This is a genomic window from Burkholderia sp. B21-005 (genome assembly GCF_020843965.1).
Taxonomy (GTDB): domain Bacteria; phylum Pseudomonadota; class Gammaproteobacteria; order Burkholderiales; family Burkholderiaceae; genus Burkholderia; species Burkholderia ambifaria.
In genome coordinates, this window is the sequence record NZ_CP086301.1 from 3,125,238 (window position 1) to 3,182,502 (window position 57,265).

At 62.0% G+C, this 57,265-nt stretch carries 50 protein-coding genes and 5 pseudogenes (1 of these 55 running past the window's edge); 17 read left to right on the top strand and 38 right to left on the bottom strand.

The genetic code is table 11. The features are described from left to right. Positions 1 to 19: 19 nt before the first annotated feature. From LMA02_RS14555 to LMA02_RS14580, 6 genes are all read right to left on the bottom strand, one after another. Positions 20 to 238, bottom strand: a complete 219-nt coding sequence (locus LMA02_RS14555; protein WP_105832679.1) for a tautomerase family protein — start codon at positions 236 to 238, stop codon at positions 20 to 22. Positions 239 to 296: 58 nt separating this feature from the next. Next, positions 297 to 1,808, bottom strand: a complete 1,512-nt coding sequence (locus LMA02_RS14560; protein ID WP_392840824.1) for a MalY/PatB family protein — start codon at positions 1,806 to 1,808, stop codon at positions 297 to 299. Positions 1,809 to 1,886: 78 nt separating this feature from the next. Then, on the bottom strand, positions 1,887 to 2,996 hold the full coding sequence (locus tag LMA02_RS14565) for an alkene reductase (protein WP_228905766.1): 1,110 nt from the start codon (positions 2,994 to 2,996) through the stop codon (positions 1,887 to 1,889). A gap of 154 nt (positions 2,997 to 3,150) precedes the next feature. Further along, positions 3,151 to 3,831 (bottom strand): DsbA family oxidoreductase, encoded by a 681-nt coding sequence (locus tag LMA02_RS14570; RefSeq protein ID WP_125380561.1) that lies wholly within the window; start codon positions 3,829 to 3,831, stop codon positions 3,151 to 3,153. A gap of 69 nt (positions 3,832 to 3,900) precedes the next feature. Further along, the gene (locus LMA02_RS14575) at positions 3,901 to 4,242 is read right to left on the bottom strand and encodes a carboxymuconolactone decarboxylase family protein (protein WP_125380560.1); all 342 of its coding nucleotides are present in this window, start codon (positions 4,240 to 4,242) and stop codon (positions 3,901 to 3,903) included. 126 nt (positions 4,243 to 4,368) lie between these two features. Next, complete coding sequence (locus LMA02_RS14580; protein ID WP_175673197.1) at positions 4,369 to 4,932, bottom strand: TetR/AcrR family transcriptional regulator; 564 nt, start codon at positions 4,930 to 4,932, stop codon at positions 4,369 to 4,371. A 244-nt stretch (positions 4,933 to 5,176) separates the two neighbouring features. On the opposite strand from LMA02_RS14580, the gene LMA02_RS14585 reads away from it, so the two are divergent. The 3 genes and pseudogenes from LMA02_RS14585 to LMA02_RS14595 all read left to right on the top strand — a co-directional run bounded on the left by LMA02_RS14585 (position 5,177) and on the right by LMA02_RS14595 (position 7,660). Beyond that, complete coding sequence (locus LMA02_RS14585) at positions 5,177 to 5,731, top strand: OsmC family protein (protein WP_012339017.1); 555 nt, start codon at positions 5,177 to 5,179, stop codon at positions 5,729 to 5,731. A 145-nt stretch (positions 5,732 to 5,876) separates the two neighbouring features. Continuing rightward, positions 5,877 to 6,647 (top strand): SDR family NAD(P)-dependent oxidoreductase, encoded by a 771-nt coding sequence (locus LMA02_RS14590; protein WP_012339016.1) that lies wholly within the window; start codon positions 5,877 to 5,879, stop codon positions 6,645 to 6,647. A 144-nt stretch (positions 6,648 to 6,791) separates the two neighbouring features. Then, positions 6,792 to 7,660 (top strand): annotated as a pseudogene (locus LMA02_RS14595) (fumarylacetoacetate hydrolase family protein). Positions 7,661 to 7,872: 212 nt separating this feature from the next. On the opposite strand, the gene LMA02_RS14600 reads toward LMA02_RS14595, so the two are convergent. Next, a complete protein-coding gene (locus tag LMA02_RS14600; RefSeq protein ID WP_175673196.1) occupies positions 7,873 to 9,696 on the bottom strand; it encodes an ATP-binding protein in 1,824 nt (607 codons plus the stop codon). Positions 9,697 to 10,177: 481 nt separating this feature from the next. On the opposite strand from LMA02_RS14600, the gene LMA02_RS14605 reads away from it, so the two are divergent. Next, positions 10,178 to 12,160, top strand: a complete 1,983-nt coding sequence (locus tag LMA02_RS14605) for a tetratricopeptide repeat protein (protein ID WP_175673195.1) — start codon at positions 10,178 to 10,180, stop codon at positions 12,158 to 12,160. Between the two features lie 529 nt (positions 12,161 to 12,689). Here the strand turns inward: LMA02_RS14605 and LMA02_RS35545 are convergent. Further along, positions 12,690 to 13,013 carry a transposase gene (locus LMA02_RS35545; RefSeq protein ID WP_392842763.1) on the bottom strand — a complete coding sequence of 108 codons (324 nt, stop codon included), beginning with the start codon at positions 13,011 to 13,013 and terminating at the stop codon, positions 12,690 to 12,692. Between the two features lie 281 nt (positions 13,014 to 13,294). Here LMA02_RS35545 and LMA02_RS14610 point away from each other — a divergent pair, with 281 nt between their 5' ends. The 6 genes from LMA02_RS14610 to LMA02_RS14635 all read left to right on the top strand — a co-directional run bounded on the left by LMA02_RS14610 (position 13,295) and on the right by LMA02_RS14635 (position 21,119). Further along, on the top strand, positions 13,295 to 13,540 hold the full coding sequence (locus LMA02_RS14610; protein ID WP_038778919.1) for a helix-turn-helix domain-containing protein: 246 nt from the start codon (positions 13,295 to 13,297) through the stop codon (positions 13,538 to 13,540). 140 nt (positions 13,541 to 13,680) lie between these two features. Continuing rightward, complete coding sequence (locus tag LMA02_RS14615; protein WP_175673193.1) at positions 13,681 to 15,165, top strand: tyrosine-type recombinase/integrase; 1,485 nt, start codon at positions 13,681 to 13,683, stop codon at positions 15,163 to 15,165. A gap of 15 nt (positions 15,166 to 15,180) precedes the next feature. Beyond that, positions 15,181 to 18,813, top strand: coding sequence for a VPA1269 family protein (locus LMA02_RS14620; RefSeq protein ID WP_228905768.1), 3,633 nt, complete (start codon positions 15,181 to 15,183; stop codon positions 18,811 to 18,813). Next, entirely contained in the window at positions 18,806 to 19,519 is a 714-nt protein-coding gene (locus LMA02_RS14625) for a hypothetical protein (protein WP_175673191.1), read from the top strand. Before LMA02_RS14620 ends, LMA02_RS14625 begins: the two co-directional genes overlap by 8 nt. A gap of 153 nt (positions 19,520 to 19,672) precedes the next feature. Beyond that, entirely contained in the window at positions 19,673 to 20,554 is an 882-nt protein-coding gene (locus tag LMA02_RS14630) for a nucleotidyltransferase (protein WP_175673190.1), read from the top strand. Further along, positions 20,532 to 21,119, top strand: a complete 588-nt coding sequence (locus LMA02_RS14635; RefSeq protein WP_175673189.1) for an SLATT domain-containing protein — start codon at positions 20,532 to 20,534, stop codon at positions 21,117 to 21,119. The genes LMA02_RS14630 and LMA02_RS14635 overlap by 23 nt, the downstream gene beginning before the upstream one ends. Before the next feature lie 106 nt (positions 21,120 to 21,225). Here the strand turns inward: LMA02_RS14635 and LMA02_RS14640 are convergent, their stop codons facing one another. From LMA02_RS14640 to LMA02_RS14690, 11 genes and pseudogenes are all read right to left on the bottom strand, one after another. Further along, positions 21,226 to 22,476: an HNH endonuclease gene (locus LMA02_RS14640; protein WP_228905769.1), complete on the bottom strand. Its 1,251-nt coding sequence runs from the start codon at positions 22,474 to 22,476 to the stop codon at positions 21,226 to 21,228. Between the two features lie 27 nt (positions 22,477 to 22,503). Continuing rightward, positions 22,504 to 25,653 carry an error-prone DNA polymerase gene (locus LMA02_RS14645; RefSeq protein ID WP_175672324.1) on the bottom strand — a complete coding sequence of 1,050 codons (3,150 nt, stop codon included), beginning with the start codon at positions 25,651 to 25,653 and terminating at the stop codon, positions 22,504 to 22,506. Between the two features lie 212 nt (positions 25,654 to 25,865). Continuing rightward, a pseudogene (locus tag LMA02_RS14650) lies at positions 25,866 to 27,077 on the bottom strand (PHP domain-containing protein); the annotation flags it as partial. 6 nt (positions 27,078 to 27,083) lie between these two features. Next, entirely contained in the window at positions 27,084 to 28,571 is a 1,488-nt protein-coding gene (locus tag LMA02_RS14655; RefSeq protein WP_228905770.1) for a Y-family DNA polymerase, read from the bottom strand. After that, the gene (imuA, locus tag LMA02_RS14660) at positions 28,504 to 29,211 is read right to left on the bottom strand and encodes a translesion DNA synthesis-associated protein ImuA (RefSeq protein WP_228905771.1); all 708 of its coding nucleotides are present in this window, start codon (positions 29,209 to 29,211) and stop codon (positions 28,504 to 28,506) included. The genes LMA02_RS14655 and imuA overlap by 68 nt, the downstream gene beginning before the upstream one ends. A 235-nt stretch (positions 29,212 to 29,446) precedes the next feature. Next, a pseudogene (locus LMA02_RS14665) lies at positions 29,447 to 30,127 on the bottom strand (ABC transporter ATP-binding protein); the annotation flags it as partial. Beyond that, positions 30,113 to 30,712 (bottom strand): annotated as a pseudogene (locus tag LMA02_RS14670) (ABC transporter permease); the annotation flags it as partial. The pseudogenes LMA02_RS14665 and LMA02_RS14670, both read right to left, overlap by 15 nt. 36 nt (positions 30,713 to 30,748) lie before the next feature. After that, positions 30,749 to 31,957 carry a fimbrial protein gene (locus LMA02_RS14675; RefSeq protein WP_228905772.1) on the bottom strand — a complete coding sequence of 403 codons (1,209 nt, stop codon included), beginning with the start codon at positions 31,955 to 31,957 and terminating at the stop codon, positions 30,749 to 30,751. 7 nt (positions 31,958 to 31,964) lie between these two features. Further along, complete coding sequence (locus tag LMA02_RS14680) at positions 31,965 to 34,535, bottom strand: fimbria/pilus outer membrane usher protein (RefSeq protein ID WP_416378669.1); 2,571 nt, start codon at positions 34,533 to 34,535, stop codon at positions 31,965 to 31,967. A 289-nt stretch (positions 34,536 to 34,824) separates the two neighbouring features. Then, positions 34,825 to 35,568: a molecular chaperone gene (locus LMA02_RS14685; protein ID WP_228905775.1), complete on the bottom strand. Its 744-nt coding sequence runs from the start codon at positions 35,566 to 35,568 to the stop codon at positions 34,825 to 34,827. 113 nt (positions 35,569 to 35,681) lie between these two features. Continuing rightward, positions 35,682 to 36,272 (bottom strand): fimbrial protein, encoded by a 591-nt coding sequence (locus tag LMA02_RS14690; RefSeq protein WP_228905783.1) that lies wholly within the window; start codon positions 36,270 to 36,272, stop codon positions 35,682 to 35,684. 609 nt (positions 36,273 to 36,881) lie between these two features. Between LMA02_RS14690 and LMA02_RS14695 the strand changes: the two are divergent. After that, positions 36,882 to 37,088, top strand: a pseudogene (locus LMA02_RS14695) (hypothetical protein); the annotation flags it as partial. 84 nt (positions 37,089 to 37,172) lie between these two features. On the opposite strand, the gene LMA02_RS14700 reads toward LMA02_RS14695, so the two are convergent. Continuing rightward, positions 37,173 to 37,988: a MetQ/NlpA family ABC transporter substrate-binding protein gene (locus tag LMA02_RS14700; protein WP_228905788.1), complete on the bottom strand. Its 816-nt coding sequence runs from the start codon at positions 37,986 to 37,988 to the stop codon at positions 37,173 to 37,175. A gap of 420 nt (positions 37,989 to 38,408) precedes the next feature. On the opposite strand from LMA02_RS14700, the gene LMA02_RS14705 reads away from it, so the two are divergent. Next, a complete protein-coding gene (locus LMA02_RS14705) occupies positions 38,409 to 38,699 on the top strand; it encodes a YciI family protein (RefSeq protein ID WP_228905790.1) in 291 nt (96 codons plus the stop codon). 138 nt (positions 38,700 to 38,837) lie between these two features. On the opposite strand, the gene LMA02_RS14710 is transcribed toward LMA02_RS14705, so the two are convergent. Genes LMA02_RS14710 through LMA02_RS14730 form a run of 5 tightly spaced genes read right to left on the bottom strand, consistent with a single transcriptional unit; the run spans position 38,838 to position 42,920 of the window. Continuing rightward, the gene (locus LMA02_RS14710) at positions 38,838 to 39,455 is read right to left on the bottom strand and encodes an SCO family protein (RefSeq protein ID WP_175696571.1); all 618 of its coding nucleotides are present in this window, start codon (positions 39,453 to 39,455) and stop codon (positions 38,838 to 38,840) included. 18 nt (positions 39,456 to 39,473) lie between these two features. Next, the gene (gene cyoE, locus LMA02_RS14715) at positions 39,474 to 40,376 is read right to left on the bottom strand and encodes a heme o synthase (RefSeq protein ID WP_006752051.1); all 903 of its coding nucleotides are present in this window, start codon (positions 40,374 to 40,376) and stop codon (positions 39,474 to 39,476) included. A gap of 8 nt (positions 40,377 to 40,384) precedes the next feature. Beyond that, entirely contained in the window at positions 40,385 to 41,497 is a 1,113-nt protein-coding gene (locus LMA02_RS14720) for a COX15/CtaA family protein (protein WP_228905792.1), read from the bottom strand. Positions 41,498 to 41,522: 25 nt separating this feature from the next. Then, a complete protein-coding gene (locus LMA02_RS14725; RefSeq protein ID WP_228905793.1) occupies positions 41,523 to 42,149 on the bottom strand; it encodes an SCO family protein in 627 nt (208 codons plus the stop codon). Positions 42,150 to 42,209: 60 nt separating this feature from the next. Continuing rightward, positions 42,210 to 42,920 carry an SURF1 family protein gene (locus LMA02_RS14730; RefSeq protein ID WP_228905795.1) on the bottom strand — a complete coding sequence of 237 codons (711 nt, stop codon included), beginning with the start codon at positions 42,918 to 42,920 and terminating at the stop codon, positions 42,210 to 42,212. 84 nt (positions 42,921 to 43,004) lie between these two features. On the opposite strand from LMA02_RS14730, the gene LMA02_RS14735 reads away from it, so the two are divergent. Further along, positions 43,005 to 43,214 carry a twin transmembrane helix small protein gene (locus tag LMA02_RS14735; RefSeq protein WP_006752055.1) on the top strand — a complete coding sequence of 70 codons (210 nt, stop codon included), beginning with the start codon at positions 43,005 to 43,007 and terminating at the stop codon, positions 43,212 to 43,214. A gap of 175 nt (positions 43,215 to 43,389) precedes the next feature. On the opposite strand, the gene LMA02_RS14740 is transcribed toward LMA02_RS14735, so the two are convergent. From LMA02_RS14740 to LMA02_RS14775, 8 genes are all read right to left on the bottom strand, one after another. Continuing rightward, the gene (locus LMA02_RS14740) at positions 43,390 to 44,247 is read right to left on the bottom strand and encodes a cytochrome c oxidase subunit 3 (protein ID WP_006752056.1); all 858 of its coding nucleotides are present in this window, start codon (positions 44,245 to 44,247) and stop codon (positions 43,390 to 43,392) included. Between the two features lie 138 nt (positions 44,248 to 44,385). Further along, complete coding sequence (locus LMA02_RS14745) at positions 44,386 to 44,586, bottom strand: DUF2970 domain-containing protein (protein WP_006760730.1); 201 nt, start codon at positions 44,584 to 44,586, stop codon at positions 44,386 to 44,388. A gap of 16 nt (positions 44,587 to 44,602) precedes the next feature. After that, a complete protein-coding gene (locus LMA02_RS14750; protein ID WP_006760729.1) occupies positions 44,603 to 45,211 on the bottom strand; it encodes a cytochrome c oxidase assembly protein in 609 nt (202 codons plus the stop codon). A gap of 35 nt (positions 45,212 to 45,246) precedes the next feature. After that, a complete protein-coding gene (locus LMA02_RS14755; RefSeq protein WP_006760728.1) occupies positions 45,247 to 45,387 on the bottom strand; it encodes a cytochrome oxidase small assembly protein in 141 nt (46 codons plus the stop codon). A gap of 79 nt (positions 45,388 to 45,466) precedes the next feature. Further along, positions 45,467 to 47,074, bottom strand: a complete 1,608-nt coding sequence (ctaD, locus tag LMA02_RS14760) for a cytochrome c oxidase subunit I (RefSeq protein WP_006752060.1) — start codon at positions 47,072 to 47,074, stop codon at positions 45,467 to 45,469. Positions 47,075 to 47,117: 43 nt separating this feature from the next. Continuing rightward, the gene (gene coxB, locus LMA02_RS14765) at positions 47,118 to 48,725 is read right to left on the bottom strand and encodes a cytochrome c oxidase subunit II (RefSeq protein ID WP_228905797.1); all 1,608 of its coding nucleotides are present in this window, start codon (positions 48,723 to 48,725) and stop codon (positions 47,118 to 47,120) included. A 57-nt stretch (positions 48,726 to 48,782) separates the two neighbouring features. Next, complete coding sequence (locus tag LMA02_RS14770) at positions 48,783 to 49,307, bottom strand: DUF2244 domain-containing protein (RefSeq protein WP_050805991.1); 525 nt, start codon at positions 49,305 to 49,307, stop codon at positions 48,783 to 48,785. A gap of 195 nt (positions 49,308 to 49,502) precedes the next feature. Next, positions 49,503 to 50,468 (bottom strand): methyltransferase domain-containing protein, encoded by a 966-nt coding sequence (locus LMA02_RS14775; protein ID WP_228905799.1) that lies wholly within the window; start codon positions 50,466 to 50,468, stop codon positions 49,503 to 49,505. Positions 50,469 to 50,551: 83 nt separating this feature from the next. Between LMA02_RS14775 and LMA02_RS14780 the strand changes: the two genes are divergently transcribed. Together LMA02_RS14780 and trmL are read left to right on the top strand one after the other, a co-directional pair. Then, positions 50,552 to 51,364, top strand: coding sequence for a ComF family protein (locus LMA02_RS14780; protein WP_228905804.1), 813 nt, complete (start codon positions 50,552 to 50,554; stop codon positions 51,362 to 51,364). A 107-nt stretch (positions 51,365 to 51,471) separates the two neighbouring features. Then, positions 51,472 to 51,942: a tRNA (uridine(34)/cytosine(34)/5-carboxymethylaminomethyluridine(34)-2'-O)-methyltransferase TrmL gene (gene trmL, locus LMA02_RS14785; protein ID WP_006752065.1), complete on the top strand. Its 471-nt coding sequence runs from the start codon at positions 51,472 to 51,474 to the stop codon at positions 51,940 to 51,942. Positions 51,943 to 51,964: 22 nt separating this feature from the next. Here trmL and LMA02_RS14790 read toward each other — a convergent pair whose 3' ends face one another. The 5 genes from LMA02_RS14790 to LMA02_RS14810 form a co-directional block, all read right to left on the bottom strand. Continuing rightward, positions 51,965 to 52,489, bottom strand: coding sequence for an O-acetyl-ADP-ribose deacetylase (locus tag LMA02_RS14790; RefSeq protein WP_228905806.1), 525 nt, complete (start codon positions 52,487 to 52,489; stop codon positions 51,965 to 51,967). Positions 52,490 to 52,595: 106 nt separating this feature from the next. Continuing rightward, entirely contained in the window at positions 52,596 to 53,594 is a 999-nt protein-coding gene (locus LMA02_RS14795; protein ID WP_228905807.1) for an NAD(P)H-dependent glycerol-3-phosphate dehydrogenase, read from the bottom strand. A gap of 26 nt (positions 53,595 to 53,620) precedes the next feature. Further along, positions 53,621 to 54,115: a protein-export chaperone SecB gene (gene secB, locus LMA02_RS14800; protein WP_175656244.1), complete on the bottom strand. Its 495-nt coding sequence runs from the start codon at positions 54,113 to 54,115 to the stop codon at positions 53,621 to 53,623. A gap of 107 nt (positions 54,116 to 54,222) precedes the next feature. After that, the gene (grxC, locus tag LMA02_RS14805; RefSeq protein ID WP_057926482.1) at positions 54,223 to 54,483 is read right to left on the bottom strand and encodes a glutaredoxin 3; all 261 of its coding nucleotides are present in this window, start codon (positions 54,481 to 54,483) and stop codon (positions 54,223 to 54,225) included. Further along, complete coding sequence (locus tag LMA02_RS14810; protein ID WP_012364774.1) at positions 54,480 to 54,902, bottom strand: rhodanese-like domain-containing protein; 423 nt, start codon at positions 54,900 to 54,902, stop codon at positions 54,480 to 54,482. The genes grxC and LMA02_RS14810 overlap by 4 nt, the downstream gene beginning before the upstream one ends. 137 nt (positions 54,903 to 55,039) lie before the next feature. On the opposite strand from LMA02_RS14810, the gene gpmA reads away from it, so the two are divergent. Both gpmA and LMA02_RS14820 read left to right on the top strand, forming a co-directional pair. Next, positions 55,040 to 55,786, top strand: coding sequence for a 2,3-diphosphoglycerate-dependent phosphoglycerate mutase (gene gpmA, locus LMA02_RS14815; RefSeq protein WP_166725796.1), 747 nt, complete (start codon positions 55,040 to 55,042; stop codon positions 55,784 to 55,786). Positions 55,787 to 56,059: 273 nt separating this feature from the next. Next, positions 56,060 to 57,265, top strand: partial view of a S41 family peptidase gene (locus LMA02_RS14820; RefSeq protein WP_228905809.1) — the 5' portion only. Its footprint extends 336 nt past the window's final position; only the first 1,206 of its 1,542 coding nucleotides appear in the window; it begins with the start codon at positions 56,060 to 56,062; the stop codon falls past the right edge of the window.

Genomic DNA, 57,265 nt, shown 5'->3' on the forward strand with positions numbered 1-57,265 from the left:
CCCGTCGGGGGCTAGTCAGTTACTGACCTGCGGCCAGTGCCTTAACTTTCTCGGTTGTTAGTGCGTTGCCGGCAATTCCCCAGTCACCGCTCTTTACTTCTTCAACAATGACCCAGGTAACGGGCCGCATGTTTTCGCCCTCGATCGACACCATGGCGTCGGTCAGGGTGGAAATGATCCTTTCCTTGTCGGCTGCGGAGAAAACGCCTTCGATGACTTTTACATTGATGAGCGGCATAAGTGTTCCTTGGGTTCGTTTGAATTGATGGCGCTGTCTTGCCTTGCGTCAGCTTGATTCAACGGTATTGGCTCAAAATTGCATCGCGGATTCGTTCCAAAGACCGTTGTAGCTGCGCCCGCGGACACGCAAGATTGAGTCGCACTCTTCGGTCGCCGTTCTCGACGAACATTTCACCGCCCTCGAGGATGACACCCGCCTTTTCAAGAAAGAATCGTGTGAGGTTGACCGAATCGTCGAAATAGGTCCGCAGGTCGATCCACGCCAGATAGGTCGCTTCCGGAACGTGGAATTTGGCTTCTGGCAAGTGATCCCCCAGAAAGCGTTGAATCAAGGCGAAGTTCTCGTCGAGATACAGCCGCAGCGCATCCAGCCACGGAGCGCCGTTGCGATACGCGCCGATGGCGGCCGCGAGACTGAGCGGGTTCACGAACGGGTAGTGGCGACGCTTCCATTCCGAGCGCAGTTCCGGATCCGGGATGATGATGGTTGCGATCATCATTCCCGCGAGATTGAACGTCTTGCTAACGGCCATGCACGTGATGATGTCGGAGCTACCCGGGAAAAGCTTCGCTAACGGCGTGTGTGCATTGCCGGTTCTCAGCAGGTCGCAATGGATCTCGTCGGAGACAATCTTCACACCGTTTGCGATACAGAGGTCGCCCATGCGACGCAACTCGTCGTTTGTCCAGATTCGGCCGGTCGGATTGTGCGGGTGGCACAGGAAAAAGAGCTTTACTGCCGGGTCGCTTACTTTCGCTTCGAAGTCTTCAAAGTCGATCGTGTATTCGCCATCGTCGGATGCGAGCATGCGCGACGTCACGAACTCGCGGCCGCGCTGCTTCGCCGCGTGTTTGAAGTATCCGTAGGCAGGCGTCAGACCAAGCACCTTGTCGCCGGGTTGGCACACGTACTCGACGAGCGCGAAGAGTGCGGGTATGACGCCAAGTGAGACCTGCATTTCCTCGCGAGCGAAATGCCAGTCATATCGTTGCGCGCACCACGAGTGGAAAGCCTGATAGAGCTGCTCGTCCAGGTCTGCTGTGTACCCGAAGATGGGATGTTTGAGGCGCTCGGTAATGGCATCGACGGCGGCATCGGGGGCCGCGAATTGCATGTCGGCCACCCACATCGATATCAGCTCTTCTCTCGGCATCTCGAGTGCAAGTGCAGGTGCATCCGCTCCGAACAGATAGTTGGCGAAACCTTCTTCCGCGATCGCATTTGTGTCGCGGCGTGAGATCGAGCGATCAAAGTTATAGCCCATACTGGATTCTCCATGTACGAGATCAAGCATTCGACGAGCCTCGCGCGATGCAGCTACGGGTCTATCGCACCGACGTACGACGGCATATCCGCTTGACCTTTCGGCCCCATGACGCGCAACAGCTTCGATGGCCTGCATTGACGTCGATGGGCGGTCTGAATGTGGCATGCAACCTGAGGCGACGCGTCGACCGGTCCGGACCATGGCCGGCCGGCGTGGTTTCGCCAGATCTTTGGACGCATTTTTAATGCCGACGGGAAGTACTTCGAATGACCTGAAAAAGTTGATTCGAAGACTTCCCATGCAAGCAGTCCGAGCTCGCCGTACCTCATCTCGCTTTCATGGCGGGGACCGGACTGATGCGTCGGCATTTCAGTCCGATTACGCGGGTTCCTGCTCGAACGTCGGATAATCGGTGTAGCCCTTGGCACCAATGACGCCATAGAAGGTCGACCGATCGGGCTCGGTGAGCGGCCAGCCGTTCTTCATCCGCTCCACCAGATCGGGGTTGGAAATGAAGGCCGTGCCAAATGCGATCAGGTCAAGTTCTCCCTTCGCGAGTTCGGCTTCGGCCAGCTCCTGTGTGAAGCCGCCGGCGCCGATCAGCGTGCCCTGGTAGGCCTTGCGGAAAGCCGCACCAAAGCCCTCCGGTGTACCGGCAGCGGAGATAGTCGTCTGATAGTTCAGGTGCACGAACGCCAGCTTTCTTTCGTTCAAGGCAGAGGCCATGCTCGCCCATGCATCCGCTTCGCCTTCGAAGGCCTCCATATCGTAGATGCGCCCGAACGGCGAGATGCGCACGCCTACCTTTTCACCGCCAATGGCGTCCGCCAGAGCGTCGATCGTCTCGAGCAAAAAGCGCTGACGATTAGCGATGGAACCGCCATACTGGTCGGTGCGGGTATTTAGCTTGCTGCTCAGGAACTGGTCGAACAGGAAGGCATTGGCTGCCATCACTTCCACACCATCGAAGCCTGCGTCCATCGCCCGACGCGCGGATGCAACGAAGTCCTGAGTGACACGCTGCACTTCTGCCGTGGTCAGCGCACGCGGCACGCTCGGGAGGACCGGGCCTTCCTTGCCGGGTTCGACCCATGCGTAGACCATGGTCGTGGTCGCCGGCACTTCGCCCGACGACACCGGAGCCGCATTGCCAGGCTGGATGGAAACGTGGGACAGCCGGCCAACGTGCCAGAGCTGGGCAAAGATTTTGCCGCCCTTTTTGTGCACGGCATCGGTGACTTTTCGCCATCCTTCCGTCTGCTCGTCGGTGTACAGGCCCGGCGTATACAGATAGCCGCGACCCTCTTCGGACACCGGAAGACCTTCGGTGATGATCAGGCCGGCAGAAGCACGCTGCGCGTAGTAGAGCGCGGTGAGGTCGTTGGGAATGTTATCGGGCGTACGCGTGCGCGTCATCGGTGCCATCACGACGCGGTTGGCGAGCTGCGTCCCGGAAAGATCGTAGGGCGTAAACAATTTACTCATCATGTTGCTCAAAATGAAGGTGCGCCAGGGCGCTGGTTAAGTGTCGCGCTGAATGCGAAATGAACTGGACGGTTATCGAATCGCGGTGGATCGCTGCTTCACGCGGATATTGAACAAATCCGGAAAATTGGCTCCCCTATGAATCGGGCGCCGCCGCCTAGCCAGCACATCCGTCGATGCTGCAACTCATGCCTCCGGTGTCTGCGCTTTCGTCCGGTACGTTCTCGGCGGAGTCGATCAACGCTTTTTCGAACACAGCGACTTCACGTGCGCCCGAGAGGTACGTTCGGTTGTTGAAGACAAACAGCGGAACGCCGTTTGCGATCCGATTCGCTTCTGCTTCATCTCGCGCGATTTCGGACACCATCTCGCGATCGTCGAAGGAGAGCGACGCAGCAGAGATACCGATGTTCTTCGCAAGCTCGACGAGGGCGGCTCTGTCGAAGATGTCAACACCGTCGGTCGTCGCGGCCCGGTAGATCGCTTCGATCAATCGTTGTTTGTCTTCAGGCTTTTGGACGCTTTTGACGAGCAAGTGCGCGTCGCTCGTATCACCAAAGCGCATGGTCTCGAATCGATAGTTCAGTCCTTCCTGGGCGCCGGCCGAGCACACCGCATCCATCATTCTTTGCGCTGCTGCGGGGTTTCCGAACTTGGCATAAAGCGCGTCTGTAAAGCCAGTCGGAACCATGCCTCGCGCGAGACGGTAGGACTTGTGTGTCACGACAACGTCGACGTGCTGCGCCATGCCTTCTATCGCTTTTTCCAGGCGTCGTTTTGCGATCCAGCACCAGGGACAGACAAAGTCCGACCATACTTCTACATTGACCCGCTTCATATTTCATCCTCAGCTGGAAATTGCTGCTTGGTGGCGCTCCGCTCGCAGCGGCAGCGCCGGGCAGGACATTTACTCGCGGCCGAGCTGGTCCAGCGCGTCGAGCACATGCGTGCTATAGACCACAGCGGCACCGGCATTGAGATTGATGGCGACACCGAGTGCTTCCGCGACTTCTTCCTTCGTCACGCCGAGCTTGTTGGCTTCTGCCGCGTGAAAAGCGATGCAGCCGTCGCACCGTGTGGTGACAGCGACTGCCAGCGCAATCAGCTCCCGGGTCTTTGCGTCGAGATGATTTGTCTTGGCGCCGGCGGCACCAAGCAAACCGACGCCTTTGACGGTGTCCGGGGTGTACCGTGCAAGTTCATGCACGCGGCGGGTGACGGCGCCGATAGTTTCAGTCCAGTTTTCCATGGTTTCTCTCCAGATAACAACCAACTAGTTGGTAGGGTTTGGGGCCAAATAAAAGAGCCATGTTCACGTGGAAAACGGCTCTCACGATTGGTGCAACGATGAATAGCTTGGGGAATCGATTCCTTTTTATGCTGCGGAGACGATGAGACGGATAATGCCGCGGTCGAGCGTTTCGCCGTTCTTCATCGCCCACTCGACAAAGCTTGCTCCCTCAAGAACGCTCAATACCTGATGCGCCTTCTGGTAGCTTCCGACGCCAGCGGGGATCTCACCGTCGCCGATGCCCTTGTCGATGACCTTGGTCAGCCAGCGCAGTTGCAGCTCGAAAAACCGGTGCGTGAGCTTCTGCAGTTCGGGCGGCAAAGCAGCCATCTCGGCGGCAAGTGCACCGCAAAGCGGGAGCAGGCTTCCATCACTGCTGGCGCGAAAGGTCTCGAAAAATCCGTTCAAGCGACCCCAGAAGTCCTCATTCTCGCGGTCGATTCGCTCGAATGCTTCCACCACTCTCGCAACATAGGCTTCCACAATTGCAACGCCCAGATCTTCCTTCGTCGGGAAGTGGTGGTGAATGCTTGCCTTCCGGATACCAACGGTTTCAGCCAGATCCGCATAGCTGAACGCGGCATAACCCATCGAGCGCATCAGGCCTTCTCCAGCTTGAACCAGCGCGTCGCGCGTACCAACTGCCATGCATCCTCCGGCTCACTGCCAAACTCAATGAGGCGTAGTCTACCTACTAGTTGGTTTCTTGTCAAGCATAGCGGCGCACCTGGTCTTTTGCAGTTCCGCAGGGCGGCAAATTGTGTGATCAATCTCGTAGGAACACCGCAACCGCCGGGGTGAGAAAGTTTCTTGTGAAGCTACCAACTAGATGGTAGGCTTCTGGTGAGTTTCAATTTTCCCTGCGCGAGAGCGCCCCCAGGAGGACCACCAGATGACTACCCACCCGAACGGAATCGACGTGCCGGCTTTGCAGCAATTCGTGCAAGAGGTCGCCACGGACCCAACGAAGCGGAATGCACGCTTCAACGTCAAGACGAAATGGGCGCACCAGACGCGCTCCGTGGCAACCGTCAGCCACTATGAGCTGGGCGGGGTAACCCACCAGCGGCATTTCGAAATCGCAGCGGACGAACCCACGCAGCTTCTGGGTACGAATAGCGCGCCCAACCCGCAGGAACTGCTGATGGCGGCGCTCAATGCCTGTTTGACGGTCGGGTACGTCGTCAACGCCGCCGCGATGGGGATCACTGTCCACAGTCTGGAAATCGAGACGGATGGAGAGTTGGACTTGCGCGGTTTCCTCGGGCTCGACGAGAGCGTGAACCCTGGGTACGACGAAGTGAGCTACGTCGTTCGCCTGCACACGGACGCTTCGCGCGAGCGTGTCGAGGAGTTGCACCGGGTTGTGACGAAAACTTCGGTCAACCGCGCGAATTTCTCGAAGGCGATCCGCGTGGTCTCGACGCTCGAAGTCCGCGAAGGCTAACCGGCGCACGTATTGCGATGCCGGCCACGTCCCCGCGTTCTCCGGGGACGTGCTGATTCATGGACGCGGCAAAGCGGGTATTGGTGTGCTTTGGCACGGCCGCGCATGCGGAACCGGTCCAGACATTCAAATTAAGGAAATCAAAATGAACGATTTTTCAGGTAAGAAACTTCTTGTCGTCGGTGGCACCAGCGGCATCGGGCTCGCAACGGCCAAACAAGTACTGAAAAGTGGCGGTAGCGTCGTCTTGACGGGTAATAGAAAGGACAAGGCCGAAGCTGTGCGCGCCGAATTGAGCGGGCTCGGTCCGGTCTCCGTGATCGCGGCGAACCTCATGACCGAGGAAGGCATGAACGCCATCCGTGCGGAGATCAACGCGAATCACAAAGATATTTCGCTGTTGGTGAATTCTGCGGGCATCTTTGTTCCGAAAGCCTTCATCGACCACGAAGAATCTGATTACGACATGTACCTGTCGCTCAATCGCGCCACTTTCTTCATTACGCAGGACGTGGTCAGGAACATGCTCGCCGCGAAGCGCCAAGGCGCGATCGTGAACGTCGGGTCGATCGGCGCGCAGGCAGCGCTGGGCGACTCGGCGGCATCCGCGTATTCCATGGCGAAAGCAGGTCTGCACGCGCTCACGCGCAATCTCGCGATTGAACTCGCCGATGCGGGTATCCGGGTGAACGCTGTCTCGCCGGCGATCGTACAGACGTCGATTTACGAAGGCTTCATGGCGAAGGAAGACATTGCCGGTGCGATGAAAGCGCTCGATTCGTTTCATCCGCTCGGACGCGTCGGTACGCCCGAAGACGTTGCGAACACGATTGTCTTCCTGCTTTCGGACAAGACCTCGTGGGTAACGGGTGCCATCTGGAATGTGGACGCGGGGGTGATGGCAGTGCGCAAATGATGGCTGTTTGGAGGGATGCGCGCTAGCAGCTGATGTGCAACGGCAACGAGACGAAAGAAGGACCACCGCCACTTCCAGCGGTGGTCCAATAGGACATTGACGGAGCAGTCGACGCCTTCATGGAGGTCGAGCAAGGAGTGTGCGATGCGATTTGCAATCTATAAAAAGAATGGGCACCGCGGCATCGCGGTGGAGCACAGCGGGCAATGGTTCGGGCTGACCGCTGAGGACACCGCTTATCCGGGTCTGGATTCGCTGCTGGCGCAGGCGCCGACCTTGCCGAAGTTGCCGCGCGTCTCGCGCGTGGAGCGCCGGTCGATCTTGATGCAGTACGCGTACTGCCGCCGTTCGGGCGGCCCAACAAGATCCTCTGCGTTGGCTTGAACTACCTCGACCACTCGATGGAAACCGGGTTTGCGAAGCAGACTTATCCAACCGTGTTTGCGCGGTTCGCATCGAGCCTGATTGCTCACGACGAACCGATCGCGTTGCCGGCACAGTCGTCGCAACTCGACTACGAGGGCGAGCCGCTGGCGGTGATCGGCAAGGCCGGCCGCGGCATCACTCGCGAGCGTGCACTCGATCACGTCGCCGGTTATTCGCTTTTCAACGACGTCACGCTGCCTGATTACCAGTTCCGCACTCCACAGTGGACGATGGGGAAGAACTTCGACGGAACCGGAGGATTCGGGCCATGGTTCGTCACGGCCGATGAGCTGCCGCGCGGCTGCAAGGGGCTTCGGATTCAGACGCGCTTGAACGGTGCGGTTGTGCAGGAGGCTTCGACGTCGGACATGATCTTTGATGTCGAGACACTCGTCGTGCTGTTGAGCGAAGTGATGACACTTCAGCCCGGTGACCTTATCGTCACGGGTACGCCTGCCGGTATCGGGACGGCGCGCGAGCCACAGCTCTGGATGAAGGCCGGTGACATGTGCGAAGTCGAAATCGAGCAGCTCGGCGTGTTGCGCAATCCGGTCATGCCGGCGGTGATGTGTATAAGGCTGGACTAGGCCAAACGGACAGCGTTAGATCGTCTGACTCAGTTCGGCCACAAGCGGTCTGTCGTGATTGTGGACTACGTGTTCGCTTTAGTCCCGACTGCGGTCATTCAACTCGACATATAGGGGAGTGATCACATCGCTCCCCAAAGTGCCATTCGTGGCCGGCAGTTATGTCACTCCCATCGCGCGGGCCCCAAGCTCGCGGCCCGCGTATCCGGCGCTCACAGCATCGCCCCAAGTCTGCGGAACCACCCCTCCACCTCTCGTGCGGGATCCCTTTCGGCCAGCCGCTCCGCGGTCATCATGGGAAATGCCTTATCCGCGAGGCGTAGCTTTGCTTTTTCATCGCCCATAACCCCATCGTACTGTTGCTTCGCAGAGAAGGCTTCAGCGAAAATCTTCGGGACAGACTTCCCGTCGGCGCCGGGCTGATCGACGACGACAATCTCGACGCCAAAAGCATCCTTGATCGCATCCGCATGCAGATAGCATTCGATCTCGTGCTTGTTCGTTTGCACGGCCCAGGAGCCATCCGTGCGCAGGTTTACCTCAGCGACAGATTCCGCATACTTGGCCACGTCGCTGTCGTAGATATGGACCTCGGGACGATTGAGCGACCGGAGATAATGTTGTGTGACCCAATGCTTGAGCGTTGAGCCACCGAGCAATACGAAGGCAACTCGGTCATCCGAAGCTAGGTTCGGCAGGGTTGGGTCGGTCGAATGTAACGCCCGACTGAGCGATTTAAAGGCGGCCACGTCTGTCGGTCCTTCGACGCAAAGTAGGACTTTGACACGACTATCCGGCACGACACCGAGCGTTTCAGCCACCTGCCCGAATACGTCTGCGCCCTCCAGGATCACGGGTTGAAGAGCCGCGTCTCGCGTTACAAACCTGATACTGGCGGTAGGCAGATCCGACGCGAAGCCGGGGCTGTGCGTCGTGAGCAAAACCTGACATCCGGGCTCCAAAGCCAACGTCTTGAATGATTCTATAAGGATGCGCTGGTTGTTCGGGTGCTGTGCCGTCTCGGGCTCCTCGATCGCGTAAATGATGCTCCTGCTGGTGCCGGCCTTCAACCTGCGCTCCGCTTCCGCCTTGAAAAAGGCAACCAAGACAAGGCGACGGACGCCGCTGCCGCGCTTGTTTAGCGGAATGCCGTCGTCGGTGTCCATGCCGACCGAAAACAACCCGGTCCACTTGGCTGCAGTCGGTGGCATGAATTGCGGCGTCAGCTCCTTGGCAAGGTTGGGGTCGATCGTCTTCAAAGCTTCGTGAGTGATCTTCGCAATTAACTCGGCTTTCTCGCGAACCTTTTCCTGAATCCGGTTGATGTCGTCCTGCACTTCCGCGATGGCGGCTGCCACTGCTGCCCTCATTGGATTTTGTACCTCCCCGTCAGAATCGCGGCTGCTCCGGTCGCTCTGAAACAGCGCATACATCGGCAAGTAGTTTTCGAGCTGATCCCAGATCCGTTTGCTATCTTCCTTCGGCTTGGTGACAGGAAGAGCCACTTCCTGCAGTTCGAGGTCTTTCGCCGCCGCCCACAAGGCCCGCCGCATACCTGGATTCCCTTTAAGCGCGGCATCGAGCTTCTGGTCTTTTACAAGCTTTTGAAGATCTTTTTCCTTCAGATCAAGAAGGTCTGCAACCCCGGTTGCCGTCGGGTGATTCGCAAGGATATACACTTCGGCGGACGGCGTCTTCTTGCTGCAATCGAATACCTTTTGGATCTTCAGGGTGCCCTTGGCAGAGAGAAGGTATTCTGCTGCTAGAGTCGTCTCTGCCCCTGCGTCGAGGCTCAACTGGGATGGCAAATCAGAAAATTCGCAGGTGATAGAAACGAGGGGGGCGCCGCTGTAGATGTTCGCGTCACCCTGTTCTATCTTGACAGTTTCGTTGTTGAAGAAGATCTCCAGCGCCTCGAGGACCGAGGACTTTCCTATGTCATTTTTCCCAACAAAAGTCGTCAGGTCCGCCATCGATACCGTGGTCTCTTCACGGTAGCAACGGAAGTTTTTTATCGAAACAGATTCCAGTCTCATCTCGGCCTCCTTATTTGTAGCCCGACAGTTCGAGCCGTCAAATATTACTCTGAGTTGGACGGCGGACCTCTGAGCGCAGCGAACAGAGACTTGGCCGACGGTTGCCGGCAAAAATCACGCCTTCGCGGCCCAGTTCGAGGAGTGGTCACGTGGGATCCGAGAGCGGCGCGTAACGAGCATCCATATTCAATGCCGTATATTCCACAGCCGTGGATAACCGCTTCGACAACGGGATATCAGATAACGCATGGAACGGCTGGAGTTGCGGTCACGCAGAGGTAGGGGGAATTACAATGCAGCTCATAATGCCGCCCGAACAAGATCATTCAAACACTACTTGGCGATCGCGGAGTGGGCGCACCAAGACCTCAATCGACAAACGAAAGTCCTGGTGGCGCCACCGCTCAAGTTCGTGCGGTCGACGTCGTAGGTATCGTCTATAGCAACCGGAACCGCCGAACGCCCGCATCAAGCCAACGTTATGAGCCACTTTGACGAGCTACCGCGTCGTGACGGTAATCACGAGATCGAAGACGAAGCGATTGCCGCCTTCCAGATGCGGCTCACCGATAGTGGCGCTTTCATCCTTCAGGCGCAGGACCGCAAGGACTACGGAACGGACTGCCAGATCGAGGTGGTGGCTGATGGGCATGCCACCAACGCCCGGGTACACGTCCAGCTAAAGGGCACTGAGAGTGCGCTGAACGCCGACGGTTCGCTCAGTGTCGAAGTTCGCCGCACGAACCTCAACTATCTGCTTATGCAGCCCTACAGCGTTTACGTTGCCTATCACGCACCGACAGGCTCCTTACGCATTCGCACGGCGGAAAGTGTTGCCCGTCAATATGAGCATAGCGGGAAAAACTGGACCGACCAGCGGTCGCTGACTGTCTCTTTCGTTGAGGAGCTAACGATTGAGTGCCTCGGCCGGCTCGCGGCTCTCGCCCGTGCCGGGGCAAAGTCATCACGCGATCGGCGCGTAGGCCAAGTCGGGATGGCCGCGGCGGACCTATCCAGTCACGTCCTGGAGTCACCTCCGGATATTCACGTTCCCCAGGAGACAGCCCTGGCGCGCAAGCTGCTCGTACAACTCTACGAGAAGAACGCCGACGAGGTGATTAGCGTCGGCTTCGCCAAGTTCGAGGCCGTTTTCGGCGTTGGCAGTGACGAAATGGGCGTTTGCTACATGGCCGAAATCAACCTCGGCATGGATGGCATGAGCCGGCACCCAGAGAGGATCGAGGAAGCCATCAGTTTTTTTCGGATCAGGCTTGCAGATGATCGTTATCAAATCGGCGACCTGCACTACACGATCGGAAACGCCTTCCATGCTCTCGGTAACGAGCAAGAAGCAAAGCGGGCTTTCGAAGCCGCGCTCGCCGATCCTGCGCTCGCTGCCACTTCCGAACTAGCCGCTCAGATCCACAAAAACCTCGGCTCCAGTTGCGCTGTGCTTGGCGACGATGGGCAGGCGGTGGCTCACTACCGCGAAGCTTTGCGGTTGAATCCCGATCTAGCGGAGGCCCACAACTCCCTGGGCACCCACTACGTTCGTTTGGGCAAGTACGAGGACGCTTTGCGTCATCTCGACCAAGTCATCTTCTCGGATCAAAAGCAGGGCAGGACTTCTGCGGTCATCGGCTGGCGCGCCAACGTTCTTTTCAATCTCGGCGACGGCCGCGCTGCGTTTCGCGAGATCAATGGCCTGGTAGCTCAGGCTGACCGCTTCCGTTGGATTTGGCCGTGGTGTTGCCGTCTGGTCGCGGCCTTCGGACGCGTGAATGTGGACAACGCCCGTCAAGCGTTGCCCTTCTGGCAACGCTACGTGAGGGCGAACCCTGAGGATCCCGCCGGAAATTGGGAACTTCTCATGACGACGTTCTATCTGCGCGGCCGAGGAGAGGATGTCTCGAAAACCTATAGTGAATTCCGCGAGGAATTCGATAGGCACATCGCCCACATCGCCCCCGACGATGCCGCGCTGCCTTGGGATCGTCTGGGCCACTGGGCGCAGGATGACCAGGACTGGGCGGAGGCGGTGCGCTGCTTTCGCAAGGCGTATGAATTGGCGGGCGGCGAATACGGCTATTGCATGGCGATTGCCCTCATGGAACTGGGGCGGTTCGATGAGAGCGTGCCGCTCCTGCTGGAACAGGCTCAGACCATTCAACCGGATGCCAAGAGCTGGTTTCAGCTGGCTGCAGCTTACGCCTCCCTTAGCAGGTGGTCAGAGGCGATCGACGCCTACGAGAGGACGCTTAGGCTCGACCCAGACGATGCCGTGGCGATGTTCGACCTTGGCGGCGCCCACTGGAATAGTGGTGATGCAGCGACGGCGCTGGAGATTTGGACGGCTGCGATAGAACGTTTCCCTAACCATGAACTCAGCGCCAAGTTTGAGCGCGATTTCCCGTCGTTGTTTAGTGATCCGGATACCGGCCAACCCGCCGATGGCGCTCGGTAGAGGTCTCGCGCTTGGGAAAGTCGCACGGTCAGGACCAGGCACCCTAGCCATTCGCGCAGCCCAAATTCTGCCCGACTCCGGGCAGGTCCTCCGGTTGGGCCTGTACCATCTAGGCGATAGAGGCGTGGCCGCCAGTCGGCCAACACCGGACTTTGGCCTGGCGCTGCGACACCACTTGGCCAGCGCCTCAAACCGTTAGTGACTGCAGCGTCTCGTGCAAATGTCTCATATCGGTGACGCAGCGGACCGCCGCCAAAGCCGACCAAATGGCCCGGACGGGTCGATCACTTCCGGCTCCGGAAACTCGCGAGCTCTCTCATACAAGGCGCACGCAAATACAGCACCTCACCAAGCTCTTGTTCTGGATATCATCCTAGCCGGTGGAGGCGAACTCGAATAGTCTTGGATGACCTGTACGTATAGTTGAATGAGACGATCGCCCCTAGCACGATAATCCGGCGTAAACACGTCGGTGGCAATGCCATCCCGTCGGGGCGCGTGCTTAAGTCTCGCGTCTCATCGATCCAATTTATCCTGCCTGCTTCGCAAAGTATGCAGCGGCCTTCTCGAGCATATCTCGCTCCTCCGTTACACGGAGCAGCTCCGCCCGAAGCCACTGAATTTCGGACGACTCCTCGGCGGTGGCGTTCTCCGCAGGATGTGGCGCATGCCGCTCCCTGACCCAGCGATGCAGGCTCCACGTTGACACACCCAACCTAGCGGCGACCTGCTTTACGGATGCGCCAAGTTCCACTACTTGCCGCACCGCTTCAGCTCTGAACTCGTCCGTATATCGCTTGCCAGTCGGGCTCTTTCTACGTGTTTCGTCACGAGAGCGCTGCGCGCTTCCCACGCGAGGGAGATCGAGGTCACGCTCTCCTTGGTGCTTGGAGAGCACGCGCTCAATAGCTATCAACACTTTCGAGGATTCCGAAGCACGACCATGTCGGCTCGGCGCTGACGCGCTACCGCGCACCAGATGTGCGGTGTCTTTCATAAAGCAACAAACAAGATGGAGAGGCGGACCTAGTCGGAGCAACGGCAGATTCTGATACCGCCTCACGATCGAAGCCACGCTAAAAATGGGTCGTAAATGCCGTGGCCAACATTGGATGATAACCGGACGATACCCGGATGGAAAGGGTATCGGGACGAAACGACGCAGAAGCGCACCTTAAAGCGTTGGGGCGCTCTATTCGAGCTCGTCGAGAAATCCTGGACATCTCACAAGAGTCACTCGCGCACCTCGCGCAAATCGACCGAAGTCACATGGGAAAGATCGAGCGGGGCGAGCGAAACGTAACGCTCTTGAATCTCGTCAAGATCGCCCGAGCGCTCGCGTGTCAACCCTCTGAGTTGCTTCAAGCCGCTGGGCTTTAAGCCACGGTGTCACTCTCTTCGCGTCACAAGTCACGTCCAGTGCACTCGGCCTGAGCCCAGCAGCACCACACTCAGTCACATTTCTGCCTTGTAAGTCATCAATACTTCATCAGCGTCACACTCTAAACGAGGAGTGAGCGATGCACGCGAGGCACTTCTGGTCGATCAAGTACGTCTACGTTCGCGAATTTCCGCATCGCCGCTTTCCGCTCGTATTCCTGAATGGTGAGCCGGGCTACGTGATCAATGAGTGGATCACCCACATGCTCGACGGCGGCATCGAGCAATCGTTACTTGAAGAGCGGATCCGCGCTGTCCTACACCTTCACGACTTTTGCTGGGCACGCCACGGCCAGAACGCCCTGACCGAACAGGATGCTCATTCGCTGGTCGGCGAATTTTTGACAGCCAAGAAGCTGGGTACCGATAGGCCAGACGGATCCTATCCACTAGGCCTGTTCTGGCGCCCGGTGCGGCGCACGACGATATTGAAATATCTTGCGGCCCTGAATGCGTTCGATACATGGCAGGCAGCCTTCCATGGCTCCAAGCGCCTGAACCCCGCTGAGCGACGGTTGATGACAGCCTGGGAGTTGTACTCCGAGTTCCGCCGGCGGGAACGTTGGGATCCGATGCTTCACTTATTTCCGGCTCGGCGAAAGGAAAAATCCGTCCATCTTCATCACGCTCCGCATTGGCATCGGCGCCTTCAGCGGTCATCACGCTCCACTCCCAAGTGCTTCCCGCTAGCGGCGTTTGTGGATTTGGTCGAGCAATGCAACAACACGCGCGACAAGATGTTGTACCTACAGATGTTTGGATTGGCACTTCGAACTTCGGAGCTTCTTCATCTGTACACCGAGGATGTTTTCGGGATCGGTCGATATGGTGAGGCTCGCATCCGGCTCGATGACCCGGAAACAGGTTTGTGGAACTGGCGGGACTCGCAAGGTAAGCATCGATCGACCACCCGTGCCAGCTATCTCGAATCCAACTGGTCGAATGAGGAGTTCAAGGATGGGCACCCCGAGCTCCATCGACTTGTTCCCCGAACGCGCTATGGCCGCCGCGGTGGGATGTACGCGGGATTCAAGGGAATGACGTTCCACCTAGACTCGGGGCCCGATGCCACGTCTTTCGGCAACGAAGCGATATGGATTGATCCACGCATCGGCGTGTATTTTCTGAAGTGCTTCAAAGCATACATGGAGGAGCATTTCCACGGGAGACCGAAGCGATGGCCTTTTCACCCGTGGCTGTACATCCATTTGGACAGAGCGAGGTTCGGCTTGCCGATGTCGCTTCCAGCAGTGAAAAAAGCATGGAGCAGGAGCATGAAGCGGCTTGGGCTCGAAAGTCTGCATCTGGGTCCACATTCGTTGCGTCACCTCGCCGGCTTCTACTGTGCGAACATCCTCCGGCACCCTATCGAGACAACCCAAGTGCTCCTGCGTCACGCTCGTGTCGAAAGCACGCAGATCTACTACCACCTGACGAACGATACGGTTCGGCACGCGGTAGTCGAATCTGTAGCGCAACAGCACGATATCCCACCGAGCGATATGCCTGATCGGAGGGAGCGCACCTCGCTGGATTTGCCCTCCCATTGGACCCGTATCACTTAGTGTCGATGAGCCATCATGAGACTCCCGAAGGCCTTCTCCGCTCCGGCCGTGTCGCGAGATCAATCCTCGCTCCGAGTCACGCAAGGATTCTGGTCTCGCAGGGAAGTGCGATTCAACGCCGGAGACCAGGTCGTCATTCTCGACTCCTCGCTTACGGCCGCGCAAATCCGCAAGCTCTGTCTCCAGCTTTACAGAAAGCACCTTCGTGACGAGATCACCGCGCGATTTGACCGCTGCTTCGAATTGTCCGGTGGCTCCTTATCGCGAGCTTTTGACTCATCGACCTCGAATTTCCGTCTGTGGTTTCCGCTCATGCTGTTCAGAACTTTTCACCAACAGCTTCCCTCTGGGAAAAATCGTGATGCATTCACGTGGCAAGAGTTCGCCGCGTGGTTCAAAGAAAGTTATCCGAGTGGCATTGAACAGCAACGCGCCTTCGTGATCGACGAGGTCACTCAGTCGCTCAAGTATTCCTCCGACGGGATGCCGAGATTAAATGGTTCTTCCTCCTCTTGGCTACACCTTGGAAAGTCAGAATTTCTCCAGCTACTTGATGCATTGTCACAAGAGTCACTTGATACTGCAATTGAAATCCTCTGCGTTGCTCAGCAATTTAGCTGGAACAAACACCGCCATGGATATGATCTCAGCTGGGCGCGAAAGCACAACCGCCAAGTGCTAGCGCGTCTTAAAGCGTTCGCCATTCCGTGCGCAGCGCTATCCAGCATTCCCGACGGGATGTCATTGCTTAACGTCGCGAATGCCGCAGAGCTCACGTTGGTCAACCTTGTCCAACGTGGCTCAATACTTCTCCCGTCATCCCAAATGGCGTACCCGGAAGCCTGTCGAATCGCTGCGCCTCATTGGCCATGGAGCACGATAAAGCCACACTACCGACCGTTACTGCAACTGCTGATTTCATCGACTGATGTCCGTGACGTCAATGATGTCCCAGCACAACTGAGGAGTTGGCTTTCCGACTTCAAGGAGAGCCACTATGCCTACAGCCTGACCAAGCATCTCGTAGAGCCAGTGCAGCGTGACAATACCAAACTCAGTCCATGGCCCCTCAGCGGTCTTCACGGGGGCCGTCGACAAGGAGCAAAGGCGCAGAATGAGGTGTGGACACCTAGCGCTATCGGTAACAAGAGCGGCTCTGCATGGAGTCGATTTGCGGAGCTCGTTATCCAAACGAGTGAATCTGGAAGAGCAAGCACTCGAGCCTCACTACGCAGCATTGTTCAATGGGCGACACAAAGGGAAATCCGATCTCCTGCCGACATTACCATTCGTGACCTGATCGATCCGGCTGATCCGACAAGCAAGCTTACGTTCAAGTACTATCTCGCGAGCCGCATTCAGCAAGGGAAAATTTCAACCGGAACGGCGTGGGGATACTGGCATTCAACCGCTCATGCCTTTCGTTGCGTTGTCAACGCCCTAAAGCTTGCGCCAGACGCGGTGCTGCCTATCAACGAAAGTCCGTTCGAAGCCATCGAGAACCCGTTCAACATAAGCCAACAGCACAAGTCTTCTCGACGCCGGCTACCCAACAGCGTGCACGATGCAATGATCGATGTCCTTCTAGAGTCAGACGACACGGGAACACCGACATTTCGCTGGGCAAAGACCATCTGCCACGCGGACTGGTTCGAATGGCGATGTCACGTCAGCGGGCGAAGTGAGCCAGTATGGAGCCCGTCAAGGTGCGCACTTCTTGCTCTCTTACTTCTTCTACCGATTCGAGCAAAGCAGGCTCGGTGGCTAGATCGCGGCCTGCTAGACGAACATATCTGGGACGTCGGCCAACACCGATACGTCGTGAACAAGCACCCCCTCCGAAAGTGGCGGTACCCCGATGGAAGCACGCACCGTCAGCGATACGGGCGACCGAGCGGGGTACTTCAGCCACTCATTGATCCGATGCTGGAGGAAGAAGACCTCGGTATCTTTATCAATACCAACAAGACCCAAATGTGGGACCCCTCGAGTCGACGCGGATATGAACTTCCGTGGCCGAATATTCGAGAGGATCACGATTCCAGCATAGCGTCGCAAACTGCGCAGTGGTTGAACCGTCCATACACACTGATTGCGCAGCAGATCGACTGGATGAATCAGTACCACCCCGATCCAGTCCCCATCTCCTTCGTCGACTCGATTTCCGACAGGCTGCACGTCAATGACAAGTATGTTGACTTGTTGCCGGCATTTACACCGCTCTTCGCGGACTTAAGCAACGACTACTACAGGGACGACGGCAAGCAAACGCGCTACCACCAACCTGTATCGCACAACAAGCTTTATAAGTTGTTCAATGCGCTATCGATCGAGACCGAAAAGAGGCTCGCAGCCGAGGGACGAGTTGTAAGACTCACCCAGACGAGTACATCAAGCTCCAGCCATGAGGGGCGGGCCAGCATATACGAGATCCATGGACTTCGGGTCGCCGGAATCTCCCGTCTGATCGAGATGGGCGTTCCCGTCAGCATAGTCCAGGAGTTCATCGCTGGCCATGCCACCGCAGTAATGACGATGTATTACAGCAAGGCGGAGCCGGGCGCCTTCAAGGCAAGACTAGTGGAGGCCCTTCAGAACAGCGGGACGGCCGACGAGTGGGACTGTTACCGCGAGCCGTTGAGTGCTCAGCGAGCGCTGTGGACATTCAATCGACGATACGCTCGCCACCGTGACGATGACATTCTGGATCAGCCATCGAGCTGGAAGACCGTACCGGGCGGGATCTGCCCCGTGGGCGGCAGCGGATGCCATATCGGCATCCCGTCCGAGGAGGAAGATCCTGGCAAGATCGTCCGACACTACTCACCCGTGGAAGGCGGATGTGGTAACTGCCGCTTCTTCAGTACCGGGCCGGCGTTCCTCATTCATCAGGGCCTTGCGATGAATGAACTCATGCTTGAGCTCCGTCTCCTCGGCCGCGAGCGTAAAGCCCTGTACGACGCGTTGTCTGAGCTCGCATGGAAGGACGTTCCCGATCTCGCTGAGGCCGAGCGGCATAAATTGGTGTTTGACAAGCAACTGATCAAAGAGAAGATCGCCGACTTCGATCGAAAGAGCGAGCCCTTGATCCTTGAGTGGATCAATCGCTACCGCATGTATACCGAGTCGGCTCGCCTTGCGAAGGAATGGAGTGCGTTCAAACAGAAGTGCCCGCCAACGCCCGGGCACTTCTTGATGGTGGCAGGTGAGCACGACGACGAGTTGAGGCGTGAAGTTGAAGTGCGGTTTGAGAAGTCCGGCGACTTCGGGCTGGTCAGGAATATCCTCGACGCGGCGGTCATCCAAGGGGGGCTTGAGAAAGCGTCTAGCCTTTCGAAGGACGCATGTTCGCAATTTATGGACAGGATTCTTCGGACCGAAGACTGTCGCCACCTGCTAATGGATATCGGTGATGATCGGCTGCGCCATCGAGCAGCCTATCTTTTGGCCTACATGGTAGAGCATCTTGTCGGGTATGAAGGCGTCCAGAAATCGATCGACGGACGCACACCGCTTCCTCTCTCAGTAGAACAGCGCGATGAGTTTCATAGGTGGGTCGCATCAACGATTGCAGAAGCGATGCCATCAAGTCAAAAGGCCCTGTCGAATCAGTCGAAGCAACACGATAGGAGAATACGCCGTGGCTGATCAATTCGATGGAACGGCAGAACAGTTGCTGGCGCAATTGATGGAGCGGGTGGGTGCAAAGGCCCGAGTCAGCCTCGAACGTATCAAGGCCGCGTGCGACAGGATCGAAGCGATGCGAGGTCTCATGAACTACAGTCGCGTCGCCGCGACGGCGACTGATTTGTTCGGCGGACCACGTGCGCAAACGATTCAGAATAATCGGCATCTGAAGGCATACATCGCGACCCGGATCAGCGAGTATCAAGGCACTCGCTCGAAAGGTACATACCCCAAACCAAGGGAACAGGTTACGAATCAGACCACCAAGTATCCAGCTATTGATCTGGATGCCAAGACGCGCATGCACATCGATATTCTTAGAGAAAGTAATGAAATGCTTGCACGAGAGAACTTGCGATTGACGCAACTACTAGAGCAGGAATCACTGCGACGTCCTCTATCTTTGACTGAGGCATTTGGCCGTATTCCTACGGGGGAGCTAGCGCTGGATATCAGGCAAACAATCGAGCGCAGTGACTTCCCTCCGTGCTTACTTGATGCCTTGGAAGTCGTCTTCAACAAGCAACCTGTGAAAATCCAGATCCAGCGACGAGGACACTCCACTAGGCTTTCGTGTGAGGTAGACGGTATTGCTCAGACGTTACTCACACCAGCTCAATGGGTCGAAGTAGACCAGTGGGTACATACCGAGAAACACGAGAAATAGGAATTCGTCGCCTCTAGCTCGATCATGGGTTTCCGAACAACAACATCTCCAGCCCCGCTTGCTAGATCTGCCTGCATAGACGCCATTGGTATATCGCGGAGACGTAGAGCTATAATCGTTTTCGCTCCGTGATAACTGAGAACAAGGAGGCGTATGGGCGAGGGGGAATGGTTTGCCACCTTCTGCAGAAACCTGCGGATAGGGCGAGAGAAACGCGAATCCATCGCGTATAGGACTGCACGCATTGCAGCACAATTGAATCGTGACCTTCGTGGCCTCTCGTCAAGCATGGCAAATCGCTTTTACGCTGGATCATATGGCCGAAACACGGCTATCCCCAGCGTCAGTGATGTAGATCTCGTGTACGAGCTTCCCGCTTCACTGCATCAACGGTTCAACAATCATGTTGGTAACGGGCAATCAGCGCTGCTCAGTTTGATTAAAGCCTCTATTCGGAACACGTATCGAGTCACGGATATGGTCGGGGACGGGCAAGTTGTCGTGATCAGGTTCGATGACGGTACCCGATTCGACGTGTTACCCGCTTTTCTCAATATCGGCGGCTACTACACCTTCGCAGACTCGAACAGCGGTGGAAGTTGGCGATCATGTAAGCCTAAGCAAGAGATGGAAGCGTTTTCCTTACGTGACGGGATGTGCAATGGCAACCTCGTAGAACTGGGCAGAATGACGCGAGCCTGGCGTGATTGCTGCAACGTCGGGATAAGTGGCATGCTCATCGACACTCTGGCCTACCAGTTTCTCGCGACATGGGCGTATCGGGACAAGTCGTATGTCTACTACGACTACATGACGCGGGACTTCTTCCACTTTCTCGCAAACCTCAACATCAGCCAGGGATACTGGTTGGCCCCCGGTAGCAACTCCTACGTTTCACGTGGGCCGGTGTTCCAGCACAAGGCGCGCGCGGCCGAACTGCGCGCACTCGAAGCCATCGCTCACCAGCTTCGTGGTGAGAACTGGTCTGCTCGAAGAAAATATAGGGAAATATATGGAACCGCTTTCCCAGCGTAGCACGAACCTGGACACACCCGAGGTTACGCTCGATGGTCAGCTCCGCGAGATGTACGGGCGTGTCGCGTATTCCCACAAGACCCACGAAAAGATGGCGGATCGATATACCGCTCGACATCGTTTCTTCAAGGCAGTGGAAATTCTGCTGTCGGCAACCACTACTACCAGCCTATTGTTGGCCGTGTTCGGCGACACCCACGCTGGCACTGTCGTTGGTGCGGTATGCTCAACGATACTGCTTGGCGTAACGCTGTACTTTAAGGAAGCAAGTCTCGCGGAGAAAACTCAGAAACACACCGACGTCGCATCGAAACTTTGGGCCGTCCGCGAAGCATTACTATCACTTCTAGTGGACCTGAAGGATGGACGCGAGCTCGCCGAAGTCAGAGGGGAGCGTGACCGGATTAATACAGCGCTTGAGGCAATTTACTCTGTTGCGCCGCGAACAGATGGGACAGCTTATGTTGCTGCGCAGAATGCGCTCAAGGATGCTGAGGAGCTATCCTTCACCGATGAGGAACTTGATCGAATACTCCCTAGGCAACTGCGCAAATCTTCCTCGTGAAGAAGTATCCCGATCAGGAGAGCATCGACGCTATCGTGCTTGTCTGAGAGATGCCCTTCGAGGTCGCGCAGAGTTGCACAGCGAACGTGCGACGCGCATGCAAAATCTAATCCGACAGTTCGGGGTAGACGCTAGGTGATGATGGGGTGATTGGATACTTCCTCATGTAGTCCATCAAGCCATACTGCTCAATGAGATGCTTACCGTAATCGACAGTGAATATCATTGGCAGGTCAATTGGAGGGTGAGGTAAGCCGTGTCCGAGCGGCACTACTTCGATTTGGGATCCATACAACCGGGTCGCCATTCCGATGCCGCACGTTTGTTCGTGCCATGGGTGAGCCGAGAGCAAGAAACCATGATGTGTGTTGGGCAAGCCGGAAAATAACATCCTAAACGGAGCCTTTGCTTCGTTCGTGTAGGGAGGAATGGATGGCTTACCGGTCATGATCGATTTTTTAATGCTCTGAAAGGCTGGATGCCCAACATAGTCCGCCCCCAGGAGATGTCCCAGAATATTGAGCCCCGTCTTGGCGAGTACTCGGCCGGTCACGTCAAGTTGAAACGAGAAGCCAAGATTGACAAGTGGATTCTTGAGATCACTTTCCACAAGCGTCGATAGATCGAGGTTCTCACCAACTTTTCGGAATGCGGTCAGCGCACTGTCGAGCTGCAGGTCGCCTCTAAGACGCAACACTATTTGTCCATTCGGACGTCGGAAAAGCCTGCTGTTGGACGTGAATTTTCCGTGCTCATTTGGCACGATGGGAAGGTGCAAAAAGCAAGAAGCAGGTAGCTCGTCGGCGCCCACTTGATGGTGCTCAACGTAGCGCCCGCCTTCCCACACAAATGTTGCGATTTGGAACTTGTGTGTTGCTGTCTCGTCGAGCTTAGACGCACATGCGATCGATGATCCAAACCCTTCGTGAACCTGCGAAATGAACCGATTGAACTCCTCTTTGTTTGATCCCGTCACACTGCACTGATGCTCATCGACGAGAATCATCTGCGGAAGAATCGTCGCCTTACCTTCGTAGCCGATTTCCGCCTCGGCAGTATAGCCCTCAGGGGTAACAACGACCTTCGTTCCCGCGCCTAGTTTTGGAGGGTTTTTCTTGCTACCTCGCTTTCTCCCCTCTGCCTGCATAAAAATTCGGCCAATCGCCGTCGGCGAGTTCCGCAACCACTCGAGTTCAAGTGGTGAGAAAACAGTTGTATTGCACGTCTTGCAAACCATGTCGCGAAGTAGATACCGGTTATCGTCGGCACCTAGCCCCGCAGGAATCATATGCTCGTCACTGAATGGCCCGAGGCTCGAACAGTAAATGCATCTGCTCTCAACGCTTTGTATCGACATCGTGTGCGCCTCCTCCTTGATTTCTCTCTAGTGAAAGTTACGACTGACCGTCGGCAACTCGCCTAGAAGATGGGATAGATCCACCAGACGCTTGGCAACCAGATGTTGCACCCCGTCAACACTTTGCCAAACACCCAACGCCGCTAGCAGCCTAGCACCAAGGACTTCCTTACGCTGCATCTCCATCAACTTCGGCCAGATAATAACGTTCACGTTTCCGGTTTCATCCTCAAGCGTGACGAAGATTACGCCTTTCGCAGTTCCCGGCCGCTGTCGTACGGTGACCAACCCACATGCACGCGCGAGCCTTCCGTTTGGGTAGGTGTTTAACGTAGCGGCTGGCATGAGCTTCTTCGCATGTAGTATCGGACGCAGCAACGCTAGGGGGTGTCGTCGCAGCGTCAGCCCCATAGACTGGTAGTCACTCTGTATCTCGTCCCCTTCGGATGCCAATCCGAGATCAGGTGTTTCATCAACCACATTTGCTGAAGCAAGCAGATCCTTGTCCGGAGCAGCGACAACGGATTCCCACAGCGCGCTTCGACGACCACCGGCCAGCGACGCAAGTGCATCGGATCGAGCCAGAACATGCAAATCATGTCGATCCAGCTGAGCCCGCCGAGCCAGATCAATCGTTGACGAAAAAGGCCCAACGGCTCGGGCCATTTCAATTCGATCAGCCGCCTCCGCTCGCATCCCGTGCAGAAGAGAGAGACCAAGCCGAACAACGGGACGACACCCCACTTCTGGATATTCCAGAGACGACTCCCAGTTGCTGATCGCGACGTCTGCAGGCAAGACCGTAACCCCATGACGTTTCGCATCCTGGATAAGCTGTGAGGGCGAGTAGAACCCCATTGGCTGGCTATTCAGTAACGATACAAGGAAGGCCTCTGGCTCGTGACATTTCAACCAGCTGCTGACATAGACAAGCAACGCAAAGCTTGCCGCATGGCTTTCCGGGAAGCCATAGTCGGCAAACCCCTTTATCTGAGCAAAAATCGACTCGGCAAATTCCCTTTCGTAGCCACGTATCAACATGCCACTCACCAGGCGATCGTGATAGGGCTCCAACCCGCCTTTGCGCTTCCAGGCTGCCATCGCACGCCGTAGTCCGTCTGCCTCTCCTGGAGAAAAACCGGCCGCGAGAATTGCGACCTGCATCACTTGCTCCTGGAAGATCGGCACACCGAGCGTTCGAGCTAGTGCTGTTTCCAGATCCTTGCTCGGATAGCTAACCGGATCTATTCCTTGACGTCGCTTCAAATACGGATGGACAGCACCACCTTGAATCGGACCAGGACGCACGATCGCCACCTCAATCACGAGGTCGTAGAACGTCCGTGGCTTCAATCGTGGCAACATCGACTGTTGCGCTCTCGACTCGATCTGGAATACTCCAACCGTATCCGCGTTCGAGATCATGTCGTACGTCTCCGGATCCTCTGACGGGATATCCTGCATCTCAAACGGTTCACCACGGTGCAGGGATATTAGGTCAAGCGCCCGGCGAATGACGCTCAGCATTCCCAACGCCAACACATCCACTTTGAGCAACCCGAGCGACTCGAGGTCATCCTTATCCCACTGAATCACACTACGGTCCTGCATTGCCGCATTCTCGATCGGTACAAGGCGTGACAACTTGCCTCGACTGATGACAAAGCCACCGGAGTGCTGGGAAAGATGTCGAGGAAAACCACACAGCTGCGCGGCAAGCGATGCCCAAGTTTGAATGATGGGTGCTGATGGGTCCAGCCCTGATTCTGAAAATCGCTCGAGTAAATCTGCGGTGCCGTCGAACCAGTGATGCGCCTTGGCAACTCTATCGACAATCTGGCCATCAACACCGACCGCTTTCCCTACATCCCGAAGCACACCTCGTGCACGATATGTCGATACCGCTGCAGCGATAGCTGCGCGGTCACGCCCATACTTTCGATAGATGTATTGCATAACGATTTCTCTCTTTTGATGCTCGAAATCCACATCTATGTCCGGTGGACTGTTGCGTTCCCGGCTGATGAACCGTTCGAACAGCATCGTCGATCGCGCAGGATCCACCTCCGTTATGCCAAGGCAATAACAGACCGCGGAATTGGCTGCTGACCCACGCCCCTGACAGAGAATTCCTTCGCTACGTGCGAATTTGACGATGTCGTACACCGTCAAAAAATACGGCTCGTAGCTCAATTCCGTGATGAGCTCGAGCTCATGCTGGAGCTGCGTCTGGACGTTGAGAGGGATGCCGCTCGAGAAGCGACGATGCGCTCCAATGTATGTTTCCTGTCGAAGATATTCGGTTGGTGTAAGCCCAGCCGGCACTAGTTCATCGGGATACTCATAGCGCAACTCATCGAGCGAGAACCCACAACGTGAAAGAATCGCGATCGTCTCGTTTAACGCGTTTGGATGATGGAGATGCGCCAAGCGCATCCGCGACCGCAGATGCTGCTCGGCATTCGGTGCAAGCTCATAGCCACACTCCGCAACGGGCTTGCCTATACGGATCGCCGTCATTGTGTCCTGCAGCGGCTTTCTGGAACGAACATGCATGGTTACATGTCCGACTGCAACGACTGGGATGCCATTGCCATACGCTATGTGCTCAACAACACCAGCATGGGGATTGTCCATTGCGCGCTGATGCAGACATAGGCCGACCCATGCACGCCCTGGGAACGTCTCCAACAGCCACTCGACTTGAGCGTCCAGCGCTTCCGGTTTCGCGGGGAACTTGGGAATCAGGATCGCGAGGCACCCTGGCATGCCTCTCAGATGGGCATACGCCTTCTCCGGTTTCAAGAGGTCCTGTGGCGTGAGGCGATAGCCACCTTTGGGGGAGCGCATGCGTGCCAGCGTGATGAGCTCGGACAGATTGCCATACCCTTCGCGGTTCTGGGCCAGCAAGATCAGGTCAAGGGCAGGCGACGAATCGGCCTGAGTCAGCTTGAAGTACGACCCGATGACCAACGGAAAATTTAGATCCTTGGCCGCCACATGCGCCCGTACAACCCCCGCCAAAGAGCATTCGTCCGTGATGGCAATCCCGGAGTAACCCAACTGAGCGGCTCGCTTGACCAACTCCTCCGCATGCGAAGCCCCCTCCAAGAAGGTGAAGTTCGATAAGCAGAAGAGTTCGGCATATGCCGGCAACGAGAGAGGCAATGTGGCCATGAGATGTACAACCGATGCAGAACATTTCCATCGAACAAGGCATCCGTCAGACATCCGGGCACACTGTGTGGCCGATGCCCTGGAAAACGGTGCTCTTTCGCGCTATCCCGATTGATTCCGTATATCTACCGATTCATCTAAGGAGGTGAAGTACCGAAACAAAAGGCTGACAGGCAAGCGTGCCACTCATCGGTAGAAAACGGGGTTCCATATACGTCGATGTCGGGCGGCTCGCCGCGCTCCTCGCTGATGAAGCGCTCGAACAGCATCGTGCTCTGCTCGGGATTCACCTCGGTGATGCCGAGGCAATAACACACGACCGAGTTCGCCGCCGACCCCCGGCCCTGACACAGGATGTTCTGGCTGCGCGCGTATTTGACGATGTCGTAGACGGTCAGGAAGAACGGTTCGTAGCTCAGCCGAGCGATCAGGTCGAGTTCATACCGGATCTGCTTCTCGACTTTCTCCGGAATGCCCTGCGGATAACGCAAAGCGGCCCCCGCGAAGGTTTCCTGTTCCAGATGGCGCGTCGGCGTGAGCCCCTTCGGCACGATCTCGTCGGGATACTCGTATTGAAGCGTGTCGAGTTTGAAATCGCACGCATCGAGAATCGCGCAGGTCTCGTCGAGCTCCTCCGGCGAAAACAGCTTCGCGATTCGCCCACGCGCGCGCAGATGCTGTTCCGCATTCGGCGCGAGCGCATACCCGCACTCCGAAACCGGCATCCCGACGCGGATCGCCGTCATCACGTCCTGCAGCGGCTTGCAGGAGCGCCGATGCATCGTCACGTCGCCGAGCGCGACGATACGCACGCCGCGCCGCTCGCCGGCCGCGCGAATCTCCTCGCGCTGCGCGCCGTCGAGCGGGCGCTGCAGTTGCACGAGCCCGAGTCGCGCCCGCGCGCCGAACGTCGCGCGAAACCAGGCGACCTGCGCATCGAGTACGTCCGCCCGAACGGGATAGGTGGGGACGAGAATCGCGAAGCAGTCGGGCATGCCCCGCAAGTGGGCGAACTCCGCGGGCGGCGCCGACAGCATCCTCGACGTCAGCCGGTACGTGCCCTTCGGCGACGCCATGCGCCGCCACGAGATCAGCTCGGACAGGTTGCCGTAGCCCTCGCGGTTCTGCGCGAGCAGCACGAGCCCGAACGCGCCGGGGCCCGGATCGTGGCCGGGGGCGACTTCATCCGGCGTCACCTCGAAGAACGAACCGACGATCAGCGGCAGCCCTTGCGCCTTCGCCGCGACATGCATGCGCGGCGCGCCGGCGAGCGAGCATTCGTCGGTGATCGCGATCCCGCGATAGCCGAGCTCGGCGGCGCGCTCGACCAGTTCCTCCGCATGCGACGCGCCATGCAGGAACGAGAAGTTCGAACGACAGAACAATTCCGCGTAATCGGGCAGCCAACTGAATTCCGCAACCATCGCCACTCACCCGAACAGGCCGTGCAGGAACCAGTGCGGATCCGCCTGGCTGCTCAACCGCTCCTGAAAGACCCAGTAGCACGCGCCGGCCTCGTCCTGCGCGACGTAGTAATCGCGCGCCACGAGCTGACCGTCGAACCACCCCGCCTCGATCCGCTCGGGCGACGACATCATCCTGAGCGGCGTATGGAACACCGGCCGGTTCGCGCGCATCAGCAGCGGCTGCGGCTCGGCCAGCAGCCACGCGGGACGCGGCGGCGCAGCCGGCAACCCGCCGGCCGGCTTGCCCGCCTGCGCATCGAGCGGCAGCCAGCGGTTCGCCGCTTCTGGACGGTGATCGGCAACGGGTGCCGCGCGCAGCACATTCTCCGCGCCGAGCCGCGCGACCAGCAGCTCGAACAGCCGCGCACGCGTCTCTTTCGTGCCGCCCGGCTCGGGAAAGAGATCGTCGGCCGGCGGCGCGACCGATTCGACGCGCGTGGCCGACAGCCGCACCGCGATCACCGCGGCCGGCAACTCGACACGCGCGAGCCGCTCGCCGAGCAGCCGCATGAAGTGCGCGTCGTCGCGCACGGGCGTGGCGAACGCGAGTTCGAGCGGCGTCGGCGGCACGGCCTGGCGGCCGCGCTCGTGCTCGAGCTCGAACGTCATCGCGGCCAGCGACAGCTGCCGCGCGGCCAGCCAGCCGCACAGCTGCACGACGAGCCGCCGCGAGGCGAACAGCACGGCTTCCGCGTATTCGACGCGTTCCGGCAATTCGAGCCGCACGTCGAACACGGGCGGCACGGCCATCCACGCGAGCGGCTCGACCGCATCGCCGTACGCGCGATCGAGCGCGGCGAGCAGCGCCGGACCGCAGCGGCGCTGCAGCCCCGCGCGCGGCAGGCGGCGCAGATCGGCGAGCGTGCGGCAGCCGAGGCCGTCGAACCAGCCCGCATACGGGCGCGCGTCGGGCAGCAGCACGCACGGCAAACGATCGAGCGCACGGACGAGCGAAGCCGGCCCGGCCACGCGGCGCCGGATACGCGCACGCGCCGACGTGCGCGCGAGCAGCCACGCGCCGCGCCCGGTCGGCGCGGCGGACAGGCGCGCCGCATAGCCAAGCGCCGCGAGCGTCGCGCGCACCTGGCGGCACAGCGACGGCAGGCCGCCGAACAGGCGCAGGCTCGGGCCGACGTCGACGAGCAGCGTCGCTTCGTCGTCGAGCGCGACGCACGGCGAGAAGCGCAGCAACGCGAGCGCGACCGCGCGCAGCGCATCGGCCTCGCGGGCGGGATCGCGTTCGACGAGCCGCGTGTCGGGCGCGAGCGTCAGCACGCCGCCGCGCTTCATGCCCGCGCGCACGCCGTGCCGGCGCGCGGCCGCATCGGCGATCAGCACGACACCCTGCTCGAGCACCGCGCAACCGGCCGCACCGGCCTCTGCGTCAGACGGCGGCGGGGCGCACACGTCGAGCGGCAGGCGCGGCAGATGGATGCCGAGCAAGACGCGCATAGCGGCTCTCCACGATGGGTGATGGCAAATCGAGCGTGAGCGGCTCGCTGCGCGCGGGCCCCCGACGCTTGACGATGTCGAGCGACACACCGCCCGGCACCGGATGCAGCGCGACGCGCAGCACGGCCGGTGACGGCTGCCGCGCGGCCGCCAGCGGCCGCAGCATCACGAACAGCGTGTCGCCGGTGCGCGCGGCCGCGAGATGCAGACGCCGCAGCGCGTCGGGCCGCGCGTCCTGCCAGAGCAGCAGCGCACCGCAGCAGCCCGTCTTGAGCGCCTGCTCGGCGGCCCACAACGCATCGGTACGGCTGCCGGTGCGCAGCCACAGCAGCGCGTCGGACGGCACGCCGAGAGCGACCAGCGCGCTCGCATGCGGCGACTGCGGCGGCGCGACGAGCGCGAGCGGACGCCGTGCGCTGACGATACGCGGGAGCGCCGGCGCGAGCAGCCGCATCTCGCCGCAGCCCGGCTGTGCGGCCAGCAGTTCGACGAGAGCGCCGACCGGCCAGCCGCCGCCGGGCAGTTCGGCGGACAGCGGCGCGAAGCCCGTGTCGATCGTGCGCGGACCGCCGCGCGCGAGCTGCGAGCCGCGCCAGAGCGACGGATGAAGGGATTCGGGAGAAATGGAGGATGCGAGCATGACGCCACCCACAACTGTATGGATATCCAGTATATGGCAATGCGCCCGCGTCGCACAGCACCGGTGAGAAACCGGCTTTTCGTCAGAGGATACCCAGGGAAAAAGCCCGGGCGGGCGTCATGTCGCGGCGCGGCCGGGCCACCGTCTCCCGTGCCTGGCCAATCCACGCCGCCCAGCCTGCGGCTGAAGCGGTGCGATACAGCCTTCCGCATCGCACCACTCCGATCGCGTTGCTTCAGCCCAGCAGCAGCGCGTCGTCGTCGAGCTGCTCGTGACGCACCTTCTCGAACATCTGCAGCAGGTCCGGCACATCGAGCCCCTTGCGCGCGTCGCCCGACACGTCGAGCACGACCTGCCCCTGGTGCAGCATCACCGTGCGGTCGCCGTAGTCGAGCGCCTGCCGCATGCTGTGCGTGACCATCATCGTCGTCAGCTTGCTCTCCGCGACGATGCGCGCGGTCAGCTCCAGCACGAACGCGGCCGTCTTCGGGTCGAGCGCGGCCGTATGCTCGTCGAGCAGCAGGATCCGCGATGGCCGCGGCGACGCCATCAGCAGGCTCACGGCCTGCCGCTGGCCACCCGACAGCAGCCCGATCCGGTCGGTCAGCCGGTTCTCGAGGCCGAGGTTCAGCAGACGCAGCTTGTCACGAAACAGCTCGCGCGACGGGCGGTCGAGCGCGGCCCGGAAGCCGCGCCGCACGCCGCGCGCCGTCGCGAGCGCCATGTTCTCCTCGATCGTCAGCGCCTCGCAGGTGCCGGCCATCGGGTCCTGGAACACGCGCGCGACGAGGTGCGCGCGATCCCACGCGGCCTTGCGCGTGACGTCCGCGCCATCGATCGCGATGCGTCCCGCATCGACCGGCTGGTCGCCGCTAACCGCATTGAGGAAGATCGACTTGCCGGCGCCGTTCGAGCCGGCGAGCGTCGTCAGCACGAGCCGGCGTGCCGGCAGCAGCGTCTCGCCGATGATCACGGCGGCCAGCCCGATCACGATCGTGCCGATCCCCATCGAGATAGCCGCGCCGCCCTGCGTCTGCGCGAACAGCGCGCCGGCGAGCGCGACGAGCGCATTCGACAGCGCCATCCCGGCGAGCGTCGTACGGCCGGTCGCGATGCCTTGCGCGCGCGCCATCCGCGGGTTCGCATCGGTCGCGCGCATCGCGAGGCCGAGTTGCGACGAGAAGAACCCGTCGAGACCGAGCTTCGCGACCACGACGACGATCCCGAGCAGCGCCGGGCGCAGCACATAGTCGGGCATCCAGTCGGGCTGCAGCACCGTGAAGACCGTCGGCTCGGTGATGAGCGGCACGTTCGGCCGGCCCATGATCCGCAGGTTCACCGAATAGAGCGCGATCATCATCAGGATGCTGGCGAGCAGATCCATGATCTTCAGGCGCACGTTGAGCCAGCCCGTGATGAAGCCGGCCACCGCGCCCGCGCCGATCGCGATGCAGGTCGAGCTGAACGGGTCGTGGCCGGCCGAGATCAGCGGCGCGGCGACTGTCGCCCGGCCAAGCCCCGGCCGGCCGATTCCGCGCTACTGATACGAGAACGTGATCGTGCCGAGTGCTTCCACAGTGCCCGGCGTAATCTTCTCGGCCGTCTTGACATATCTCGCTTCGAACGGCACCTGGATCATCGTGTTGGCCGTGCTGGATCGTCCGACCGACCACTGGTTCGTATTGCCCTTGGCCGACGAATCGGGACCAAAACGCAACGGCGTATCGGTGCCTCGTTTCAGGATCTGAATCCCGACGCCCGAAGCCGTCGACGCACGGCCAAGGCTCAGTACGTTGCCGGTATTCGAGGGATTCGTCACGTCGCTCAGTGTCGCGTAAATATTCAGATCCGCGTCGCATCGCAGATCGAACGAAAATGGCGCCGACCGCGCCGGAGCGACATCGCCGACCGATTTCAAGCTGCCTGCATACAGGCTGGGCAACGGAACCGTTCTGGACGTGCCGGACGCGATCTTGCACGTTCTTGCCACTACGGCCATGCTCGCCGCGCTGAGCGCTGTCGAAGCAGTACTGTTCCCCACGAAATTCCCTTTGTACTTCGGGCGAAAGTTGAAGAGCACCTGCCTTCTGGATGTATAGGATCCCGTCGCGACAGGCCCGGCGGCAACATACGTCACCTTTCCCCTTAAAATGCCTTTATTGATTGGCGTGCCCGGTACCGACACTGTGTCCGCACCGACCGCAACCCATGTGGCCGAGCCCGAGCTATCGTTCCTAACCTCCATTGCGTATCCCACCCCCGGTATTCCGGTTTCGAAAACGGCAGCGACTGCGCCAGAGCTCGTTTTGTAGGTCACATTCGGGATAGGCACCCCGGCCGGACTGACGACGAACTCGTCATACATGCATGAGCCGCCGATATCGGCAACCTCCCCAACGGACAGCATTGCGGGACTGGACGATGGAAACTGGATGCCGACACCCATTCCGTCCTGTGTCACGCTGATGCTAGCCGGGAGTGTGGGCGAAATGCTCGCATAACCGTAGCTCGGCTGGCAACCGGCAAAGGCGTACCCGGACCAGAGCATCGGGCACAGCATCAGAAAGCGCGCACAACGCGTCATCGCTGCGGCGTGCCTCGACGATCGCCGCGTTACACCATCGGCGCCTGCACTTGTCCACCACTTCATAAACGTTCCTGTCTGGTTTTGACCGACTGCCGTTGCGCCGACTTCCGTCGAGCAATGAAGCCGGCCCGGCCCGATAAATGGATAGCGGTGCGTCACGGCCGCATCAACGCGACGCCGCGTTCGTCTTCGCCTGACAAACACCCTTGACCTGCTCGAAGGCCTCGGCCTTGTTCCGGGGTTGCCGGACCGGCAGGTCGTACGCAATGCGACAGCCCGACAACACGTCGTCGCCCCACGTCACCGTGAGTTCGCCCTTGTCCTTCAGGCCACGCGCAAAGATCCTGCTCGCCTGACCGACGACGCCGAGACTCTTGCCCGTTTCGTCGCTGACCGCCGCGCCGAACGGCAGCGGCGTGCCGTCCAGCTTGCGCGCCTGGATCACGGCCGCTCGGCCGGTGTCGGTGTCGAACTTGAGCAGCGGCACGGCACCGGCGCGCGGCGCGACCTGCTGACTGGTTTCCTTCAACTCGACGTCCATCGAGATGCCCTTCGGGTCGAGCTCGACGGTGTTCATGTTGTACGGCGTGAGGTAAGGCACGATCGCATAGCCGCGGCGGTCGACCCGCACGCCGGACGCGTTCGTGACGCGCGCACCTTCCGCGCCTTTCGCCTCGACGATGCCGAAGGTTTCGGACAACGGCTGCGACAACGTAATGCCGCCCGGGTGAGCGACCGCCGCGCCGCGAATGCCGATCGAACCCTGCTGATAGTTCGAACTGCCGCCGGCGCTGAGATTGAGTTCCGCGAAGCGCGCGCGATACGTGAGGCTGCCGCTGCCGTCGGTGCTCGCGTCGCCCTGCCCGTTCGCGTGGTTCGCGGCCAGGCTGTACGACAGGTTGTTGTCCACGCCGAGCGAGCCTGACAGCATCGACTGCAACTGCGTGCGGCCTTCCGTATCGCGCGACACGTTGCCCGTCAGCATCATCGGGCTGGACTTGCCGAGGGGAATCGATACGCTCGCGTAGTACAGCGTGCTCGACTGGTTGCCCTGGCCGCGCTGACGTGTCGCCGACAGGCTGTACGACACGTTCCGGAACGAGTTGTTGTACCCGACGGAGTAGTTGACGTCCGAGCCCGCGCGATTCCAGTAATTCGACGTCGACGCGGTCACGCTCAGCTGCCCGCCTTTCTCGCCGAAACGCTGGCTGACCATCAGCGACGCGCGATTGCGCTGCCGTCCGACGGTATCCACGGAATAGCCCTCGCGAACCGCATCGCGCGCGCTCATCGCGTCGTTGAGGTTGAAATAGCCGTTCGTCGAATAGCGATACGCGGCGATCGACACATCGGTGCCGGTCGGCGCGACGGACTTCGAATAGCTGACCCGCAGGCTCGAGCCGCTGAAGCGCTTCATGCCGGGGATCGACGTGGCGGCCTGCGTGAAGTCGACGCCGAACGCGCCGAATTGCGTATTGAACGCGCCGCCCATCATCGCCGACGCGTAACCTGCCGCGACCGTGAGGCCGCCATAGGCGGTCAGCAGGTTCGTCAGGCCGCGCTGGTAGGTGAGCTGCGCGAACAGCGGGTTGCTGGTGTTCTGCTGGCTGCGCAGCGCACCCGCGACGAAGCTGTAGCGCTGGATGCCGGGGCGCAGTGACAGCGGGACCGACGCATAGGGCACCGAGAACGTGTGCACCGCCCCATCCGCCTCGGTGACGAACACGCGCAGGTCGCCGCCATAGCCGGTCGGATACAGGTCGCCAATCTCGAACGGCCCCGGCGAAACGGTCGTTTCGTACAGCGTCACGCCGTTCTGGCGAATCGTCACCTTCGCGTTCGTGTTCGCGACGCCGCGCACGACCGGCGCATAACCGCGCATCGAGTCGGGCAGCATCCGGTCGTCGCTCGACAGCCGCACCCCACGGAACTGCGTCGAATCGAACAACTCGCCGGACGTGAACGTTTCGCCGATCACGAGCTGCGACGACAGCGACGGCAGCTCCCGCTGCATGTAGGTCGCAATATCCTGATAGTGGCCGCCGCCGCGCTCGGACCACGAGTACGAACCGTTGTGACGGAAATGCCAGTTGCCGATATTGACGCCGCCGTTCAGCCCGAGATAGCCCTGCGTGTCCGCGCTGCTGCCCTTGACCTTCGAGCTGTAGACGTTCAGGTTGTAGTCGAGCATGCCGACCGGCACGCCGTCGTTCCATTGATCGGGGCTGACGTAGCCGCGCGCGCGGTGCACCAGCGACGCCTGCGGGATGCTGAGCGTCAGGCGCTGTTCGCCGAAGTCGAACGACGCGCTCGCCTCGGGCACGATCTGGCCGATACGCCTGCATTCGCCCTTGACCGTAATCGCCTCGACGATTTCCGCCGGCAGCCTGGTGAAGTCGATCCCGATGTGGCGCAAGACCTTCGCGTCGAAGCAGGGCTGAGCTTCCGGTGTGCCCGGCGCGGCCTTGAACTCGATGTCGTAACGGCCGACCCAGCCCTGGCCGACGACGAGATCGACGCCGTACGTGCCCGGCGTGGTGAAGTTGCCGCGCTCGAAGCGCGTGATGTCGATCGCGCGACCGTTTCCGTTGTTCACGAAATCCGGATCGAACTGAACCTGCGCGAACTGCGCCTGCGCGACCTGCATCGTCATCGCATCGGCGGGCGCGGAATTACCGGCGTCCGCGCGACCGTCAGCCGACCACGCGGCGAGGCTGGACAGCACCAGCATGCACATCGGCCTGAGCCGTGGCAGGCAGATTGCATCCGGGCGAGGATGTCGGATCGACGAGGTCATTCCGCAGGACTCCTATTGGCTTTGAATTGGATTCGAACGCGAGAACATTGGCGCTGCCACTCGGAACACGCGCGTGACGATGTCGATGTGCAGACGAAATCTGATACTGAATTGATGCCGGATCGGACCGACGCGCATGCGCGCCGCGTCAAGCGACTGGCGACTGGCGACTGGCGACTGGCGACTGGCGACTGGCCGACGGTCCGGGCGGGCCGCAGCCCGTGCGGCACTACCGCATCGCAACGGGCATTTCGTTGTTGGTCGATGCACCCCAGTCGTTGATGCTGCCGAATCGCACTTTCGCGTCCGCCGCCGGCGGTACCTTCAGTGCCGCAACGGGGAATTCCTGCGTGCCGCCGGGCAGGACGTAGCCCGCGCCAGCGTCATATTGATCCGCACCCGAATGAAGCTGTACGCTGCCGACATTGACGACATAAGGCGTCGGGTTGGTCGCTTTCAACACGTAGCGGCCTTCCGGGCCGCGCTCGATCTGCCAGCGAACCTGCGCCGGCGCGTCGTGCGCTTTACCCGGCAGATTCTGCGGGCGATACATGATCTTGATTCGCGTCCGGAACGCGACCTGAAGCTGGTTGTGAGCGTCGCTCGCCGCAGCCTTCGGCGGAATCTCCAGCACGTTGAGCCAGAACAGCGATTCCTTGTCGGCGGGAAGCGGTTCGTTCGTATACATCAACCGCAAGGTTTGCCCCTTGCTCGGCTCGAGGCGGAACATCGCGGGCGTGAGCACGAACGGCGCATCGATGGTGTCGGGCGACGCGTTCGCGTCGCCCTTGTCGATCCAGGCCTGGACCAACGCCGGCGCCGAACCTTCGTTCGAGAGCTTGATCGTCACCTCGCGCTCGCCTCCCGGAAAAATGACGCGGGTCGCAGAGATCACGACGCTCGCGCTGGCTTGCGAAGCGATCAGGACGGTGGCCAGTGCGATGGCCTGGAGCGATTTGAGGATGACGTTCATGATGACTCGGACGGATTTCTAGTCGTTGTGAGCGACGGGCGGATCGGAGCGGGTGGCGTGCGAGGCACGCCACCAGGTCCGCCGGCGGGCGGGCCTTGGCGTGAGCACAAGGCTTACTGATAGACGATCGAGTACTGAACCTTCGAGTTCGCCGAACCACCGACTGCTGCGCCCGTCGCCAGGTACTCGGCGAAGAAGTTCAGCTGGGCGGAACCGTCACCGCCGATCGAGACGACCTGCGAGTTCTGGCTCGGTGCGTTCGCGCCGACCTTGATCGGGTCCTGTTGCTCGTTCAGGAGCTGGAGCACGACATTCGCCGCCGCAGGGGCTTCGGCCGTGCCCTTGTCAAGCGACAGCTTGCCGTCGGCCGTCACGTTCGTTGCGTTCTCGAACGCAACCTGGACCTTGGTGGGATTGCCCTTCGACGTTTCGGTATCCACCGCGCAACCCGTCAGCTTGAAGCCGAAGGCGGTGCGGCCCGAGACCGAGCCGGCCGCGTTCAGCGCACCCGTGCTGACCGTCGGCATGGCGACCGCCTTGTTCGACGTGGTACCCGCGGCAGCACCGTCGATCTTGCAGGTTGCCGCAGTCACGTTGCCGGTGAACGTGATCGTGCCGTCTGCCGCGTGGGCGGCCGACATCAGACCCAGCCCCGTCACGGCCAGAAGCGTCGAAATAACTTTGGTGCTAGTTGCGAGTTTCATTATGTTGATCCAAAAAAACGATTGTTGATGGTATGAAACACGCATTCGTCATTTTAATGGTCTAAGCTTTAAATGACGGGGCGCGATTCATGGCATATTATTTACTTTCCGATGATGGACCACCATCTGACAAGCTCTAATGATTGGATCAAACAAATAGGACAAGTACTAAAAAAACAAATTCATGGTGCGCAGATGCATTGTTCATACATATGACGCGCACTTGCGAATAGAACTTGTCTCAAGGCAATGACAGCCGTGCCCCGGCGGCGTCGAATGTTTAACCGGCCCGGATCTCGAATGGCGAGGAAACGCGCGACGGGGAAATAATCGATCCCGCCAATAAATTGAGATGGCATTTACATATGCCGACCTCAACCATTCACGGATATTTAAAACAATTTGATATTTTGCATTGCTTCAGCCGATGCGCAATGTATCACTCGGTCGCGTTTTCACGCGGACAAAGCGGCTGCGGTGAGAATCGACATCTCTTGCGCGTCGCGCCGCCGAGAAAAGCGCACCCACAGCCGGCGGCGTGCGCCGATAGCGGCACAACCCGCCGGTCGATCATGTGACGTTACGTTATGCTATCGACCGACCCAAAGCTGCCTGCGCAACGCGCTGCGCGAGAGCCGCAACGGCGTGGCGGTACAACCGATCCAGCGCGCGCGACGCGCGGAATCGCAACAACGCGATGCTACTGCCGTGCGAGCGGCGCGATCATGAGTGCGTCGTAGAGTCGCTGCCGAGCATACGCAACCACTATGCAATCCAGCCGTTCCGCCGATCTGCTCGCGATACGGCGAGAGGTAAGCGCCATGCACACGCCGCGCCCCAAAAAAAAGGCCTGCGCGATGCAGGCCCTTTGCGTTCAGCGGTCCGACCGGTGTGCGACGTTCAGAACGACGCGACCATCGAGCCCTTGAACTGCTTCTTGATGAATTCCCTCACTTCCGGCGACTGGTACGCCTTGACCAGTTTCTTCACCCACGGCTGGTCCTTGTCCTTCGCGCGCACGGCGATCAGGTTCGCGTACGGGCTCGTCAGCGCTTCGAGCGCGATCGCGTCCTTGGTCGGCTGCAGGTTCGCGGCGAGCGCGTAGTTCGTGTTGATCACGGCCGCGTCGACGTCCGACAGCACGCGCGGCAGTTGCGCGGCGTCGAGTTCGGAGATCCTCAGCTTCTTCGGGTTCTCGGCGATATCGAGCACCGTCGCATTGTTGCCGCCCGTGCCGGCACCCGCCTTCAGCTTGATCACGCCTTGCGTCTGCAGCAACAGCAGCGCGCGGTTTTCGTTCGACGGATCGTTCGGCACCGCGAGCTTCGCGCCTTGCGGCAGATCCTTCAACGACTTGAACTTCTTCGAGTACACGCCCATCGGCGAGATGTAGGTCAGGCCCGCGCTGACGAGCTTGTAGCCGCGCTGCTTCACCTGGCTGTCGAGGTAGGGCTGGTGCTGGAAGCTGTTCGCGTCGAGGTCGCCCGAGTCGAGCGCCGCGTTCGGCTGCACGTAGTCGTTGAACTCGATGACCTTCACGTTCAGGCCTTCCTTCTCCTTCGCGACCTTCTGCACGAGTTGCCACACTTCCGAATCCGGGCCGGCAACCGTGCCGACCTTGATCACCTTGTCTTCGGCGTGCGCGCCCGCCGACAGCGTCAGCGCTGCACCGGTGGCCAGCACGGAAAATACCTTCAGGAGACTGCGACGCTTCATCTGTTTCTCGCTTTCTTGCTTACTTGAAATGGGGTGCGATACGGGTATGCCCCGACTCGCAGGAAGGCGCAAATGGTGTCACAGGATCGGCGGGAAGTGAAATACATCCCGCTCATATGGGTATGCACCGCAGCGGTGCCGGCGGCACCGGCACCGCTCGGCCGTTAGTTGCGTTCACGCGCCACGCATTAGCCTGCACGCGTCAGGCCACCATCGCTTCGTCGGTCGCCTTCGTGCCCAATAGCAGGTTCGACCGGCCGCCGGCAGCGCCGCCCCGGAACGCGCCGACCGCGGCGAACCGGCGACCGACGTGCAGCCATTGCCCCTCAACGCAGCCGCCCGCGCGACAGCCGGCATCCACTGTGCTACAAAGTCCAACTGGCCGGCACGCGAAGCGCCGGCGTCATTCCGGGGCCATCCATGTACGTCATCGACATCCACTACGCCGCGTCGCTCGAGCGCATCGACGACGCGCTCGAACGCCATCGCGCGTATCTGCAGCCGCAGTTCGACAAGGGCATCTTCATCGCGGCGGGGCCGAAGGTGCCGCGCGAAGGCGGCGTGATCCTCGCGGCCCGTATCGATCGCGACGCACTCGACGCGATCCTGGAGACCGACCCGTTCGTCACCGAGGGGCTCGCCACGTATCGCGTAACGGAATTCCGGATCACGCGTGCCGCCTCCGGCTTCAACGTGCCCGCGCTGCCGTAACGCGACACCAGCGCGACGCACGCGCATGCCGACGCGCCGCCCGACGAGCGGCGCACGCGGACAACGAGGAGAGAGAATGCGCGACGGCGCGTGGCGGCCGTCACGCAATCGCCGGGCCGTGCGCCCGGCGGACACCGCTCAGTCGACCAGCAGTTTCAGGTCGTGGACCCACGGGCCCGGGCCCTGGCCGTCGCGCACGAACAGGCGCAGCTTGCCGTCGCGATCGAACACGTAGCTCGCGGCGGTGTGATCCATCGTGTAGCTGCCGGGCGTCTTGCCGGCCACCTTCGCGTAGTACACGCGGAAATCCTTCGTGACCTTCTTGAGCTGCGCTTCGTCGGCCGGCCGCAGGCCGATAAACGACGGATCGAACGCGGGCACGTACTGACCGAGCAGCGCGGGCGTGTCGCGCTCCGGATCGACTGTGACGAACAACACCTGCACGCGCTTCGCCGCGTCGGGCCCGAGTTGCTTCAGCGCCTCGGACAGTTCGGCCATCGTCGTCGGACACACGTCCGGACAGTGCGTATAACCGAAGAACATCACGACGGCACGGCCCTTGAAGTCGGCGAGCGTGCGCACCTTGCCGGTCGTGTCGGGCAGCGAGAAATCGCTGCCGAACTGCGTGTTGCCGGTGATGTCGAGATTCTGGAATTTCGGCGCGTTGTCGCAGCCCGCGAGCAGCGTGGCTGCCGCGAATGCGCATGCGAGCATCCAGCCTTGGCGCGCGCGGCGCCCGAACCGTGAATGGAGCATTGCGTTCAAACCGTGCGGTTACACGCCGAGCAGCGGGCGCGCATAGTGATCGACGAGCAGCGCGGCGAACAGCAGCGACAGATAGACGATCGAGTAGCGGAAAGCCTTGCGGGCGAGTTCGTCCGAATAGTCGCGGTAGATCTTCCACGCATACGCGAGGAACACCGCGCCGAGCAGCACCGCGCTCGCCAGGTAGACGACGCCGCTCATCCCGGAGATGAACGGCATCAGCGTGACCGCGAACAGGATCACCGTGTACAGCAGGATGTGCAGCCGCGTGAATTTCTCGCCGTGCGTGACCGGCAGCATCGGCAGGCCCGCGTTTTCGTAGTCCTTGCGGCGATAGAGCGCGAGCACCCAGAAATGCGGCGGCGTCCACACGAAGATGATCAGCACGAGGATCCACGCGTCGCCGGGCACCGCGCCGGTGACCGCGGCCCAGCCGAGCGCCGGCGGCATCGCGCCCGACGCCCCGCCGATCACGATGTTCTGCGGCGTCATCGGCTTGAGCAGCAGCGTATAGACCACCGCGTAGCCGACGAACGTCGCGATCGTCAGCCACATCGTCAGCGGGTTCGTGAACGTATAGAGGGTCCAGGCGCCGACGCTGCCGAGCACGGCCGAGAACAGCAGGATCTGCGGCGTCGTGATCTCGCCGCGCGCGGACGGACGCCACGCGGTGCGGCGCATCATCGCGTCGATCTTCTGCTCGACGAGGCAGTTGATCGCGAATGCAGCGCCGGCCAGCAGCCAGATGCCGATGGTGCCGCCGATCAGCACATGCCACGGCACCATGCCCGGCGTCGCGAGGAACATGCCGATCACCGCGCAGAACACCGCGAGCTGCGTGACACGCGGCTTCGTCAGCGCCATGTACTGCGAAAACCGGCTACCGGGCGATTGGGAAAGGGTGCTTTGCATGGGGACGGTCACGCCGGGGCGGCGTCGCGCGCGGGCTGCACGACACGGCCGGGGCGGCTTGAAAGGATGCGAAAGTTTAACATGACGACGAGCAGCAGCAGGATCGCGGCGCCGCCGTTGTGCGCGACGGCGACCGGCAGCGGCCACTGCAGCACGATGTTGGTCAGGCCCGTCAGGAACTGCAGCAGGACGACCAGCAGCACGCCGTTCGCGGGCCGCCGCAGCGACTCGAAGCGGCGCATCTTCAGCGCGAACGCGACCAGATACGCGACGACGACGAACGCGAACGTGCGGTGGGTCCAGTGGATCGCGACCAGCGCGTCCTGCGTGATCGCCTCGCCGTCCTTCGTCATCCCGAGCGCGCGCCACAGATGGAAGCCCTGGCCGAAGTTCATCGCCGGCAGCCACTGGCCGTTGCAGGTCGGGAAATCGGTACACGCGAGCACCGCGTAGTTGGTGCTCACCCAGCCGCCGAGCGCGATCTGCACGACCAGCAGCGCCAGCGCCACGAGCGCGGCCGCGCGGTAGCGGCCGGCCTCCGGATCATGCGACGGCAGCGGCGTCTGCCGCGCCGCGAGCCAGCCGAGCGTGCCGAGCAGCATGAGACCGAGCAGCAGATGGGTGGTGACGATCACCGGCTGCAGCTTCATCGTGACCGTCCACGCGCCGAACACGCCCTGCACGACGATCAGCAGCAGCAGGCTCGTCGGCCACCACGGCGACACGTGCAGCGGGCGGCGGCGCAGCCGCGCGGACCATGCGATCACGACCTGCGCGATGATCAGCACGCCGATCGCCATCGCGAAATAGCGGTGGATCATCTCGATCCACGCCTTCGTCATGCTGACGGGGCCGGTCGGCATCGCCTGGTGTGCGGCCGTGATCGCGGCGTGCGCGATGAACGGCGACGACGTGCCGTAGCAGCCGGGCCAGTCCGGGCAGCCGAGCCCCGAATCGGTCAGCCGCGTGAAGCCGCCGAACATCACCAGGTCGAGCGTCAGGAACGTGGTGATCCACACCAGCTTGCGGAACTTGTCGTCGTCGGCCTTCACCCACACGTACGACAGCGGCAGCAGCGCGATGCACAAGCCGATCAGGCCGAGTTGCAGTAGATACGACATCGAATGGTTGCCTCGTTGTCTCGCCTTAGCCGATGCTCGACCACTTCAGCAGCTTCGTGACGTCCGCCTTGATCTTGCTGGGGTTCGGGTCCTTCGGGAAACGCATCATCAGGTTGCCGTTCGGATCGACCATGTAGAGGTGGTCGCTGTCCTTCGTGCCGGCGTCGGCCGGCAGCCATGCGGCGATCGCGGCCGGATCGGCGACCAGCCGGCGCGTGTCCGGATAGGCTTCCAGCACCTTCGGCGGCACCGCGCCTGCATCGCTGCGCAGCCACACCATCGTGAGCCGGTGTCGCTCGCCCGCCTGCGTGACGCGGATCTGGCGCATGAAATAGAGCTTTTGCGCGCATGCGTCGTCGCACGCGCTGCCGTCGGTCATCACGAACAGCCACACGCCGCGCAGCGACGACAGCGGCACCGTCTTGCCGGTTTCGTCGGTGACCTGCAGGTCGGCCGGGATCGGCCGCTGCGGCTCGATCAGCGTGCCGTAGTTGGTCGAGCCGCCCTTCGGCTTGATCACGTAATAGGTGAAGTACGACGCGAGTATCGGCGCCGCGCACACGAGCCCGAGCAGCACGAGCATCCAGCGGCCGCGCTTGCGGGCCGCCGGCGAAACCGGCGTCGCGGCCGGACCCTGACGGGAAGATTGCATGGACAAATCAGACCTCTCGAAACGAACCCGCGGCGCCGGCGCCGCGTCCTGGCATGGCGCTCACGCGCCGGCCGACTTCTTCGCCGCACGCCGCGCGGCGTACAGGCCGAAGCCGAGCGCGGCGGCCGCCATGGCCCACCACTGAAACATGTAACCGTAATTGCGCTCGACGCCGGTCGTCGCCGCCGGCCAGTCGCGCACGAGCTTGTCGCCGTCGTCGCTCGTCTGCTGGATCACGAACGGCTGCAGCGGCAGCCCCGTTTCCTTCGCATACGCGGCGACGTCCAGGTTCTGCCGGATCTTCTGGTGCGCGGCCGAGCCGCCTTCGCCGAGCTCGAACGCACGCGACGCATCGGCGCGCGCGATGCCTTCGATCTCGATGTCGCCGTCGGGCGTCGCGAACGGCTCGATCGCCGTGCGATCGGCGATGTTGCGCGGCAGCCAGCCGCGGTTCACCAGCACGACGCCGCCGCCCGAGAGTTTAAACGGCATCACGACGTAAAAACCCGGCTGGTCGTTATACGGCCGATTGTCGAGGAACACCGCCTGCTCCGGCATGAAGCGGCCCCGCGCCCGCACGCGGTGGAACTCGATCGACGCGAGCGGAAGCGGCTGCGGACCCACGTCGACGGGCGCCGCGTGCTCATAGCGCACGATGCTCGCCTGCAGCGCTTCCTTCTGCTGCGCGCGGTCGCGCTGCCAGAACCCGAGGCGGATCGTGACCGCGACGACGACGAGAATCAGCAGCGCAGGCAGCCAGCGGATCTTCATCGGGCCGCCCGCCAGGCGCATTCGCGAAAGCGAAGTGCGATAATTATCCTCTTCCTTTCGAATTGCCGTCGTCCGGTTCGTGTCATGCACATCCTCGTTCCCATCGCCTTCGTCCTCATCATCGCCAGCATGGGCTCGGCGCTCTACTTCATGATGCACGACCGCGGCCATACGAAACGCATGGTCTGGTCGCTGGCCACCCGCGTCGGGCTGTCGGTCTCGCTGTTCCTGTTCATCCTGTTCGCGAACTGGATGGGCTGGATCCATTCGACCGGCCTGCCGATCGGGCGTTGATGCATTCGCCACGACGGCTGCCGTGACATTTCGCCGCAGAGCGGCGCCACCAAGCAAAAGCGCCGCCTGACTGAGTCGCGGCGGCGCCGGGGGCGTTGAGCGCAAGCAGCCGGCCGCTGCCCCGTCCCCGCCAACGAAAACGGCCCGCGCATCGCTGCGCGGGCCGTTGTTTCATTTACAGCCAATAGACGACGACGTACAGGCCGAGCCAGACGACGTCGACGAAGTGCCAGTACCACGCGGCGCCTTCGAATGCGAAGTGGTGATCCGGCTTGAAGTGGCCGCGGATCATCCGCACCAGCACCACCGCGAGCATCGTGCCGCCGAGGAACACGTGGAAGCCGTGGAAGCCCGTCAGCAGGAAGAACGTCGAGCCGTACACGCCCGAGTTCAGCGTCAGGTTCAGTTCGTTGTACGCGTGGTAGTACTCGAAGCCCTGCAGGAACAGGAAGCAGATACCGAGCGCGAGCGTCGCGGCCAGCCAGGCGATCGCCTTCTTGCGGTAGTCGTCACGCAGCGCGTGGTGCGAGATCGTCAGCGTCACGCCCGACGACAGCAGGAACGCGGTGTTCAGCGTCGGGATCGGCCACGGGCCCATCGTCTTGAAGTGACCGGCGAGCGCGGCGGGGCCTTCGTTCGGCCACACGGCGGAGAAATCCGGCCAGATCAGCTTGTAGTCGAGGCTGCCGAGCTGGTGCAGCGCGATTTCACGCGCATAGAACAGCGCGCCGAAGAACGCGCCGAAGAACATGACTTCCGAGAAGATGAACCAGCTCATGCTCCAGCGGTACGACTTGTCGACGTTCTTGCCGTAATGACCGCCTTCCGACTCGGCGATCGCGTCGCCGAACCAGTGATACAGCGTGAAGAGCAACCACAGCAGGCCGAGCAGCGCCGTGTACGGCGCCCAGTCGTGACCGTTGATCCACAGCGCCACCGATCCGAGCATGACCAGCAGGCCGATGGCCGCGCTGATCGGGTGCTGCGACGGATGCGGCACGAAATAGTACGGGGTCTGGTTTTGACCGCTCATGCTTGATTCTCCACTTCAGTCCAATTTATGTACCGGAAACCGCTCCGGCTGTATTTCTTGCGCGGCGCGACCGCCGCCGCTCTTTCCCGCACGCAGCGCCCGGGCGCCACGCACTGCATTCTTTCGTGGCCGCGGGCCTCAGCCCACGACTGCACGCACGATCAGGATCAGCACGCCGATGAACACGCCGGCCGCGATCAACGCGACGATCAGCACATGCAGCGGATTGAGCTGCGTCGCATCGGCCTCCAGGTCGCGCCGCTTGCGCACCCCGAAGAACGACCACAACACCGCTCGCAACGCCTGGCCGAACGACCCGCTCCGCTTGGTCTCCGTCATCGCTCCGTCTCCATCGTCATGCGTCCGGTTTCGCCGCGCCCTGCGCCGCCGTCTTGCGCGGTGCCGGCGCCGGCTCGGCCGGCGTATTCAGTTCGAAGAACGTGTACGACAGCGTGATCGTCTTCACGTCCTTCGGCAGCTTCGGATCGATCACGAACACCACCGGCATCTTGCGCGACTCGTTCGCGGCCAGCGTCTGCTGCGTGAAGCAAAAACACTCGATCTTCTTGAAGAACTCCGTCGCCTGCTTCGGCGCATAGCTCGGAATCGCCTGCGCCACCACCGGCCGGCCCTGCCCGTTGGTCACGTCGTAGACGATCGTCGTCAGTTCGCCCGGATGCACGTCGAGGCTGTTGTGCTCCGGCTTGAAACCGAGCGGGCCGCGCGCATTCGCATCGAACTCGACCGACACCGTGCGGCCATAGTCGACCTGCGAGTTCTTCGCCTCGCGCTCGCTGACATCCCGCTGCACCAGGTTGTTGATGCCGGTGATCTGGCAAATCGCGCGATACATCGGAATCAGCGCGAAGCCGAAGCCGAACATCAGTCCGGCCACGACGAAGAGCTTCACCAGCATCGAACGATTGAACGCGCGATCGGCGGCGCCCTCTTCCGGCTTCGACATACGACGACTTCCTCGCTACTGCGTCAGTTACTGCATCAGTGGGTGGACAGCCACCACTGCTTGATCACGACACCCACAAAAAAAACGGCGGCGATGACGAGCAGGATGAGGCCGAGCCGCTTGTTGCCCGCGCGAATCTGCTCGGGCGTTCGTCTTTCTTGTGGATTCCGGTTCATCTGAAACTTCGCTGAAACTCGATTCCGCGCCCGCCGCGCCTGCCTGCGCGGCAGGCAGCGGCGGAACGCTGGGTGAAACTTATTCGACGTGCGGCGGTTGCTCGAACGTGTGGAAGGGAGCCGGGCTCGGCACCGTCCACTCGAGGCCCGTCGCGCCATCCCACGGCTTGTCCGACGCCTTTTCCAGCTCGCCGCCGCCACGGTAGGCCGGCAGCGCGACCGCGAACAGGAAGTACACCTGTGCGAGGCCGAAGCCGAATGCGCCGATCGTCGCCACCTGGTTGAAGTCCGTGAACTGCGCCGGGTAGTCCGCATAGCGGCGCGGCATGCCCGCGAGACCGACGAAGTGCATCGGGAAGAACGTCAGGTTGAAGAAGATCATCGACGCCCAGAAGTGGATCTTGCCGCGCGTCTCGTTGTACATCCAGCCCGTCCACTTCGGCGCCCAGTAGTACCAGCCCGAGAACAGCGCGAACAGTGACCCGGCCACCAGCACGTAGTGGAAGTGCGCCACCACGAAGTAAGTGCCGTGGTACTGGATGTCGAGCGGCGCCATGGCCAGCATCAGGCCCGTCAGGCCGCCGAACGTGAACACGAACAGGAAGCCGATCGCGAACAGCATCGGGGTTTCGAAGGTCATCGAGCCGCGCCACATCGTCGCGAGCCAGTTGAACACCTTCACGCCCGTCGGCACCGCGATCAGCATCGTCGCGTACATGAAGAACAGCTGACCGGTGACCGGCATGCCCGTCGCGAACATGTGGTGCGCCCAGACCATGAACGACAGGATGGCGATCGAAGCCGTCGCGTACACCATCGAGCTATAGCCGAACAGCGTCTTGCGTGCGAACGCCGGGATCACCTGCGACACGATCCCGAACGCCGGCAGAATCATGATGTACACCTCGGGGTGGCCGAAGAACCAGAAGATGTGCTGGTACATCACCGGGTCGCCGCCGCCTGCCGCGTTGAAGAACGACGTGCCGAAGTGGCGGTCGAACAGCACCATCGTGATCGCGCCTGCCAGAACCGGCATCACGGCGATCAGCAGGTAGGCCGTGATCAGCCACGTCCATGCGAACATCGGCATCTTCATCAGCGTCATGCCCGGTGCGCGCATGTTCAGGATCGTCACGACGATGTTGATCCCGCCCATGATCGACGATGCGCCCATGATGTGGACCGCGAAGATCGCGAAGTCCATGCCCGGGCCCATCTGGGTCGACAACGGTGCGTACAGCGTCCAGCCGGCGGCCGTCGCGCCGCCCGGCGCGAAGAACGAACCGACCAGCAGCACGGCCGCGACCGGCAGCAGCCAGAAGCTGAAGTTGTTCATCCGCGCGAATGCCATGTCGGACGCGCCGATCTGCAGCGGAATCATCCAGTTCGCGAAGCCGACGAACGCCGGCATGATCGCGCCGAACACCATGATCAGGCCGTGCATCGTCGTGAGTTCGTTGAAGAACTCCGGACGCATGATCTGCAGGCCCGGCTCGAACAGCTCGGCACGGATGCCGAGGGCCATCACGCCGCCCGACAGGAACATGATGAACGAGAACAGCAGGTACAGCGTACCGATGTCCTTGTGGTTGGTGGCGAACAACCAGCGCCGCCAGCCGTGTGGTGTTTCGTGCGCGTGGTCGTCGTGCGCGTGGTCCGCGACTACGTCGTGCCCGATGCTAGACATGAGAATCTCCTAATGCGAATACGTCGACTAACTCAGCGACACGTCAAGCCGCCGGCCCGATCTCGACTCGCCGGGCTTCCTTCGCGTCAGCCCCGCCCGTGATCGTTTCCGGCTTTTTGAGAATAATGTGGTCTTCCGCCACGCCTGCTGCCTTCAGTGCGTCGCGCACAGCCTGTGCACGATGCTTGGCGAGTTCGGCGTTCGCGTCGGCCGAGCCCGTCTTGTCGGTGAAACCCGACAGCGCGAGCTTCGCGTCCGGATGTGCCTTCGCATAGTCGGCCGCTGCGGCGATCGCCGCCTTCGCGTCGGCCGGCAGCACGCTCTTGCCCGTTTCGAAGTAGATCGTCGACAGCGCGGTCGATGCCGGCGCTGCCGCCGATGCTGCTGCCGACTGATCGGCCGCGCCCGACGCGGCTTGCGCCGGTGCCGAGGCCGCTTCGGCCGGTGCCGCGGCGCCCGCCGTGTCTTCCGGCAGCTTGCCGTTGCGCGCGTCAGCCACTTGCTTCGGCTGCAGCAGATCGTTCTTGTGGTTGCCCCACGAGTTGCGCTCGTACGTGACGACCGATGCGATGTCGAGGTCCGACAGCGACGCCCACGACGGCATCGCGCCCTTGCCGTTCAGCACGCGCTCGACGTGGCCGGCGATCGGGCCGTTCACGATCGGGCTGCCGTCCATCGCCGGGAATGCGCCGAGGCCCTTGCCGCTCACCTGGTGGCAGGCCGCGCAGTTCGCCTTGTAGACTTCCTCGCCGTGCGAGACGAGTTCGGCCATCGTGTAGACCTTGTTCGGATCGACCGCGGCGCCGGCCAGCTTGGCCTTCTGCGCGGTGACCCACTTCGCGTAGTCGTCGTCCGACAGCACAACGACTACGACCGGCATGAACGCGTGTTCCTTGCCGCACAGCTCGGTACAGAAGCCGCGGAACGTGCCGACCTTGTCGGCCTTGAACCACGTATCGCGCACGAAGCCGGGGATCGCATCCTGCTTCACGCCGAATGCGGGCACGTACCACGAGTGAACGACGTCGTTCGCGGTCGTAATGATGCGGATCTTCTTGTTGACCGGCACGACGAGCGGGTTGTCGACTTCCTGCAGGTACGTCTCGGTGATCGGCTTCTTGCCCATCACTTCGTCGCGCGGCGTGCTGAGCGTCGACAGGAAGCCGATGCCCTCGCCCGGGCCCTTCACGTAGTCGTAGCCCCACTTCCACTGGTAGCCGGTGACCTTGATCGTGAGATCGGCGTTGGTCGTGTCCTTCATCGCGACGACGGCCTTCGTGGCCGGCAGCGCCATCAGCACGACGATGACGAACGGCACGATCGTCCAGATGATTTCGACGGTCGTGCTTTCATGGAAATTGGCGGCCTTGTGGCCTTTGGATTTGCGGTGCGCGAAGATCGAATAGAACATCACGCCGAACACGCCGACGAAGATCACCGTACACAGGATCAGCATCATCGTGTGGAGATCGTAGAGCTCCTCGGCGATCTTCGTGACCGGCGGCTGAAAGTTGATCTCGTTGACGCGGGGGCCGCCCGGGCTATCACCGACCGCCAGAGCAGCGCCGGCAAAGAGCAATCCGCTGCATGCCAGCACGCCCGTGAGGGCTCGCTTGATTGTTTTCATAGCATCCTTACCCAAAATTTCCATTCAAACCCCTCCCCCGTCGCAAGCCGCCGGCCTGTTCCGGCCGCTGCCCGCGCCTCGTCAGCCGCAGCGCCTGAGCGACACGCGCAGTTCGTCGGCGAACTGCGCACGCTTGTGCTGCGCGAGATGCTGCCCGATTACGACGGTCTGCCCGCGCGATACCAGTCGAATCGGATCGCGTGGCGTCGCACCCGGCTCGACCCGCACCCAGCGCGGGTTGAATTCGATCTGCGTGAACCGCTCCGCATCCATCCGCTCGATCACGAGCCGGTGCGGAAACAGCCTGATGCGCTCGTAATCGACCGCATGACGGGCATAGATCGCAAACGCGACGCCTACCGCCAGCAATTCGATTCCGGTGAAGGGCATGACGAGCCAGGCCCCACGCCACATCAGCAATGCCGCGATCACCAGCGAGAAGCTCGCGAGCGACGCGTAAAACAGCACGAACTGGCGCGGCGACACCGAACAATTGCGTTTCATGAGCCAGTCTGCGAGGACCGGTTCACCGTTCGTCGTCTCCGCCAACACCCTCGCTGCTCCCATCGCCGCCTCACGCGAATGGCATGCGATGCATGCCTGCATCGGACTCGTCGCCCCGTATTGCGGGGACCCCAGGACGACAAGCTGACGCATTATAGGCGGGTTCAATGGCATCCACAAGCAAGCGGCTATCGGCCCGCGAGCCAAGCGCCACAAGCTTTCCGGCCGTTTTTCACGTCAATTCGACCCCGCTTTGCGCCGCTAATTTCGGACATAACAAAACCCCTCTTTACCGCTTTACCGATTCTTCGGACGCCCCTTGCCGATATCTTCGATGCGCACGATCCCGTGCCCCTCGGCAGTCGTGCGCGGCACGGCCTTCCACGCGTGGCCGTAGATCACCTCGAACGTGAGCGGAATCGTGCCGTCCGCGCGCCGGCGCGCTTCCAGCGCGTCGCCGAGCGCCGCGCGAAAGCGCCGCGTCGCGCGCTGCGGCGCCGCGCGGTCGAACGGATAGGCGCCCCAGCGGCGCACGTCGGCCAGCAGGGAATCGGGTGTCTTGTACGTGACGGTGAGCACTTCCTGGTCCATCACCGGAATCTCGAAGCCGCTCTCGACGAGCATGTCGCCCAGGTCGTGCATGTCGACGAAATCGATTACGCGCGCCGCGGGCGGCGCGATGCCGAGCGCCGATTCGGCTTCCGCGCAGGCCGCGCGCAGCTCGCGCAACGTGTCGGGGCCGAGCGTGCTGAACATCAGCAGGCCGTTCACGCGCAGCACGCGCTGCCACTCGGGGAACACCGTGTCGGGACGCGAATGCCAGTGCAGCGCGAGATTCGACCAGATCAGGTCGAACGCGCCGGCCGCGAACGGCAGCACCGAGAAGTCGGCGTGCGCGACGCGCGGGCCGCGCTGGCCCAGTGCCCGGCCGAGCGACGCGGGCAGCCAGCGGCGCCAGCTCGTCTGCTCGACCTCGCGCTGCCCCGCCCGCGCGAGCATTGCGCCGGACAGGTCGACGCCGAACACCGGGGCTTCGGGAAAGCGCGCGCGCAGCGCCGGCAGGTCGTCGCCCGCGCCGCAGCCCGCATCGAGCACGGCCGCCGGGCTCACCTTGATGTATTCGAGGCGCTCGTTCATCCGCTGCGCGATCTCGCGCGGCAGGAACGCGACCGCGTCGAACGCGGCGGCACGGCGATCGAAGATCCGCCGCAAACGCCGGGCGTCATTGGCCGGACGGCCGGGTGAAGTCGAAGCTGGGGACATGTCGGGCACACTTGCGAAGAGCCCGAAGTATACTCGCTCGCCTCGCAGCCTTCAGCGAGACGGGGCCGCCAGGAGTCGTCGCGATGGATCGCCGTTTCGCCCCGCTCCCGATGCGCGTCGTTTTGTCGCAGGTTCGCGCGCTGGCCGTGCGCGTCGTCGCGCTCGCGTTGCCGAATCGGTGCGCACTGTGCGGCAATTTGTCACACGCCGTGATTTGCAGCGCCTGCGACACCGCGTACTGGAATGAAGCGCGACTGCGCTGCGATGTCTGCGCGGTGCCGCTCGGCATCGGGCGGCCGCGTCCGCGCGCAGCCCGTGGCCGGCACGCCGGCGCCGCGGCTTCGTTCGCCTACCGGTGCGATGCATGCCGCGCGACACCGCCGCCGTTCGACGCGACGCTCGCGCTCGCCGATTACCGCGCGCCGCTCGACGGGCTCGCGCGCGGCCTGAAGTTTCATGCGCGGCTCGCGCTCGGCGCGGAATTCGCGGCCCGGCTCGCGCAGCGGGTCGACGACACGGACGCGCTGCGCGCCGCGGGCGGCTTCGATGTGATCGCGCCGGTGCCGCTGTCGCACGGACGGCTCGTCGCGCGCGGCTACAACCAGGCGTGGGCGATCGCGCGTCCGCTCGCGCGCCGGCTCGGCGTGCGCGCCGACGCGACGCTGCTCGCGCGCGTGACCGAAACCGCGCCGCAGTCGCGGCTCGACCGGCGCGCGCGGCGCGACAACGTGATCGCGGCGTTCGCGGTGACGGACGATCTCACCGGCCGCCACGTGGCGCTCGTCGACGACGTGATGACGTCCGGCGCGACACTCGCGGCCGCCGCGCATGCATTAAAGATGGCGGGCGCCGCGCGCGTGACGAATCTGGTTGCGCTGCGCACCGCCAGGGATTAATTAGATAGAGAGGCCGGCCGCCCGCACGCGGCGACGGCCGTCACGAACCGGCCGGCAGGGATGGCGTGCACGTTGCTCCGCCCCGGCCGGCCCAGCCAGACCCAACCATGTTCAACGTCATCCTCGTCGCTCCCGAAATTCCGCCGAACACCGGCAACGTGATCCGCCTGTGCGCCAACACCGGCGCGCGCCTGCATCTGATCGAGCCGCTCGGCTTTCCGCTCGACGACGCGAAGATGCGCCGCGCGGGCCTCGACTATCACGAGTACGCGGAAATGCGCGTGCACCGCGACTGGGATGCGTTCGTCGCGGCCGAAGCGCCCGATCCCGCGCGAATGTTCGCGTTCACGACCCGCGGTTCGGGCCGCTTCCACGACCACGCGTTCGTGCCGGGCGACTGGTTCGTGTTCGGCTCGGAAACGCGCGGCCTGCCGGCCGACGTGCTCGAGCGCTTCCCGAACGAACAGCGCGTGCGCCTGCCGATGCGGCCGGGCAATCGCAGCCTGAACCTGTCGAACACGGTGGCGGTGGTCGTGTTCGAGGCGTGGCGCCAAGCCGGCTTCGAAGGCGGCGCCTGACACGCCCGCCCGGCCGCCCGCGCTAGATGCGCGCGAGCCGCGCGCGATACAGGTCGTATATGTCGGATGAAAAACACGCGAACACCACGCGCGTGAGGTTCGGCGCCTGCGGCAGCATGTCGGCGACCGTGCCGACCGCGATGTCGACGGCCTCGTCGGCCGGATAGCGGTATATGCCGCAGCTGATCGCCGGGAATGCGATCGATGTCGCCGCAACCTCTTCGGCCAGCTCGATCGCGCGCCGGTAACACGCGGCGAGCAGGTCGGGCTCGCCGCGCCCGCCGCCGTGCCACACCGGGCCAACCGCATGAATCACGTACCGCGCCGGCAGCCCGTGGCCGCGCGTGAGCTTCGCGTCGCCGGTCGCGCAGCCGCCAAGCGTGCGGCACTCGGCCAGCAGGCCCGGGCCGGCCGCGCGATGAATCGCGCCGTCGACACCGCCGCCACCGAGCAGCGAACCGTTCGCGGCGTTGACGATCGCGTCGACGTCGAGCGTCGTGATGTCGACGCGTTGCGCGTCGAGCGTGGTGGAACCGATCCGCAGCATGACACCCTCCCGAAATGCCGGAGACTGTTCAAGCGTAGTGCGCTTTGGCGCCGCCCGCTTTGCGCGAGCGCGCCCGGCCGCAAGAAATCGGCGTGCTTCGTCGGTGTTATTCGGCGCGCGCGTCGCGCCGCAGCAGGCCGCTGACCGCATCGCGCGGCGCGACGCCGTCGAACAGCACGCCGCACACGGCTTCGGTGATCGGCATTTCGATCGATTGCGCGCGCGCGAGCGCGAGCACGGCCTGCGCGCAGCGCACGCCTTCGGCCACGTGGCCGAGCGCACCGAGGATGTCGTTCAGCGAGCGGCCGGCCGCCAGCTGCAAGCCGACCGTGCGATTGCGCGACAGGTCGCCCGTCGCGGTCAGGATCAGGTCGCCGAGGCCCGTGAGGCCCGTGAAGGTTTCCGCGCGGCCGCCGAGCGCGACGCCGAGGCGCGACATTTCCGCGAGGCCGCGCGTGACCAGCGCGGCGCGCGCGTTCAGCCCGAGCCCGAGCCCGTCGGCGATGCCGGTCGCGATCGCCAGCACGTTCTTCACCGCGCCGCCAACCTCGACGCCGACCACGTCGTCACCCGTATAGATCCGCATCGCGCCGTGATGGAACGCGGCGAGCGTGCGCTCGCGGCATTCGGCGGACGCGCTCGCGACCGTCAGCGCGACGGGCAGCGCAAGCCCGACCTCGCGGGCGAAACTCGGCCCCGACAGCACGCCATTGCTGTGCTGCCCCGGCAGTTCGGCCGCGATCACCTGATGCGGCAGCAGATGCGTATCGGCCTCGAAACCCTTGCAGACCCACACGACATGCGCGGGCACGCAGCCCGCGTCGCGCATCGCACCGAACAGCGTGCGCAGGCCGGCCACCGGCGCGGCGATCACGCACAGCGCGTCGTCAGCGGCGCCGTGAGCGAGCGCGGCGCCGAGATCGGCGTCGTAGCGCAGCGCATCGGGCAGCGCGATGCCGTCCAGATAGCGGGAATTTTCGTGCCGGGCCTGCAGCCCGGCGATCAGCGCGGCGTCGCGCGCCCAGAGAAGCGTGTCGTGCCGCGCGGCCAGATGGCCCGCGAGCGCGGTGCCCCAGGCACCGGCGCCGAGAACGGCTACTTTCATACCCAGCACCGGTCCGGAGTGAAACGTCAGTTCAGCGTCGTGCCGTTCGGCGCGCCATTCGGCGCGCCTGCTGCGCCGGCCTGCTGCTGCTGAAGCTGCGCGAGACGCTGCTCGTACAGCGCCTGAAAGTTGATTTCCGCCAGGTGGATCGGCGGGAAGCCCGCACGCGTGATCGCGTCGGCGATGTTCGAGCGCAGGTACGGGAACAGGATCGTCGGGCAAGCGATGCCGACGAGCGGGTCGAGCTGTTCGTCGGGAATGTTGCGAATGTCGAAAATGCCGGCCTGCTTCGCTTCGATCAGGAATGCGACCTTGTCCTTCACCTTCGCGGTGACGGTGCCCGACACGACGACTTCGAACACGCTTTCCGCCAGGCGCTCGGCCTTCACGTCGACTTCGACTTCAACCGACGGCATGTCCTGCTCGAGGAAGATCGCCGGCGAATTCGGCTGCTCGAGCGACATATCCTTCAGGTAGACGCGCTGGATGTTGAAGAACGGTTGATTTTCGACGTCGGACATGGTGTTTCCCTAAAAGTGGTGACGGGGCGGCCCGGCTTCACGCCGGCCGCCTCGGTTGAATCCTGTGCGCCCAAGCCGCGGCGCGGCCGGCGGCCATTCTGCCCTAATCAGGCTGCTTGCAGAAGCGGCAAGAGGCCGCCCTCGCGGTCGAGCTTCGACAGATCGTCGTAACCGCCGACGTGCGTGTCGCCGATATAGATCTGCGGCACCGTGCGGCGGCCCGTGCGCGACATCATTTCCTCGCGGCGGGTCGGATCGCGGTCGATCAGCACCTTCTCGATCTGCTCGACGCCGCGCAGCTTCAGCAGGCGCTCGGCCTGAATGCAATACGGACACACCTGGGTGCTGTACATCAAAACCTTGCTCACTTCGCCACTCCTTGTTTGACGACCGGCATCCCGGCCTGCTGCCACGCGGCCACGCCGCCCTCGAGCACGTGCACCTCGGCATAGCCTGCCGCCTGGACCTCGCGCGCCGCCTTCTGCGACTGCTGGCCGTTCTGGCAGACGAGCAACACGGGGGTGCTCTTGTTTTTAGCGACCTGCGCAATTTTCGCGCCGATCTCGCCGGCGGCGACCTGACGCGCCGACGGCAGGTGGCCGGCAGCGAAGTCGGTCGCCGCCCGCAGGTCGATCACGACCGCGTTGCGGCGATTGATGAGCTGCGTCGCCTCCGCGGCCGACAGGCCGCCGCGGCCGCGACGCAGCGCGGGCCACGCAAGCAGGCCGCCGGAAACCAGCAGGATGGCGATAAGGGCCAGGTTCGTGTAATTGGTGAAGAACGTCACGGAATTCCGCCGGAAAAAGAGAAATCGGAAAAGGACAATCCCGCCATTATAAAATAACCGTCTTGCGCGATGGCGGACCCGGGCCTGGGTACCGCGCGACGCGCCCCGCTTCCCTATCACTACCGACCGCAAGATCCATGTACAAACTCGTTCTCATCCGCCACGGCGAATCGACGTGGAACAAGGAAAACCGCTTCACCGGCTGGGTCGACGTCGACCTGACCGAACAGGGTCGCAACGAAGCCTACCAGGCCGGCGAATTGCTCAAGGAGGCCGGCTACACGTTCGACATCGCGTATACGTCGGTGCTCAAGCGCGCGATCCGCACGCTGTGGCACGTGCAGGACCGGATGGACCTGATGTACCTGCCGGTCGTCCACTCGTGGCGCCTGAACGAGCGCCACTACGGCGCGCTGTCGGGCCTGAACAAGGCGGAAACGGCCGCCAAGTTCGGCGACGACCAGGTGCTCGTGTGGCGCCGCAGCTACGACACGCCGCCGCCCGCGCTCGAGCCGACCGACGAACGCGCGCCGTTCAACGACCCGCGCTACGCGAAGGTGCCGCGCGAGCAGCTGCCGCTCACCGAGTGCCTGAAGGACACGGTCGCGCGCGTGCTGCCGCTGTGGAACGAATCGATCGCGCCGGCCGTCCGCGCCGGCAAGCAGGTGCTGATCGCCGCGCACGGCAACTCGCTGCGCGCGCTGATCAAGTACCTCGACGGCATCTCGGACAGCGACATCGTCGGCCTGAACATCCCGAACGGCGTGCCGCTCGTGTATGAACTCGACGAAGACCTGAAGCCGATCCAGCACTACTACCTGGGCGACCAGGACGCGATCGCCAAGGCGCAGGCCGCCGTCGCGAAGCAGGGCAAGGCGGGCTGACGCCCGTCACGCCGGGCCGGCCGCGTCGCGCGCGACCGGTCCGGCCCGCCCCGGCGCGCGGCGCGAACCTTCGCAGCCCCGATGCTGTCGAATCCGCTTTCGAATCCGCTGCGCGTCCGGCGGCGCCCGGCCAGGGCCCGGGGGCCCTGGGCCTCGGGACCGCTGGGCCTGGACCATTTCCGCAGCGTTCCACTGAGTATTCGGACGAACAGTTATACTTGTCCGCTACATCCCCGCTACCGCCACGCGCTTCCCGACCGCACCAGACTCTCTATGCGAATGAAATTGAAGAACATCGGCCTGATTGCCGCGGGCCTCGCCACGGGCGTGTTCGCCACGCTGCAGGTTTCGGCGTCGGCCGAGCAAACCGCCACGGCGCCGCTTCCCCTCGACCAGCTCCGCCTGTTCGCGGAAGTGTTCGGCCAGATCAAACGCGAGTACGTCGAGCCGGTCGACGACAAGAAGCTGCTGACGGCGGCGATCAAGGGCATGGTGTCGAGCCTCGACCCGCATTCGTCGTTCCTCGACAAGACCGACTATGACGAGCTGCAGGAGCAGACCAAGGGTCGCTTCGCGGGTCTCGGCATCGAGATCTCGCAGGAAGACGGCCTCGTCAAGGTGATCTCGCCGATCGAGGATACCCCCGCGTTCCGCGCCGGCATCCGTCCGGGCGACCTGATCACGCGCATCAACGACAAGCCGGTGCGCGGCATGACGCTCGACAAGGCCGTCAAGCAGATGCGCGGCGAGCCGGGCACCAAGGTCACGCTGACGATCTTCCGCAAGAGCGACGACCGCACGTTCCCGGTCACGGTCACGCGCGCGGTCATCCGCGTGCAGAGCGTGAAGATGAAACTGCTCGACCCGGGCTACGCGTACATCCGGATCACGAGCTTCCAGGAGCGCACGACGCCCGATCTCGCCGCGAAGCTGCAGGACATCGCACGCCAGCAGCCGAACCTGAAGGGCCTGATCGTCGACCTGCGCAACAACGGCGGCGGCCTGCTGCAGAGCGCGGTCGGCGTCGCCGGCGCGTTCCTGCCGCCCGACTCCGTCGTCGTGTCGACCAACGGCCAGATCCCGGATTCGAAGCAGGTCTACCGCGACACCTATGACAACTACCGCCTGCCGTCCTTCGACGGCGATCCGCTGAAGAACCTGCCGCCGGTCTTCAAGACCGTGCCGATGATCGTGCTGACGAACGCGTACTCGGCGTCCGCGTCGGAAATCGTCGCCGGCGCGCTGCAGGATTCGAAGCGCGCGCAGATCATGGGCAAGACGACGTTCGGCAAGGGCTCGGTGCAGACGGTTCGTCCGATGACGGCCGACACCGCGCTGCGCCTGACGACCGCCTACTACTACACGCCGAGCGGCCGTTCGATCCAGAACAAGGGCATCACGCCCGACGTGCCGGTCGATCAGTACGCGGACGGCGATCCGGACGACGTGCTCGTGACGCGCGAGGTCGACTACACGAAC

Bases quoted from the DNA above. Each gene is read 5' to 3' on its own strand.
- LMA02_RS14555 (WP_105832679.1), bottom strand. From the start codon at position 238: ATGCCGCTCATCAATGTAAAAGTCATCGAAGGCGTTTTCTCCGCAGCC.
- LMA02_RS14560 (WP_392840824.1), bottom strand. From the start codon at position 1,808: ATGGGAAGTCTTCGAATCAACTTTTTCAGGTCATTCGAAGTACTTCCC.
- LMA02_RS14565 (WP_228905766.1), bottom strand. From the start codon at position 2,996: ATGATGAGTAAATTGTTTACGCCCTACGATCTTTCCGGGACGCAGCTC.
- LMA02_RS14570 (WP_125380561.1), bottom strand. From the start codon at position 3,831: ATGAAGCGGGTCAATGTAGAAGTATGGTCGGACTTTGTCTGTCCCTGG.
- LMA02_RS14575 (WP_125380560.1), bottom strand. From the start codon at position 4,242: ATGGAAAACTGGACTGAAACTATCGGCGCCGTCACCCGCCGCGTGCAT.
- LMA02_RS14580 (WP_175673197.1), bottom strand. From the start codon at position 4,932: ATGGCAGTTGGTACGCGCGACGCGCTGGTTCAAGCTGGAGAAGGCCTG.
- LMA02_RS14585 (WP_012339017.1), top strand. From the start codon at position 5,177: ATGACTACCCACCCGAACGGAATCGACGTGCCGGCTTTGCAGCAATTC.
- LMA02_RS14590 (WP_012339016.1), top strand. From the start codon at position 5,877: ATGAACGATTTTTCAGGTAAGAAACTTCTTGTCGTCGGTGGCACCAGC.
- LMA02_RS14600 (WP_175673196.1), bottom strand. From the start codon at position 9,696: ATGAGACTGGAATCTGTTTCGATAAAAAACTTCCGTTGCTACCGTGAA.
- LMA02_RS14605 (WP_175673195.1), top strand. From the start codon at position 10,178: ATGAGCCACTTTGACGAGCTACCGCGTCGTGACGGTAATCACGAGATC.
- LMA02_RS14610 (WP_038778919.1), top strand. From the start codon at position 13,295: ATGGAAAGGGTATCGGGACGAAACGACGCAGAAGCGCACCTTAAAGCG.
- LMA02_RS14615 (WP_175673193.1), top strand. From the start codon at position 13,681: ATGCACGCGAGGCACTTCTGGTCGATCAAGTACGTCTACGTTCGCGAA.
- LMA02_RS14620 (WP_228905768.1), top strand. From the start codon at position 15,181: ATGAGACTCCCGAAGGCCTTCTCCGCTCCGGCCGTGTCGCGAGATCAA.
- LMA02_RS14630 (WP_175673190.1), top strand. From the start codon at position 19,673: ATGGGCGAGGGGGAATGGTTTGCCACCTTCTGCAGAAACCTGCGGATA.
- LMA02_RS14635 (WP_175673189.1), top strand. From the start codon at position 20,532: ATGGAACCGCTTTCCCAGCGTAGCACGAACCTGGACACACCCGAGGTT.
- LMA02_RS14640 (WP_228905769.1), bottom strand. From the start codon at position 22,476: ATGTCGATACAAAGCGTTGAGAGCAGATGCATTTACTGTTCGAGCCTC.
- LMA02_RS14645 (WP_175672324.1), bottom strand. From the start codon at position 25,653: ATGGCCACATTGCCTCTCTCGTTGCCGGCATATGCCGAACTCTTCTGC.
- LMA02_RS14655 (WP_228905770.1), bottom strand. From the start codon at position 28,571: ATGCGCGTCTTGCTCGGCATCCATCTGCCGCGCCTGCCGCTCGACGTG.
- imuA (WP_228905771.1), bottom strand. From the start codon at position 29,211: ATGCTCGCATCCTCCATTTCTCCCGAATCCCTTCATCCGTCGCTCTGG.
- LMA02_RS14680 (WP_416378669.1), bottom strand. From the start codon at position 34,535: ATGTGCATGCTGGTGCTGTCCAGCCTCGCCGCGTGGTCGGCTGACGGT.
- LMA02_RS14685 (WP_228905775.1), bottom strand. From the start codon at position 35,568: ATGAACGTCATCCTCAAATCGCTCCAGGCCATCGCACTGGCCACCGTC.
- LMA02_RS14690 (WP_228905783.1), bottom strand. From the start codon at position 36,272: ATGAAACTCGCAACTAGCACCAAAGTTATTTCGACGCTTCTGGCCGTG.
- LMA02_RS14700 (WP_228905788.1), bottom strand. From the start codon at position 37,988: ATGAAGCGTCGCAGTCTCCTGAAGGTATTTTCCGTGCTGGCCACCGGT.
- LMA02_RS14705 (WP_228905790.1), top strand. From the start codon at position 38,409: ATGTACGTCATCGACATCCACTACGCCGCGTCGCTCGAGCGCATCGAC.
- LMA02_RS14710 (WP_175696571.1), bottom strand. From the start codon at position 39,455: ATGCTCCATTCACGGTTCGGGCGCCGCGCGCGCCAAGGCTGGATGCTC.
- cyoE (WP_006752051.1), bottom strand. From the start codon at position 40,376: ATGCAAAGCACCCTTTCCCAATCGCCCGGTAGCCGGTTTTCGCAGTAC.
- LMA02_RS14720 (WP_228905792.1), bottom strand. From the start codon at position 41,497: ATGTCGTATCTACTGCAACTCGGCCTGATCGGCTTGTGCATCGCGCTG.
- LMA02_RS14725 (WP_228905793.1), bottom strand. From the start codon at position 42,149: ATGCAATCTTCCCGTCAGGGTCCGGCCGCGACGCCGGTTTCGCCGGCG.
- LMA02_RS14730 (WP_228905795.1), bottom strand. From the start codon at position 42,920: ATGAAGATCCGCTGGCTGCCTGCGCTGCTGATTCTCGTCGTCGTCGCG.
- LMA02_RS14735 (WP_006752055.1), top strand. From the start codon at position 43,005: ATGCACATCCTCGTTCCCATCGCCTTCGTCCTCATCATCGCCAGCATG.
- LMA02_RS14740 (WP_006752056.1), bottom strand. From the start codon at position 44,247: ATGAGCGGTCAAAACCAGACCCCGTACTATTTCGTGCCGCATCCGTCG.
- LMA02_RS14745 (WP_006760730.1), bottom strand. From the start codon at position 44,586: ATGACGGAGACCAAGCGGAGCGGGTCGTTCGGCCAGGCGTTGCGAGCG.
- LMA02_RS14750 (WP_006760729.1), bottom strand. From the start codon at position 45,211: ATGTCGAAGCCGGAAGAGGGCGCCGCCGATCGCGCGTTCAATCGTTCG.
- LMA02_RS14755 (WP_006760728.1), bottom strand. From the start codon at position 45,387: ATGAACCGGAATCCACAAGAAAGACGAACGCCCGAGCAGATTCGCGCG.
- ctaD (WP_006752060.1), bottom strand. From the start codon at position 47,074: ATGTCTAGCATCGGGCACGACGTAGTCGCGGACCACGCGCACGACGAC.
- coxB (WP_228905797.1), bottom strand. From the start codon at position 48,725: ATGGAAATTTTGGGTAAGGATGCTATGAAAACAATCAAGCGAGCCCTC.
- LMA02_RS14770 (WP_050805991.1), bottom strand. From the start codon at position 49,307: ATGCAGGCATGCATCGCATGCCATTCGCGTGAGGCGGCGATGGGAGCA.
- LMA02_RS14775 (WP_228905799.1), bottom strand. From the start codon at position 50,468: ATGTCCCCAGCTTCGACTTCACCCGGCCGTCCGGCCAATGACGCCCGG.
- LMA02_RS14780 (WP_228905804.1), top strand. From the start codon at position 50,552: ATGGATCGCCGTTTCGCCCCGCTCCCGATGCGCGTCGTTTTGTCGCAG.
- trmL (WP_006752065.1), top strand. From the start codon at position 51,472: ATGTTCAACGTCATCCTCGTCGCTCCCGAAATTCCGCCGAACACCGGC.
- LMA02_RS14790 (WP_228905806.1), bottom strand. From the start codon at position 52,489: ATGCTGCGGATCGGTTCCACCACGCTCGACGCGCAACGCGTCGACATC.
- LMA02_RS14795 (WP_228905807.1), bottom strand. From the start codon at position 53,594: ATGAAAGTAGCCGTTCTCGGCGCCGGTGCCTGGGGCACCGCGCTCGCG.
- secB (WP_175656244.1), bottom strand. From the start codon at position 54,115: ATGTCCGACGTCGAAAATCAACCGTTCTTCAACATCCAGCGCGTCTAC.
- gpmA (WP_166725796.1), top strand. From the start codon at position 55,040: ATGTACAAACTCGTTCTCATCCGCCACGGCGAATCGACGTGGAACAAG.